This window comes from Enterococcus sp. DIV0436a (assembly GCF_051711605.1).
Lineage (GTDB): Bacteria > Bacillota > Bacilli > Lactobacillales > Enterococcaceae > Enterococcus_B > Enterococcus_B faecium.
Window position 1 is genome coordinate 1 of record NZ_JBIONA010000002.1, and the last position, 47,353, is coordinate 47,353.

At 31.7% G+C, this 47,353-nt stretch carries 50 protein-coding genes and 6 pseudogenes; 29 read left to right on the plus strand and 27 right to left on the minus strand.

Annotated features, from left to right (window positions below):
* Positions 1 to 1,099, minus strand: a pseudogene (locus IGL15_RS13885) (hypothetical protein); the annotation flags it as partial.
* Positions 1,100 to 1,333: 234 nt separating this feature from the next.
* Here IGL15_RS13885 and IGL15_RS13890 point away from each other — a divergent pair.
* Positions 1,334 to 2,512 (plus strand): IS256-like element ISEf1 family transposase, encoded by a 1,179-nt coding sequence (locus IGL15_RS13890; RefSeq protein WP_000997695.1) that lies wholly within the window; start codon positions 1,334 to 1,336, stop codon positions 2,510 to 2,512.
* A gap of 192 nt (positions 2,513 to 2,704) precedes the next feature.
* On the opposite strand, the gene IGL15_RS13895 is transcribed toward IGL15_RS13890, so the two are convergent.
* Positions 2,705 to 2,956, minus strand: a complete 252-nt coding sequence (locus tag IGL15_RS13895) for a hypothetical protein (protein WP_010721990.1) — start codon at positions 2,954 to 2,956, stop codon at positions 2,705 to 2,707.
* A 238-nt stretch (positions 2,957 to 3,194) separates the two neighbouring features.
* Between IGL15_RS13895 and IGL15_RS13900 the strand changes: the two genes are divergently transcribed.
* Positions 3,195 to 4,357 (plus strand): IS3 family transposase gene (locus IGL15_RS13900; protein WP_086956687.1). Its coding sequence is split into 2 segments (ribosomal slippage): positions 3,195 to 3,471 and positions 3,471 to 4,357, totalling 1,164 coding nucleotides; the frame shifts between segments, so codons are not numbered across the junction.
* A gap of 968 nt (positions 4,358 to 5,325) precedes the next feature.
* Complete coding sequence (locus IGL15_RS13905; protein WP_010722003.1) at positions 5,326 to 5,925, plus strand: recombinase family protein; 600 nt, start codon at positions 5,326 to 5,328, stop codon at positions 5,923 to 5,925.
* 422 nt (positions 5,926 to 6,347) lie between these two features.
* On the opposite strand, the gene IGL15_RS13910 is transcribed toward IGL15_RS13905, so the two are convergent.
* Positions 6,348 to 7,340 carry a glycine/betaine ABC transporter substrate-binding protein gene (locus IGL15_RS13910; protein ID WP_096573170.1) on the minus strand — a complete coding sequence of 331 codons (993 nt, stop codon included), beginning with the start codon at positions 7,338 to 7,340 and terminating at the stop codon, positions 6,348 to 6,350.
* 61 nt (positions 7,341 to 7,401) lie between these two features.
* Between IGL15_RS13910 and IGL15_RS13915 the strand changes: the two genes are divergently transcribed.
* Positions 7,402 to 8,082 carry an IS6-like element IS1216 family transposase gene (locus IGL15_RS13915; RefSeq protein WP_002287920.1) on the plus strand — a complete coding sequence of 227 codons (681 nt, stop codon included), beginning with the start codon at positions 7,402 to 7,404 and terminating at the stop codon, positions 8,080 to 8,082.
* An 82-nt stretch (positions 8,083 to 8,164) separates the two neighbouring features.
* Here the strand turns inward: IGL15_RS13915 and IGL15_RS13920 are convergent, their stop codons facing one another.
* The 3 genes from IGL15_RS13920 to IGL15_RS13930 form a co-directional block, all read right to left on the minus strand.
* Positions 8,165 to 8,632: a group II intron maturase-specific domain-containing protein gene (locus IGL15_RS13920; protein WP_011100843.1), complete on the minus strand. Its 468-nt coding sequence runs from the start codon at positions 8,630 to 8,632 to the stop codon at positions 8,165 to 8,167.
* A gap of 281 nt (positions 8,633 to 8,913) precedes the next feature.
* Entirely contained in the window at positions 8,914 to 9,294 is a 381-nt protein-coding gene (locus IGL15_RS13925; protein ID WP_010722078.1) for a hypothetical protein, read from the minus strand.
* 73 nt (positions 9,295 to 9,367) lie between these two features.
* Positions 9,368 to 9,634, minus strand: a complete 267-nt coding sequence (locus IGL15_RS13930; RefSeq protein ID WP_010722079.1) for a hypothetical protein — start codon at positions 9,632 to 9,634, stop codon at positions 9,368 to 9,370.
* A 130-nt stretch (positions 9,635 to 9,764) separates the two neighbouring features.
* Between IGL15_RS13930 and fic the strand changes: the two genes are divergently transcribed.
* Together fic and IGL15_RS13940 are read left to right on the plus strand one after the other, a co-directional pair.
* Positions 9,765 to 10,370, plus strand: coding sequence for a protein adenylyltransferase Fic (gene fic, locus IGL15_RS13935; RefSeq protein ID WP_000599739.1), 606 nt, complete (start codon positions 9,765 to 9,767; stop codon positions 10,368 to 10,370).
* Positions 10,371 to 10,385: 15 nt separating this feature from the next.
* Positions 10,386 to 10,958 (plus strand): recombinase family protein, encoded by a 573-nt coding sequence (locus IGL15_RS13940; protein ID WP_000170424.1) that lies wholly within the window; start codon positions 10,386 to 10,388, stop codon positions 10,956 to 10,958.
* A 251-nt stretch (positions 10,959 to 11,209) separates the two neighbouring features.
* Here the strand turns inward: IGL15_RS13940 and IGL15_RS13945 are convergent, their stop codons facing one another.
* A complete protein-coding gene (locus IGL15_RS13945) occupies positions 11,210 to 11,467 on the minus strand; it encodes a hypothetical protein (RefSeq protein ID WP_002326781.1) in 258 nt (85 codons plus the stop codon).
* Between the two features lie 125 nt (positions 11,468 to 11,592).
* The gene (locus IGL15_RS13950) at positions 11,593 to 12,408 is read right to left on the minus strand and encodes a helix-turn-helix domain-containing protein (protein ID WP_002326780.1); all 816 of its coding nucleotides are present in this window, start codon (positions 12,406 to 12,408) and stop codon (positions 11,593 to 11,595) included.
* 516 nt (positions 12,409 to 12,924) lie between these two features.
* Between IGL15_RS13950 and IGL15_RS13955 the strand changes: the two genes are divergently transcribed.
* From IGL15_RS13955 to IGL15_RS13965, 3 genes are read left to right on the plus strand one after another with little or no spacing between them, the layout of a single operon-like run.
* A complete protein-coding gene (locus IGL15_RS13955) occupies positions 12,925 to 14,250 on the plus strand; it encodes a Y-family DNA polymerase (protein WP_096573287.1) in 1,326 nt (441 codons plus the stop codon).
* Positions 14,243 to 14,593 carry a hypothetical protein gene (locus tag IGL15_RS13960; protein WP_096573288.1) on the plus strand — a complete coding sequence of 117 codons (351 nt, stop codon included), beginning with the start codon at positions 14,243 to 14,245 and terminating at the stop codon, positions 14,591 to 14,593. The genes IGL15_RS13955 and IGL15_RS13960 overlap by 8 nt, the downstream gene beginning before the upstream one ends.
* Positions 14,590 to 14,784 carry a hypothetical protein gene (locus IGL15_RS13965; RefSeq protein ID WP_096573286.1) on the plus strand — a complete coding sequence of 65 codons (195 nt, stop codon included), beginning with the start codon at positions 14,590 to 14,592 and terminating at the stop codon, positions 14,782 to 14,784. The genes IGL15_RS13960 and IGL15_RS13965 overlap by 4 nt, the downstream gene beginning before the upstream one ends.
* A gap of 77 nt (positions 14,785 to 14,861) precedes the next feature.
* Here IGL15_RS13965 and IGL15_RS13970 read toward each other — a convergent pair whose 3' ends face one another.
* Positions 14,862 to 15,224, minus strand: a complete 363-nt coding sequence (locus IGL15_RS13970; protein WP_002332907.1) for a hypothetical protein — start codon at positions 15,222 to 15,224, stop codon at positions 14,862 to 14,864.
* Positions 15,225 to 15,237: 13 nt separating this feature from the next.
* Complete coding sequence (locus tag IGL15_RS13975; protein WP_096573285.1) at positions 15,238 to 16,044, minus strand: ParA family protein; 807 nt, start codon at positions 16,042 to 16,044, stop codon at positions 15,238 to 15,240.
* A 428-nt stretch (positions 16,045 to 16,472) separates the two neighbouring features.
* Here IGL15_RS13975 and IGL15_RS13980 point away from each other — a divergent pair, with 428 nt between their 5' ends.
* The 8 genes from IGL15_RS13980 (at position 16,473) to IGL15_RS14015 (ending at position 24,414) form a co-directional block, all read left to right on the plus strand.
* Positions 16,473 to 17,516, plus strand: coding sequence for a replication initiator protein A (locus tag IGL15_RS13980; RefSeq protein ID WP_096573284.1), 1,044 nt, complete (start codon positions 16,473 to 16,475; stop codon positions 17,514 to 17,516).
* An 874-nt stretch (positions 17,517 to 18,390) separates the two neighbouring features.
* Positions 18,391 to 18,783, plus strand: coding sequence for a hypothetical protein (locus IGL15_RS13985; protein ID WP_010722082.1), 393 nt, complete (start codon positions 18,391 to 18,393; stop codon positions 18,781 to 18,783).
* Positions 18,784 to 19,349: 566 nt separating this feature from the next.
* Positions 19,350 to 19,775, plus strand: a complete 426-nt coding sequence (locus IGL15_RS13990) for a hypothetical protein (protein WP_104765581.1) — start codon at positions 19,350 to 19,352, stop codon at positions 19,773 to 19,775.
* 108 nt (positions 19,776 to 19,883) lie between these two features.
* Entirely contained in the window at positions 19,884 to 20,861 is a 978-nt protein-coding gene (locus tag IGL15_RS13995) for a class A sortase (RefSeq protein WP_438768069.1), read from the plus strand.
* A gap of 86 nt (positions 20,862 to 20,947) precedes the next feature.
* Complete coding sequence (locus tag IGL15_RS14000; protein WP_010722085.1) at positions 20,948 to 22,474, plus strand: peptidoglycan DD-metalloendopeptidase family protein; 1,527 nt, start codon at positions 20,948 to 20,950, stop codon at positions 22,472 to 22,474.
* Between the two features lie 178 nt (positions 22,475 to 22,652).
* On the plus strand, positions 22,653 to 22,802 hold the full coding sequence (locus IGL15_RS14005; protein WP_181045230.1) for a hypothetical protein: 150 nt from the start codon (positions 22,653 to 22,655) through the stop codon (positions 22,800 to 22,802).
* Positions 22,795 to 23,865, plus strand: a complete 1,071-nt coding sequence (locus IGL15_RS14010) for a hypothetical protein (RefSeq protein ID WP_258077714.1) — start codon at positions 22,795 to 22,797, stop codon at positions 23,863 to 23,865. The genes IGL15_RS14005 and IGL15_RS14010 overlap by 8 nt, the downstream gene beginning before the upstream one ends.
* 18 nt (positions 23,866 to 23,883) lie before the next feature.
* The gene (locus tag IGL15_RS14015) at positions 23,884 to 24,414 is read left to right on the plus strand and encodes an ArdC family protein (protein ID WP_240186566.1); all 531 of its coding nucleotides are present in this window, start codon (positions 23,884 to 23,886) and stop codon (positions 24,412 to 24,414) included.
* Here IGL15_RS14015 and IGL15_RS14020 read toward each other — a convergent pair.
* From IGL15_RS14020 to IGL15_RS14040, 5 genes and pseudogenes are all read right to left on the minus strand, one after another.
* Positions 24,316 to 25,590: pseudogene (locus IGL15_RS14020) on the minus strand (relaxase/mobilization nuclease domain-containing protein); the annotation flags it as partial. The gene IGL15_RS14015 and the pseudogene IGL15_RS14020 overlap by 99 nt on opposite strands.
* On the minus strand, positions 25,590 to 26,003 hold the full coding sequence (mobC, locus tag IGL15_RS14025) for a plasmid mobilization relaxosome protein MobC (protein WP_096573263.1): 414 nt from the start codon (positions 26,001 to 26,003) through the stop codon (positions 25,590 to 25,592). The pseudogene IGL15_RS14020 and the gene mobC, both read right to left, overlap by 1 nt.
* A 235-nt stretch (positions 26,004 to 26,238) precedes the next feature.
* Entirely contained in the window at positions 26,239 to 26,508 is a 270-nt protein-coding gene (locus IGL15_RS14030; RefSeq protein WP_096573262.1) for a hypothetical protein, read from the minus strand.
* A 20-nt stretch (positions 26,509 to 26,528) separates the two neighbouring features.
* The gene (locus tag IGL15_RS14035; RefSeq protein WP_010721131.1) at positions 26,529 to 26,864 is read right to left on the minus strand and encodes a hypothetical protein; all 336 of its coding nucleotides are present in this window, start codon (positions 26,862 to 26,864) and stop codon (positions 26,529 to 26,531) included.
* A gap of 81 nt (positions 26,865 to 26,945) precedes the next feature.
* Positions 26,946 to 27,653: a DUF6782 family putative metallopeptidase gene (locus tag IGL15_RS14040; RefSeq protein WP_306453730.1), complete on the minus strand. Its 708-nt coding sequence runs from the start codon at positions 27,651 to 27,653 to the stop codon at positions 26,946 to 26,948.
* Positions 27,654 to 27,662: 9 nt separating this feature from the next.
* Here IGL15_RS14040 and IGL15_RS14045 point away from each other — a divergent pair, with 9 nt between their 5' ends.
* From IGL15_RS14045 to IGL15_RS14080, 8 genes and pseudogenes are all read left to right on the plus strand, one after another.
* The gene (locus IGL15_RS14045; RefSeq protein WP_438768074.1) at positions 27,663 to 28,565 is read left to right on the plus strand and encodes a hypothetical protein; all 903 of its coding nucleotides are present in this window, start codon (positions 27,663 to 27,665) and stop codon (positions 28,563 to 28,565) included.
* A 168-nt stretch (positions 28,566 to 28,733) separates the two neighbouring features.
* Positions 28,734 to 28,872: pseudogene (locus tag IGL15_RS14050) on the plus strand (putative holin-like toxin).
* A gap of 252 nt (positions 28,873 to 29,124) precedes the next feature.
* Positions 29,125 to 29,604: a hypothetical protein gene (locus IGL15_RS14055; RefSeq protein ID WP_010721290.1), complete on the plus strand. Its 480-nt coding sequence runs from the start codon at positions 29,125 to 29,127 to the stop codon at positions 29,602 to 29,604.
* A complete protein-coding gene (locus IGL15_RS14060; protein WP_096573260.1) occupies positions 29,604 to 30,245 on the plus strand; it encodes a hypothetical protein in 642 nt (213 codons plus the stop codon). The genes IGL15_RS14055 and IGL15_RS14060 overlap by 1 nt, the downstream gene beginning before the upstream one ends.
* A 14-nt stretch (positions 30,246 to 30,259) precedes the next feature.
* Entirely contained in the window at positions 30,260 to 31,192 is a 933-nt protein-coding gene (locus tag IGL15_RS14065; protein WP_010721292.1) for a hypothetical protein, read from the plus strand.
* 129 nt (positions 31,193 to 31,321) lie between these two features.
* Positions 31,322 to 31,945, plus strand: a complete 624-nt coding sequence (locus IGL15_RS14070; protein WP_096573259.1) for a recombinase family protein — start codon at positions 31,322 to 31,324, stop codon at positions 31,943 to 31,945.
* Between the two features lie 267 nt (positions 31,946 to 32,212).
* Positions 32,213 to 32,731 carry a hypothetical protein gene (locus IGL15_RS14075; RefSeq protein WP_096573258.1) on the plus strand — a complete coding sequence of 173 codons (519 nt, stop codon included), beginning with the start codon at positions 32,213 to 32,215 and terminating at the stop codon, positions 32,729 to 32,731.
* Between the two features lie 53 nt (positions 32,732 to 32,784).
* Positions 32,785 to 33,270 (plus strand): annotated as a pseudogene (locus tag IGL15_RS14080) (IS6-like element IS1216 family transposase); the annotation flags it as partial.
* A 126-nt stretch (positions 33,271 to 33,396) separates the two neighbouring features.
* Here the strand turns inward: IGL15_RS14080 and IGL15_RS14085 are convergent.
* Positions 33,397 to 34,559 (minus strand): IS3 family transposase gene (locus IGL15_RS14085; RefSeq protein ID WP_086956687.1). Its coding sequence is split into 2 segments (ribosomal slippage): positions 33,397 to 34,283 and positions 34,283 to 34,559, totalling 1,164 coding nucleotides; the frame shifts between segments, so codons are not numbered across the junction.
* A 77-nt stretch (positions 34,560 to 34,636) separates the two neighbouring features.
* On the opposite strand from IGL15_RS14085, the pseudogene IGL15_RS14090 reads away from it, so the two are divergent.
* Positions 34,637 to 34,834: pseudogene (locus IGL15_RS14090) on the plus strand (hypothetical protein); the annotation flags it as partial.
* 54 nt (positions 34,835 to 34,888) lie between these two features.
* Here the strand turns inward: IGL15_RS14090 and IGL15_RS14095 are convergent.
* Positions 34,889 to 35,419 (minus strand): annotated as a pseudogene (locus IGL15_RS14095) (tyrosine recombinase XerS); the annotation flags it as partial.
* 332 nt (positions 35,420 to 35,751) lie between these two features.
* On the opposite strand from IGL15_RS14095, the gene IGL15_RS14100 reads away from it, so the two are divergent.
* The 3 genes from IGL15_RS14100 to IGL15_RS14110 all read left to right on the plus strand — a co-directional run bounded on the left by IGL15_RS14100 (position 35,752) and on the right by IGL15_RS14110 (position 37,803).
* Positions 35,752 to 35,985: an addiction module antitoxin gene (locus tag IGL15_RS14100; RefSeq protein ID WP_002297441.1), complete on the plus strand. Its 234-nt coding sequence runs from the start codon at positions 35,752 to 35,754 to the stop codon at positions 35,983 to 35,985.
* Positions 35,982 to 36,389 carry a type II toxin-antitoxin system death-on-curing family toxin gene (locus IGL15_RS14105; RefSeq protein ID WP_002297442.1) on the plus strand — a complete coding sequence of 136 codons (408 nt, stop codon included), beginning with the start codon at positions 35,982 to 35,984 and terminating at the stop codon, positions 36,387 to 36,389. Before IGL15_RS14100 ends, IGL15_RS14105 begins: the two co-directional genes overlap by 4 nt.
* A 241-nt stretch (positions 36,390 to 36,630) precedes the next feature.
* On the plus strand, positions 36,631 to 37,803 hold the full coding sequence (locus IGL15_RS14110; RefSeq protein WP_002317769.1) for an IS256-like element IS256 family transposase: 1,173 nt from the start codon (positions 36,631 to 36,633) through the stop codon (positions 37,801 to 37,803).
* A 53-nt stretch (positions 37,804 to 37,856) separates the two neighbouring features.
* Here IGL15_RS14110 and IGL15_RS14115 read toward each other — a convergent pair whose 3' ends face one another.
* The 10 genes from IGL15_RS14115 to IGL15_RS14160 all read right to left on the minus strand — a co-directional run.
* The gene (locus tag IGL15_RS14115) at positions 37,857 to 39,290 is read right to left on the minus strand and encodes a helix-turn-helix domain-containing protein (RefSeq protein WP_010722001.1); all 1,434 of its coding nucleotides are present in this window, start codon (positions 39,288 to 39,290) and stop codon (positions 37,857 to 37,859) included.
* A gap of 96 nt (positions 39,291 to 39,386) precedes the next feature.
* The gene (locus IGL15_RS14120) at positions 39,387 to 39,764 is read right to left on the minus strand and encodes a DUF7006 family protein (RefSeq protein ID WP_010722000.1); all 378 of its coding nucleotides are present in this window, start codon (positions 39,762 to 39,764) and stop codon (positions 39,387 to 39,389) included.
* A gap of 56 nt (positions 39,765 to 39,820) precedes the next feature.
* Positions 39,821 to 39,982 carry a hypothetical protein gene (locus tag IGL15_RS14125; RefSeq protein ID WP_010721999.1) on the minus strand — a complete coding sequence of 54 codons (162 nt, stop codon included), beginning with the start codon at positions 39,980 to 39,982 and terminating at the stop codon, positions 39,821 to 39,823.
* The gene (locus IGL15_RS14130; RefSeq protein WP_096573168.1) at positions 39,972 to 41,360 is read right to left on the minus strand and encodes an HTH domain-containing protein; all 1,389 of its coding nucleotides are present in this window, start codon (positions 41,358 to 41,360) and stop codon (positions 39,972 to 39,974) included. Before IGL15_RS14130 ends, IGL15_RS14125 begins: the two co-directional genes overlap by 11 nt.
* Positions 41,361 to 41,604: 244 nt before the next feature.
* The gene (locus tag IGL15_RS14135; protein WP_010721996.1) at positions 41,605 to 41,949 is read right to left on the minus strand and encodes an LPXTG cell wall anchor domain-containing protein; all 345 of its coding nucleotides are present in this window, start codon (positions 41,947 to 41,949) and stop codon (positions 41,605 to 41,607) included.
* Positions 41,946 to 42,971 (minus strand): DUF916 and DUF3324 domain-containing protein, encoded by a 1,026-nt coding sequence (locus IGL15_RS14140; RefSeq protein ID WP_010721995.1) that lies wholly within the window; start codon positions 42,969 to 42,971, stop codon positions 41,946 to 41,948. Before IGL15_RS14140 ends, IGL15_RS14135 begins: the two co-directional genes overlap by 4 nt.
* A gap of 78 nt (positions 42,972 to 43,049) precedes the next feature.
* Positions 43,050 to 43,721 (minus strand): WxL domain-containing protein, encoded by a 672-nt coding sequence (locus tag IGL15_RS14145; RefSeq protein ID WP_096573167.1) that lies wholly within the window; start codon positions 43,719 to 43,721, stop codon positions 43,050 to 43,052.
* 126 nt (positions 43,722 to 43,847) lie between these two features.
* Positions 43,848 to 44,852, minus strand: a complete 1,005-nt coding sequence (locus tag IGL15_RS14150) for a DUF916 domain-containing protein (protein ID WP_010721993.1) — start codon at positions 44,850 to 44,852, stop codon at positions 43,848 to 43,850.
* A 59-nt stretch (positions 44,853 to 44,911) separates the two neighbouring features.
* Positions 44,912 to 45,481, minus strand: coding sequence for a hypothetical protein (locus tag IGL15_RS14155; protein WP_010721992.1), 570 nt, complete (start codon positions 45,479 to 45,481; stop codon positions 44,912 to 44,914).
* Positions 45,482 to 45,515: 34 nt separating this feature from the next.
* Positions 45,516 to 47,353, minus strand: a 1,838-nt coding sequence (locus IGL15_RS14160) for a hypothetical protein (protein ID WP_438768085.1), incomplete at its 5' end; no start/stop codon positions are given.

Genomic DNA, 47,353 nt, shown 5'->3' on the forward strand with positions numbered 1-47,353 from the left:
CATAAACTCCTAGGTTTTGTCCATCACTCGAAGATTGTGCATTAGTTATGGCTGTTTCTTTTCTAGGATCATTTTGCATAACAAAAGCAAAACCATCTGCTTCTTTTGTACCAAAGTTTACATAAGTTCTACCCCTGAATGAATGTGAAAAATCCAATCGATTAGATCTTTTAGACCATAGCGCTGTCCAATTTCTCGTTCCAGATAGAGAAACTTCAGAATATGGTCTACCTTCATTATCGTATGGATTTTGCATGTACTCTACTTTTGCAGGACCAATAGGAACAGAAAATAAGTCCCAAATAGTTATTGCACCAGAAGGTACATTAACTGATCCATACTTGCCCGATCCTCTGATCTCAGGATGTTCGTCTGCTACAACTTTTTCAGACATGCTGTCTTGACTCTTCTCTTCGCTTTTATCTTCACTTTCGTTCGTTGAATTTGAACTATTTGTGGACTCTTTAGTCATACTTGTATCAGACTCACTTGTGTCTGTTGATGATGTCTCAGTGTTAGACTCTGAAGAGACTGTTTCTTCTGAAACATCAGTGTCAGCTACTTCAGTAGATTCTTGTACTCCTGTTGATTCTTCTGTCACTGAAGAATTTCCTTCATATATGATTTTTTCTTCATCTATCATTGGCAAATAATTACCATCTTTGCTATAACTAGCGCTAACTGACACTTTTTTATCTAGATCGGTGAAGAAAACATAAGTATTCTTGCTATCTACCGGAATAGTCAGATCTCCACTTTCATCCGCAGAAATAATTTCTTTGGTAACTTCACTTTCTAATTCCGTTACAATCTTTGATTCACCATCTTTTGTTTGTGATATATGAATCTTCACATTAGAACATTCCTGTTTACCACTGATATTTAGATACCAAGCTATTTTATTTTCTTTTATTTGTTTTTTAAATGACAAGATAGCATAATCATTTTCAATTTTTTGTATTTCTTCATTAGTATCAATAATTTGTACACTATCTTGCGTATTAGCTAAAACTTGATCTCTACTTTGAAAATCAAGAGCACATGGTGCCAGCAATATACCTGCCGACATACACAGCAAAAATTTTTTAGTCTTTTTCACTAGTGAAAATCCTCCCTCTAAATCAAGTTAAATAATTATTTCCTTATCCACTATATAACTATATATTAGAAAAAAGATAAAAGGCTGTTTATTTTTTCATCAAATTTTATGTTAGGCGGAATAATAAGAGAGTATAAAATATTTTGTGTAAATGAAAAAATCCATACAAAAAAGGAAGTCCCTTCTGTAGAATAAAGTTAACGACAACCAATTCACAGAAAAGAGGACTTCCCTATGAATGATTTTACTACAGAAATTGTGCAAACTCTAGTCACTAAAGGCGATTTAAATGAATTATTCCGTTCGCACTTAGAAAAAGCGATAAACACACTCCTACGGACTGAATTAACGGCTTTTTTAGATTACGAAAAATATGATCGCACTGGTTTTAATTCAGGTAATTCGAGAAACGGTTCTTACTTTCGATCAATCAAAACCGAATATGGTGAATTAACATTGGAAATACCTAGAGATCGTAATGGTGAGTTTAAACAACAAACTTTACCAGCCTACAAAAGAACAAACGATACATTGGAAACCACTATTATCCATTTATTCGAAAAAGGTGTTACGATGTCTGAAATTGCTGATTTGATCGAAAAAATGTACGGTCATCACTATACTCCACAAACCATGTCCAACATGACTAAAGTTCTGACTGAAGAAGTAAATGCCTTTAAATCCAGAGCCTTAAATGATAAGTATGTCGCTATTTTTATGGACGCTACTTACATTCCACTAAAACGTCAAACTGTATCCAAAGAAGCGATTTATATTGCCATTGGTATACGAGAAGACGGCACTAAAGAAGTACTGAGTTATGCGATTGCTCCAACTGAATCAACATACGTTTGGAATGAGCTGCTACAGGATATTAACTCCAGAGGAGTTCAAGAAGTCTTGCTTTTTATTACGGACGGCTTAAAAGGCATGAAAGATACTATCCATCAAATTTATCCTAAAGCAAAATATCAGCATTGTTGTATCCATGTATCTCGTAATATCGCTCATAAAGTACGTGTCAAAGACCGAAAAGAAATCTGTGATGACTTTAAGGCTGTTTATCAAGCTAACTCAAAAGAAGAAGCGAATACCTTCTTATCCGGCATGATTGAGAAATGGAAGAAAAACTATCCTAAAGTGACGCAGTCACTCATAGAAAACCAAGACTTATTAACTTTTTATGATTTTCCACCTAGCATTCGTAGAACCATTTACTCAACCAATCTAATCGAGTCTTTCAATAAGCAAATTAAAAGATACAGCCGTAGAAAAGAGCAGTTTCAAAATGAAGAATCACTAGAACGCTTTCTAGTCAGCATTTTTGATACATACAATCAAAAATTTCTAAACAGAAGCCATAAAGGTTTTCAACAGGTAACCGATACATTAGTTTCAATGTTTACTGAGTAACTAATTATTTTGCAGGAGGACAATTTATTTACACAAAATTATTGACGCTCCCAATAATAATAGAATGCGATTGTATGTAATTGTTCTAAAATTCATATCTATAAATCTAAAAAAAAAAAAGTATCTATATCATAGAATAAAAAAATCTATGATATAGACACTCTAATCTGTTTTATGCTCTTAAAAGCTACATTATCCAATAGAAAAAATTAAAATAATAAAATATATAACAGGGAATATATTAATAATAGCAGCTATAATGGAGATTATTCTAAATAATGAAGAAGAACAATTTTTTATATTAATAATAGAAGCAATTGCTCCAAATCCACCCAAAAACAATCCAAATAACGTTTGCCATTCAAAAATATAAATATTAGAAAGTAAAATAATATTGACTCCTACACCTAGCAACAAAACTAACACTGATACATACCTTGCCATTAATATCACCTCCATTTATCTAACATGTTATATTAAATAAACAATATACATCAAGAAACCAAGCAATATTTTTTTCAATTTCAATATATATATTGAGGAATTAATATACACAGGAATTTAATGTTAAGAACTATAAATCATATCTATATTTAAAATTATTAATTGGATAGGCTACAATTAACTAGACAGAAAAATTAAGGTGTGTAGACTAGAAGAAAACATACCAGGAGGAATTTTTATGTCTAAGAGAACACGAAGAACTTTTTCACAAGAATTCAAGCAACAAATCGTCAATCTTTACTTAGCTGGAAAGCCACGTGTAGAAATCATTCGAGAATATGAACTAACGGCTTCAGCATTTGACAAATGGGTAAAGCAATCTAAAACGAGTGGTTCATTCAAAGAAAAAGATAATCTTACGCCTGAACAAAAAGAATTGTTAGAACTACGTAAAAGAAACCAGCAATTAGAAATGGAAAATGATATTTTAAAGCAAGCAGCGCTGATATTCGGACGAAGAGACAAGTAATCGATGCGAATAAGCATCTTTACCCTATATCAGCGATGTGCAGAATATTAGGTCTATCACGTCAGTCCTATTATTATCAATCAAAACCAAAGAAAGACGAATCAGAACTTGAAGAAGTAGTCGCTGAAGAATTTATCCGCAGCCGAAAGGCCTACGGCTCAAGAAAAATAAAAAAAGCCTTATCAAAACGAGGCATTCAGATCAGCCGACGAAAAATTAGTAGAATCATGAAAAATAGAGGATTAAAATCGAGCTATACTGTTGCTTATTTTAAAGTACATCATTCTACTTGCAATGAAGCCAAAACGACAAACGTATTGAATCGTAAATTCTTAAGAGACAACCCATTAGAAGCGATCGTAACAGACTTGACTTATGTACGAGTCGGGAAAAAATGGAATTATGTCTGTTTCATTTTGGATCTGTTCAATCGAGAAATTCTCGGCTATTCTTGTGGAGAACATAAAGATGCCGTTCTAGTAAAAAAAGCATTTAGCCGTATCAAACAACCTCTGACAGAGGTTGAGATTTTTCATACTGATCGTGGAAAAGAGTTTGATAACCAAGCTATTGATGAATTATTAACAACTTTTGACATCAATCGATCATTGAGTCATAAAGGCTGTCCTTTTGATAATGCCGTAGCTGAATCAACTTATAAGTCGTTGAAAGTAGAATTTGTCTATCAATACACATTTGAAACCTTACAACAATTGGATTTGGAGTTATTTGACTATGTCAATTGGTGGAACCACCTTCGGTTGCACGGTACACTTGGCTACGAGACACCGGTTGGTTACCGTAACCAGAGATTGGCGCAGCGAATCCTTGATAATGAGCTCGGATGTGCTAACGCTAGCGAGGCAGTCTAACTTTAACTGTTAGCTCCTGCCGAACATCGTCACATCCGAGGAGGCTCATTGTCAAGGACAATCGGAATAGCATACGGAAAGAAGTTCTGCACCTTATAAAATTTGTCAAAAAAACTGTTGCCATTCCAAATACTTTCTACTATTTTTAGCTCCACTATAGAGCTAATCGATTCTAAATGACCTTAGAATCATCATATGAACACTAAATACTGTACTATTTTCCAGATTCTCTATAAATTCTTTCACTCAACTTAAATTAATACCCAAAATTTCTTCTTTGCTAGAACAATATATAATTATACTTCTATTAACCATATGAGTGGAATTACTCACTTCTTTCAAAAGTTGTTTATTAAGTTATCTGAAATTTTTGTTCATTTATGTATCTTTATTTTGAAAAAAAGTAATCTTTAGATAAACTTGTTAGATAAAAAAAAAAACTGCTCTAACGAGCAGTCCTAAAAATGGAAATATGGCTAGATAATACTCAATCATATAACACACAAAAAAGATGAAATATGATACAAAAAAGTGTATCAAAAACCTTGCAAAATAACAAGTCTATAGAAAATATGTTCAAAATCCACAAAAACAATTCATTAAGATTAATCATCACAATTCTTTTACTTATATCTGTTGGTATAGACACTATTTAGCAGCATGTACAATTATGTGGAAATTTATCACACTATATTACTACCTAGTTTCAATTGGCATCATATCTCTATTTTCCACACTTAAAATAAATTACTTTACTTCTTGTATTTGAAACGCTACAAATAGTCTTATTGTTTCTCTAAGTATTTTATTAAATATTTTTTCTTTACTTGTTTCACATATCCTGCCTCTTTACTAAATGTTCAATTTGAGTTTACCCTAAATAGACACTGGCATAACATTGAAAAATCTGGTTTTCTAATGTATGATTAGGGTGTATTTTAAAAAGTTGCAGAAAGTAGGTAAACATTTTGAAAGTTGCATACATACGTGTCTCATCGATCGATCAAAATGAACAACGGCAAATTGAAGAAATGAAAAAGTTCGGTGCAGAAAAAATTTTTATTGAGAAACAATCTGGAGCAACGATTACTCATCGACCAATTTTCCAGGAAGCTTTAGAATTTGTCCGAGAACAAGATATTTTTATCGTGGAAGCCATCGACCGACTTGGAAGAAATTATGATGAGATTATTGAATCGGTCAATTACCTTAAAAAGAAAAATGTGCAGCTAATCATCACTAGTTTACCAATCATGGCTGAAGCAATTGGAAATCCTCTCCTGGATAAATTCATCAAAGACTTAATCATTCAAATCTTGGCTATGATTGCCGAACAGGAACGTACAGAATCTAAACGACGCCAGGCACAAGGGATTAAGATTGCTAAGGCTAATGGTGTTTACAAAGGACGTCCTAAACTCTATAGTGCGGACGCAAAAGATCCACAACGTCGCCTTGTTTATAAAAACATCGTTGAGGATCTTGAGAATGGGATTGCTATTTCAAAAATTTCCAAAGAGTACAATGTTACGAGACAAACAATCTACCGTATAAAAAAAGAAATCTGAATCTATCTTCTAGATATTCAGGGCTAGTAATCACATTAGTTGTCACTAACCCATACATTTAGAGTCACAACAAATAAAAAAACCAAACCTATACGCAGTAGGTTTGGCTTTCGTGATATTTGTAAGTAATAATCTATTTTCACAAATAAACAATATAAAGAATATAAGGTAAATCGGAAAGCTGATTATAGAAAAAAGAAAATTCAATTCTTTGAAATATCAAAGTAAATATGATATTCTCTTATTAGATATAGGAATGATATTTCGCTATATCGAGCCTCGCGGATGTACTCTGGCGAGTTTTTTTATTTAAAGGTTGATTTTTCTTTTTAGTTTGCTATAATAATTTTAGATACAGGAATGATATTTCGCTGTATCGAGCCTCGCGGATGATATCTGGCGAGTTTTTTTTTTGCTTTCTTTCAATAGTTTAAATAATTAATTGTTTTATAACGTAATTTTTTATCTAAAATGGACTTAAAATCTATAATTTCTTCATCTGGAAACTTCAAATTGATAAAATCACCAGATTTCAAATCACTTTCATCAGAAACTAACCCCATTTTTTTATATTCTTCAAATCGTGTTTCTCCAGATATCATAGAACACAACATGTCAACTAGTTCCAAGCCACAATGGTTAGGTATTAAATCATGGCCTACTTCTTCTTTTCTAATAAATCTTATTTCATCTAATATTTCTACCGCATGTTTTTCTCTGACATTATCACTACCAACAGTAATCGTATGATTATATGCTCTTTTTAAATCTGTACGAGCATCAAACTCTTTTCCGTCAGCATCGAATCTTAACTTGGTGTATATTTTTTTGGGTAATTCTTCATCTAAATATAACCCATTAGGAATCTCTTTCCCTACAATTTCTTGCTTCAATAAAGATAACAGCAATGAATCTAAATGTTTTCTCATACTCACATAAGGTACTGCATTTAATAATCTAGGCGCAACATTTCTACTTAGTTTTTTTAAAGAACTTTTATCTATTTTATCTATTTTGTTTCTTCTTACTAAATACTGCTTTTTCTCCCATATAAAATCTGTATGAACAATAAAAAACTTTGCTTCATCTAACATAGCCTTAAGTTCTCTAAAAAAATCTTTCAATTTTTCAACGGAAAATTCTCCATCAATTAGAAAATTTGAATAACCAATATTCTCAGGGGTTCTCGCTTCAGGATTAATTAATTTCTTATATTCAACAAAATGCATGGCCTTTTTACCATCCATGTTGTACTTTTTCCTAAATTCTGACCATTTTATTTCAAAGTCACTTTGATAGTATTCTTTTTCAAACGTTAGACTAGTAATAGAATATTCTTGCATATCAAAATCAGCATTTTCTTTTTTCAAAAGATCTGTTAAAAAATTTCTTTTACATTCATGGTTCTGTTGCAAAGTTTTAAATCTACTATCAAATAAGGTAGAATAATAGAAAAAGATAGCAGGAGGAATGACGATGAATCATTTTAAAGGAAAGCAATTTCAGCAGGATGTGATTATTGTAGCCGTGGGCTACTATCTTCGTTATAACCTTAGCTATCGTGAAGTTCAAGAAATCTTATATGATCGTGGCATTAACGTTTCTCATACAACGATTTATCGTTGGGTGCAAGAATATGGCAAACTACTCTATCAAATTTGGAAAAAGAAAAATAAAAAATCCTTTTATTCATGGAAAATGGATGAAACGTACATCAAAATTAAAGGAAAATGGCATTATTTGTATCGAGCCATCGGTGCAGATGGTTTAACCTTGGATATTTGGTTACGTAAAAAACGGGACACACAAGCAGCCTATGCTTTTCTTAAGCGGTTAGTGAAGCAGTTTGATGAACCGAAGGTTGTAGTCACAGATAAAGCCCCCTCTATTACAAGTGCCTTTAAGAAACTAAAAGAATACGGCTTTTATCAAGGGACAGAACATCGTACCATTAAATACCTGAATAATTTGATTGAACAAGACCATCGTCCAGTAAAGAGACGCAATAAATTCTATCGAAGTTTACGCACTGCCTCTACCACGATTAAAGGCATGGAAGCCATTCGAGGATTATATAAGAAAACCCGAAAAGAAGGCACTCTCTTCGGGTTTTCGGTCTGTACTGAAATCAAGGTATTATTGGGAATCCCAGCTTAAATCATAGATACCGTAAGGGATTTTATTCTTTATTTAAAACTTTGCAACAGAACCTACGGTCCCGTATACGGCGGTTCACTAATTAGGTATTTTGAATAAACTCAAGTCTCTTGGACATATCTATAAGTCCAAGAGCATCAAGTCTTTCCTTCTTAAAAGTAAAAGTCATAGTTTTACTATGTGCCGTACGCCAATAACCCTTTCGGGTATTGGCGCATGACCATGCCCAGTTTCTGGTCATACCAAACTTCATTAGGTTCTTAAATCTAGTTTTGACACTTTTCCATGATTTCCAGATGTACTGTCTAATCCTTGTACGGAGCCATCCATCCAAATCACTGATGAAGGTCTTTATCTTTGCAATACCATAGTAATTTAGCCATCCAACGACTTTCTGCCTAATCTCCTTGAAGAGCTGTTCGAGGCTTATGCCTCGATTCCGCTTTGTAGCTTCTCTGAGTGATTGCTTGAATCTTTTCTTAGATTGTTCACTGATTCGTAAAAACGCACCTTTACGGGCATCTCCAATCATGAACCCTAAGAATTTCATTTTCGTAGGTCGACCAACTTTGGTCTTCTCACGGTTAACAGTCACCTTTAACTCTTTCTCAAGAAATCTTGTCACACTGTCTAATACTCGTTGGCCAGCTCGTTTACTTTTTCCGGCAAGTCAAAGTAATGCAAACTAAGTAGTGCGTATTCACTACTTTATAAACGTTAAGTCCTAGCTTTTATAAGTTAGGGCTTTTTGTTTAGTTTATTTCTCATTTATTCACGTTGTTTATATTTGGATTATAGCATTCTATCCAATTCGAGACAAATTGATAATTATTATTTAGTCTGACTGCTTCGGTCGGCTCGGGGTTGAAACCAAAAAGCAATTGTTGCGACCATGCAATAATAAGTGATAAATACTAAAATAGCCGTATGTTTCATCATAGGCTCGTTTAAAGACACTAGGGGCATACTTGCCCCTACCAGTCCTAAAACGCTCATAGGGAACAATAGAATGTGAATTAAGCGTGTTGCCGATCGACTATTATTAAAGGCTTGTTCTGCTTTAACTTGAATTAGATATTCTAGTGGAAAAAATAACTTACGTAACATAAAACGGGTATCGTTATTATTTAATTTTATAATACGAAACAAAGGCACTAAATAGATACAACCTAGATAAAAATATAACCAGTAGTCCATTAATTGTGTTTTCATTAACCTGTTCCTTTCCTCTTATAAGTAATTAAATAAATAATTAAATAAATAATTAAATAAGCAATTTATTTGTTTATAAAGCGTCAATGAATGAAGCTAACATTTCAGACTTATTTTTAAAACCATTCTTACGTGCTTCTTGATCCATTTTTTTCAATTGACTTTCAGTGATAGAAAAAGTAACTGATCGCTTTTTTTCTTCTGGTTTGTTTTTAGGACTAATAATAGCTTGCAAGGCTTTTTTTACACTTTCTTCCTCGTTTGTCTCTGGGTTAATTGTAGATTTTAAATTGTTTTTTACTTCTTCATCTTTATCTTTGTTGAATGCTTCAAAACTCATAATCATTCTCCTTTATTTTTTGTTGTGTGGGTGTCATAACTCAATAGTTTTTGACACATAAACAAAATCGCGATATAATGGGGTTGAGAGTGTTTCATAAACTTATGTCATAAAGTTAAGGAGATTTCGCATGATTTTAGAGAATAAATTGGGATTAACCAATCAAGTTGAGTTGGCTAAGGTTGAAGAAAAACTCAGTAAACAAAAAGCGAAAGAATTGTACGATTGTGGAAAAATAAATGAAATCGAAGTTGGTACATTTAAAGGTTTATCTGAAATTCATGAATTTCTATTTTCGGATATTTACGATTTTGCCGGAAAAATCCGATCGGTCAATATTGCAAAAGGAAATTTTCGATTTGCACCAGTTATGTATTTAGAACATTCGTTACAGCATATTGATCAGATGCCACAAACTTCTTTTGAAGAGATTATCAAGAAATATGTGGAGATGAATATCGCTCACCCATTTCGAGAAGGAAATGGCCGAAGTACTAGAATTTGGCTGGATCTCATTTTAAAGGAAGAATTGCAAAAAGTTGTAGATTGGAACTTAATCGATAAAGCAGACTATCTTTCTGCAATGGAGCGAAGTCCCATAAACGATTTGGAAATACGCTATCTAATTTCCAATGCTCTGACTGATAAAATTGACGATCGCGAGTTATATATGAAAGGAATCGATGTCAGCTATTTCTATGAAGGGTATTCTGAGTATACGATAGATGATTTGTAAAAGTAGGTGGACCAAATGACGAAATATGGATATGCACGTGTCTCAACCGCTTCTCAAAGTACAAAAGAACAAATTCAACAGTTGCTTGAGAACGGCGTAGAGAAGAAGAATATTTTTTCAGAAAAATTTACGGGTACAAAACGGGATCGGCCAAAATTCAATCAGCTGTTGGCTGGTCTGAAGCCTGGAGATGAAATAGTTGTTACGAAGCTTGATCGATTTGCTCGTAACACGAGAGAAGCATTAGAGATCATTGAACCTTTACTCGATGATAACGTAACGATCAAGGTTTTGAATCTAGGAACGATTGAAAATACGTCCATGGGGCGAATGGTGACACGGACGTTGTTGAGTGTAGCAGAAATGGAACGTGATATGATTGTGGAACGTACCCAAGAAGGAAAAATGTTTGCAAGAAAGAATAATCCTAATTTCAGAGAAGGACGTCCGAAAGCAACAATCACACCGAAGAAGAGGCACGCATATGAACTGCTTACTTCAGGTAAATCGTATAAGGAAGTTGAAGCTATAACCGGTTTCAGTCGCAGTACGCTTTTTAGAATAAAGAAGAAAATTGAAGAAAGTTAAAAAAGAAGTCTCAGCGAACCAGACAGGTAAATACTTAATGCGTTCTAGATATGAGTCTATTAGCATGTTGTGAAATATAATATTTTTTTATTTACTTGATTTCTGCTCAAAAAATGTGTATGGTAACTGTAAAAGGTAAAGTAATTAAAGGTATGCTAGCCACGCTTACTATATTAGGATACCATCATATATTTATAATGAACGATTTGTTCGTCTACCAAACAACACATATCGTTCAGCGTAAGTCACGTTTAGGAACGTGGCTTTTTTAGTGTTATTATCGATAAATAATCTATTGACTCTATTGATTTTATCTCCATATCCCTACGGTGTTGATTGTCTTTAGATCTTTCATTTAAGAACCAAATAACTATCATAAAAATCAGCACTGCTGCTAATATAATAAACAGCATTCCTATTGTGATATTACCTATTGATTTTACCATAACTACGATTAAAGTAATAATGGCATTCAAGTCTCCTTTGTTCTCTATATATAAATTAGCCATAAATCATCTTCCTTTCAAATTAAGATACTTGTTTGATACCAATAAATAGTAAGCGTGGCTAGCATACCTTTTTCTGTAATAGCAAGTGTTCTAATAGTCCAAACTTAATGATGGACCGATGCTAGTTATAGTACAGTAATGTTTTCTTTCTTATCTAGATTTTTAGTAAGCTCTATCAGCAAATCTAACAAATCTGAGTCCTTTTCAGAAACTAAATTAAATCTAGTGTTTACAACAAAGTTTTCATGTTCTATATTGTTTAGATTATTTGCGGAAAGGAGGGCTTCTAGATCTTGACATTCAAATCTATATGCATCGTCATAAATCTTACTAGAAGGAGTGCTTAATTCGAAATTACTTATTTTCTCATCTTGGACCAAGATAAATTTATAGATAGTATCTTTTTGTGTTTTTCTTTTAAAAACACAACAGAGTGTGTTATAAGGAACGTTATAATTTTCATCAGCCTCATTTTTTCTCCATTCAAACAAATGATAAACTGCAACCAAGTTGCCATCAATTTCATGGACAGTGCTCTCGGTAACATCCTTTAAAGAACTATCAAGGGCTAATTTATAGTAACTAGAGAGAGGAAGTAAAATTGTCGATTTACTGAGATGGTTATCGTCTATACGTGCAATCATACCTAAATCAACTAAGGTTTTATTCCAGGTGTTTATAGTTTTAGTTGTCACTCCTAGAGACTCTGCTATGGTATTGACCGAATGCCAGGAATCCCCGCCTTCATTCTTTGCCTTAAAACAGTAATACAGATATAAATTAATAGCTTTGTTATTCGGTAAATATTTTTCAAGTTCTGTTGGTAGAATAAAGTAAGAATCCTTAATGTTTTTTCTGAACTGTCTCCAGTCTCTGTAGTTTTGTTTATAAAGTTGTGAAACGGTTTTTCCACCTTTAGAAAGTCCTGCTATCTTAACCAATCTTATTGCTCCTTTCTTGAATCTGTCATGATCATACAGTATTTTTTACTTGTAGTCCAGCACCTTAATATATTATCCTATGTAATTAATTTCGTACTAGATAGTAATTATTTTTTATTTAATTCTCTAGTCACTTACAAATAAGTTATATAAACTACGATTAATAAATTATTACAAAAACTATTAAGAAAACTTCTACATACAACTATTACAAAACTATTAAGAAACTGAATACTCCTATTTTTTGTTTTTAAGGAAAGTTTTTTCTTTTTTGAATTTCTTATTTTTTTCTAATATAACTAAGCAAAACTGGATAATACGACACTTATTTTCAAATTTTCACAAGACTAATAGTAAATATCCATTTAATAAAGTGATACAATGTGTTGATTTTACAAATCAACAGAAGAAGTAGGGAAATAACTTACCTATGCTTCTTTTTTTGTACATTTAATCGATTCTTCTTTACAAAAACGAACGTATGTTTGTATAATGTGGAAGAATGGAGTGTTATTTATGATGGATTATTCAAAAGAGCCAGTAAATGATTACTTTTTGATCGATATGAAAAGCTTTTACGCAAGTGTCGAATGTATAGAAAGGAATTTAGATCCATTAACGACTGAATTAGTCGTCATGAGTCGAGCGGATAATACAGGATCAGGGTTGATTTTAGCTTCTTCACCAGCTGCAAAGAAGAAGTACGGTATTTCTAATGTCAGTCGACCACGAGATCTACCGCAACCTTTTCCTAAAACGTTACATGTCGTTCCACCACGCATGAATCTCTATATTAAGCGAAATATGCAGGTAAACAATATTTTCAGAAGGTATGTAGCAGACGAAGATTTATTGATTTACTCGATCGATGAATCGATCTTAAAAGTGACCAGATCAATGAATCTTTTTACGACTGAAGGAACAAGAAGTCAACGGAGAAAGAAGCTGGCTCAAATGATCCAGGAGAATATTAAAGAAGAGCTAGGATTGCTTGCTACAGTAGGTGTCGGAGATAATCCCTTATTAGCTAAACTTGCTTTAGACAATGAAGCAAAACATAATGATGGATTCCTTGCTGAATGGACGTATCAAAATGTTCCTGATAAAGTATGGAATATTCCTGAAATGACAGACCTTTGGGGTATTGGATCTCGAATGAAAAAAAGACTCAACCAAATTGGTATCATGAGTATTAAAGACTTAGCTAATTGGAATCCATACACTATTAAGAGCCATTTAGGTGTGATTGGCTTACAGCTGTATTTTCATGCGAACGGGATCGATCGAACAGATATAGCGATCCCACCAGAACCGACAAAGGAAAAATCATATGGTAATTCACAAGTGTTACCACGAGATTATACCAGGAGAAATGAAATCGAACTGGTGGTAAAAGAAATGGCGGAACAAGTAGCTATTCGTATCAGGCAACATAACTGTAAAACAGGTTGTGTCCATTTATACATTGGCACGTCGATCTTAGAAACGAGACCAGGTTTTTCACACCAGATGAAGATCCCTATAACAGATAATACAAAGGAATTGCAGAATTACTGTCTTTTCTTGTTTGATAAGTATTATGAAGGACAAGAAGTAAGGCACGTTGGAATAACCTATAGCAAGCTTGTGTACACTGATTCGCTTCAGCTGGATTTATTTAGTGATCCACAAAAGCAAATTGACGAAGAAAATTTAGATAAAATTATTGACAAGATTCGGCAAAAATATGGTTTTACGTCGATTGTACATGCTTCTTCTATGTTAGAAGGCGCTCGTAGTATTACTAGAAGTACATTGGTTGGTGGCCATGCAGGAGGCAATGGGGGGCTTAAAAATGATTGATTATAACGATCGTGGACGGTTGAAATGGGCAGGATTCTATTTGTCCGATCACACGGAAGAGATCGATGCGGACAATGAGCAACGTGCAAATCATAATTTGGCAAAAGAACAAATGACGACTGAAGAGATTGCGGAAGTACTGAACGCTGCAGTCATAAAAAATAGATCAGTATGTATTCAAAAAGAAGAACGAAACGCTGAAGGATACTATCCAGAAGATATTGTTAGCAAGATCTTAGGTAGTGATGAGCTGGGAATCTACGTTGGAAAAGACAAAATTCACTACGATGAAATACGTCATATTGAATTTTACCAGAAACATAAATGGAGCTGTTTAGAATGAACATTATAAAGCAATATGAGCTTAAGTATATAACACTTGAAAATCTTTCAGATGAAATCTGGGGATATGGTCAACGACTAATTAATGAAATAGGAATCGACTGTTTTAAGTTTTACGTATTAATAGCTGGTGGATACTTAAATTTTGAATATCATATATTGAATTACAGTGATTCTCACTTTTCGGTATAAATAAAAAGGATAGAAGAACTTCTATCCTTTTTATAGTTTTATAAAATTATAAATTAATAATTTTATAATTTTATAAATTAATTATCGGTATCTTTATAGATGTTTTGCACTGCTTTTATACTATTTTTTACAATTTTTTTATTTGCTGGATTCATGTTGTTTATATAAAATTCTACAATTTTATTTAACGTTTCATATATTTTTTTATCTTCAATTGTCGCAATCGTGCTGATTGCAGTGTGAGTATCTAGTGGCATTCTTATAGATTTAGGTAAATCTTTAGTTGTGAGTCGTTTTTTGGATTGTTCTAGAATTTTGCCTGAATCAGTTGTATTATTCAAGGCTTCAGAATTTTCTGGAACAATATTTTCAGGTCGTTGTGTTTTATTTTTTCTTTTTATGGCATTTAAACCAATTGATTCATTTTTTTCATTAGTCATTTTTAAAAGCTCCTTATCCTAAAAGATTAATACGTTGTATTACTTCGTCACTAACACTTTGATAAACTTGTTGGACTCTTTTATCATGAATGTCTTTTGGGTTATCGGTTATGCCAGTTCTATCATACCTTTTCAATCTCTGCATTGTTTTGATTTTTGTATTGAAAATATTCGATTTTCCAAATAATGACTCTGCGTCTTCAATAATATCGAGGTCTAAATCATTACCGTTTTGAACTAGTACCGGTAGCAAGCCTAAAATATCTATTTCTGTTCCATAATCATTGTTTAATTGAATTAAATGTTCTATATATTTTTCAGCTCCTTTTAACGAGCGTTCCTGTGTTTGCAGAATTACGATAACATAGTCACTTGCGACTAAAGCAGAATTAGTAAATTTATTTAATTGTGGTGGTACGTCAATGATAATAAAATCATAGTTCTCTTTAATTTCATTTAATAAATTTGAGAAATGCGTATCTTTAGAATAATCATCGTCATATAATTCCGCTAAATAATCAATATACTTTTCTAAATCAGTAAATGATGGTAATAGATCTAAATTTTCTTTCACTGAGATTAGTGAATTAGAAATTTTATTATTTTGAATAGAAACAAATAATGTTTCTTTAAATTCAGGCCTTATTTTGTATACATTGGTCATAGTCGCAAATAATAGCTCTGTAGCATTAGCTTGCGGATCAAGATCAACAACTAAGACTTTGTAACCCTTGTTAGATAATGTATAAGCTGTTAACACAGCATTAGTTGTTTTACCAACACCACCTTTAAAATTCCCTGTGGTTAATACTTTTGTCATTTGTTAATACCTCCTGTTTATAATTTTATAATTTTATAAAAATATTATACTGCTATCGAAATAAAATGTAAACAGGAATATTTTATAATTTTATAAAAGTATAAAAATACGTATTTATAAATGCTTATATAGATGAATTTAAAGCGTTTCATTATTTCTTAAAATAAATCTTTTTTATGAACTTATATTTTTATAACTTTATAAATTTATAATTTTATACAAAGCTAATCTGATTAAAGTGTTTTTATAAAAATATTGAGATTGATGGTTTTATTCTGTATACTAAATGTAAATACAGAAAAGACCATTGCTGATTGGATTGGCGTCCTGCAATAGTCTTTGTGTAAGTAATTAAAAGATTTAATTTATTATATTATAGCATATTTTAATTACTTACTCCACTACATGAAAATAAAAGGAGTAATATTATGTCGGAATTTAAATACTACAAGTCAAAAGAAGTTTATCGTGAAAAATACTATCAAATGCCTAAAGTATTTTTTACAAACGAGAAATATTTAAATTTATCAAATGATGCGAAAATAACCTATGTGCTTTTGAAAGCACGTTTTGATTACTCAGTACAAAACAATTGGGTAGATTCTGAGGATAATATTTATTTTATTTACACCATTGAAGAGTTAATGAGATTACTAAACTGTCGAGAAGGTAAAATTTCTAAAATAAAAAAAGAATTAGAGGCAGCAGGACTGCTGAAGCAAAAGAAAGGACGTATCAAAAAAGCAAACGGAAAAATTGAAACTACGCCAAACCTTTTGTATCTAGGTAAACCTGAAGTAACTTCAGAGGACGTATTTAAAATAAACGAAGAAGAACGACTAATCCCAAATCCTGTAAATGCGAAAATCGCAAATACAGAAAAAGACGATGATATCAAGGTTATTCCTGTAAATGCGAAAATCGCAAATACAGAAAAAGCCAGTGATACCAATAGTTCTCCTGTAAATGCGAAAATCGCAGACAATATATTATATTCTAATAATTCTTTAGACACTAATAGACACAATATAGACACTGACAAAGATCAGCTACAAGATCAATTATTGCTAGAAAATTTTGTTGATATAATGACTGATTCCAGCATTGACACCTTTATCCCAACTAATGTTTTGAAATTGATTAAAACTTTTTCAAATAGTTACAGTGAAGCACAACAAACAGTCAAAACTATACACAATGCAAAGCATAAAGCCCAAGAATCAAAAAATACAATTATTGTTTACGAAGAAATTGAGTATTATGGAGTTGACGCAGATAAAGGATTGTACATGACTTTACTGAAGGCATATCAAAAACAGAAAACAGAGAAAGTTGATAACCTACAAAACCTAATTTTTATTTACGTAAAAAACTGGTTTGCTGAGAAAGCTATTCCTGCTAAATTGGCACATGAAAAAAACGCAGAAACTAACTCTTTACCTGCTGTAAATCTTGAAAATTGGTTAGATTAGAAAAATATCGAACATATGTTTGCAATATGGACGATGAGTGGTATAATTTTATTGTGATATATATTGCAGGATCATTTAACAAAGAAAAAATTAGAATAAATCATGTTATTTAGCTTCTAAATTTTCATTAAAACTTTCATGAGTGTTCTTTATTCGATAACGGTAGTATTTATAATAAACAACGTGAAAAGTGCGTAATGTAAGCTTTGTTATCAATGATTTTAAATGTTAAAATAATTCCAGAAGCGCTTCACAACTATGTGAGTGGAGGTGTGTATATCAAAATATAATTGTTTTATGTTGTTTCACGATAATTAGTACTTACACAAATTTGTCAAGTGAAAAATAAAAAAGCTTGTAATGAATTTGAAGATGTGCTACCGTAAATTTGTAGAAACGTAGATTAAAAAAATTATTGATTAGCAATCCAGACTGCTGATCATTGAGAAGCCAAGCAATAAATCAACCAACAAAAAAGAGCAGACCGACTAGTGATCTCGCTGGGTAAGAGCGCCAACTCTTACTTCAGGTCATGAATCGCTAGCCGTCCTCAATTCAACGTATGTACCACGCTGAAGAGGTAAACTGCCACTTTTGTTGCAGATTTAACTGCAACAGGCATATTCTAACATATATTTCTTAAGAATTTAACTAGTTTATTTGTGCTACCTAAATTCTTTAAAAGAAAATTTGTATTTCTCTGGCTACTTTTTTGAGTAGACTTAGTGTGCAATTTTCTAGATATATTTGTTTATACTGTTTGCAGCTGATTTGTGACTTAAGAGGGCAATTACACTTCATGTGTGATTGCCCTCTTTTTGTCGTGCTTGGCTTCCCAATGATCAGCAACTGAAGCAGAAGGGCGGAGAAAAATATGGAATTAAAACCTAAAAATTTAAAACAAATTACTTGCGAATTTGTATTGTTTAATCGACAACACATAAAATTTTCTAATCGAACGATCAAGCGTAAAATTACTGATTTTTCAGGTAAAGAAATTATTTTATACGCTAAAAAATTATCAAGTGAACAGGAATTAACTTGCTTTTTTGATCAAATAAAAGCTATCTATTTTGACGGCAAGATCGTTGCTTGTAGAGGCTGTTCGGAGTTACCTTTAATTGTTTCAAATCATGTGTTTTCAAAAATGAAAGCACGTCAGAAGCTCTTAAGAGAGTCGAAAGTTCGATATAGAGAAATGCAAAAAGAGGAATGGGAAAAAAGAAAGAGTGCGGCACGCAAAAAATATAAACGAATCAGTGCCTAGCTACTGTTTTGACTAATGATACTTGATTTTTTTGTTTGTTAGTTTTTTCTAACAAACAACCTAATAGCAGGGAGTTATTGCTATCGAAAAAACGGACAAGTAAGCACACGGACACGAAACAGCGCTAAATATTTATTTAACGTTTGCTGGCAAGGAGTCACATGACACTAAGCGATACACGTAAACTTACTTTGATGTTTTGGGTGTTCCTTGACAACTGAAAAATTACAGGACTTTCTAAGTTAATCAGCGTGTCTAATAGGGGCTTAGGAAGGATAAACCACCTAAAAAAGTACGGCTGTGTTATCAGATGGTACGTTATTGATGGGTAGGGCACACACAGAAAAGGTTATTTGCGATGATCAGCTATCACGAAAAACATAAGATGACGATTAAAACCGTCCGCTCGTTTTTCTAGGGAGCAAAAACACTTTTCGAGAGTTTGGGGTTGCTATCGCTAGAAACCCTGCGTAAAAAAACTGTAACATTTATGAGAAAACTAATAAACAAAAGAATCAAGTATCTAAAAAATAAGGGGACACCTAATTTAACTGGAGGGTACACCTATGAGTACTGAGAAAAAAAGAAAAAAGTATGCATTTTCTGATGAAACTATAGAAAAATTGGATTGGCTAGTAAAAGAGCACCAAAAAAGAAGTAAAAAACGTATTTATCCTTGTGATACACTTTCTGAATTGATCAATAATACTTTGAAAGACGGCGAAAAATTAGTTGCGACTCATATTGCTTATACAGACAAAGAACACAAAAACGAATATGCCAAACACTTTGATTTGAAAAATGAAAAACAAACACTAACGGCAAAAACACCAGTTACGCCAGCAACTCCAACAACACCACAAAAATCAATTCCACAAACTTCTGGATCATTGGTTAATATTGGAAGCTTAATTGTTTTAGGAATTGCTGCTGTTGCAGGTGCAGCATTGTATGTTACAACTAAGAAAAAAGTAAATAAAAACGAAAAATAAGAATGAAGGGGAAGCACTTTGAAAAAGGTGCTTTTCCTATTTTAGTTATTGTTTTTAGGGAAAGGAGAGATCAATATAGTAAAGAAAATCATTAAAGCCTTACCGTTATTGTGGCTACTAAGTAGCCTGATTTTAGCAATCTGTGGATTTTATGGTTATACCGTTCTTCTTCGTCCCGAAAATACAATCAAACAAGCACAGCAAATCACTCACCCTATACAGTCAGAGAAAGAGATCAAGGAGATACAACAAACGACAATAGGGAAAGCAACATACAATGAAAATCAAATCCAACCTGTTACACCTACAGACTATGCGGAAGCACAGCTGAGTTATGAGGCTCTTGTTAACCAATGGGGAATCGGTTCTCTCTATATTCCGTCTTCTGGTATATACTCCAAGATTCTTGCAGGAATGAGCAATGACAATTTAATGGTTGGCTTGGGAACCTATTATCCAAACCAGTTACTTGGAAAAGGAAACTATGTTTTGATGGCACATAATTTAGTTCAAGGTGGGGGAGTCCTTCGTAATTTACCACAATCTAGCGTAGGATCAACAATTTATGCGACTGATTTTAGCAAGATTTATGAATATGAGATCACTACAAATAAAATTGTTAACCAATCAGAGGGTAAGTTATTGGATATCCCACAAGAAGATGATTCGCCTTTAATGACTATTTTTAGATGTGAGGGAGGATTACACACAGCTAATCGTGCATTAATTCAAGCTAGGTATGTTCGATCTTACTCAGCTGAAAATGGTTCACATGATATTAAACAAGCTTTAGGATTAGAAACAACGAGAAATAAGACAGTCAATAAACAACGTCTAAATGACCAACAGGCGACTTCAACTAATAGAACTGAAGCAGCAAAGGAAAGTATTACTCCCGATAAGGATACTAAAAAGGCAAAGCAAACAAATAAAATAGAATGGCGCTTCACAGAAAAGAAAGCTATTTATTCTAACTTCCAAGTGTTTTCTATCCTAGTATTTCAATTAGCTAATGCTTATCCTATTCTGATTGGGTTAGTTTTTCTTGTTGGTCTCTCAAGTTGTATTCTATTGAACAGAATATAATGAGTGACAAAACTTATATATTTTTTTATAAAAAATTCATAAAATAAAGTTATCTTAGATGTAACACAGGAAAGGAAAGAGAAAAAGTGAAAAAAAAGCATATTTCAAAAGTAGCTTCCGCTGTTCTTCTTTCTCAAATGCTATTGACAACACCGTTACAGGTATTAGCAGATGAACAGCTTTCAACGCCAACCAGTCAATCCAGCACGATGAATAATCAGTCTGAAGAATCTACTTCAAGTAGTGATGAACAAACAGGAACGTCTACTACACAAACAACGACTGATTCCACAGAAAGTAGTACAGATCAAAGTACAACCGATGATACAACAACTAGCTCGACAGATACGACGTCTACAACAGAATCGTCTGAAAAGCCTACAGAAGACAGTACGACAGATTCAACAAGTACAACGGAATCCAGTAGTGAGTCTAAACCAGATGAAACTAAACCTAGCGAAATAAAGCCGAGTGAATCGAAACCAGAAAAGCCGAACACTGGCAGTTCTACGAATGAATCACAGACTCAGCCAACAACTGAACCTTCAAACAATCAGCAAGCACCGTCTGTTGCTCCAAACAATCAAGCAAAAGCAACAAGTGAGGAACAGCAAGTTAAACCAGCAGAAAGCGAGTCAAAACCGTATCACCAAACGCCAACTGCGCCTATTCAAGAATTAGTTCCTTCAAGCAAAGAAACGGCTGAAGGAAACATTCATTTTGAAAAAGATGAGTCCGTAGAAAGCTTTGTCCGAAAAATCGGCGAATCTGCTCGCAAAGTAGGACAGGAGAACGATTTATACGCTTCTGTCATGATTGCGCAAGCCATTTTGGAATCAGCTAGCGGACAAAGTCAGTTAGCACAAGCGCCAAATTATAACTTGTTCGGAATCAAAGGAACACATAACGGAAAAGGTGTTTCTTTTGCCACACAAGAGGATTTAGGTGACGGCACTCTTTACACCACACAAGCTACTTTTAGACAGTATGAAAACTATGAAGATAGCTTAAATGACTATGCACAGCTGCTTAAAGAAGGTTTGACTGGTAATAGTCAATTTTATAGTGGTGTATGGAAAACAAACGCAAAAACTTATCAAGAAGCAACTAAATTCTTAACTGGCAGATATGCAACTGATACGAAATACGATCAAAAATTAAATGGTTTGATCGAAACCTATCATTTAACGGACTTCGACAAGGAAATCGCAGGACCACAATTAAGTAAAGAAGGATATATTGTACCAGTGAAAAACTATACGATTTCTAGTCCGTTTGGTACTCGTGGGGGAGAATTTCATAGAGGATTAGATTTGGCAGCAGCACAAGGCGAGCCAATCTATGCTAGCAAAGCAGGAACGGTCGTTAAAGCAGAGTTTCACCCTTCATGGGGGAATTATGTAGCTATTGAGCATGAAGACGGTACAACGGCTTTATATGCCCACCAACAAGAATATCAAGTCAAAGTTGGCGACAAAGTAAAACAAGGTCAGATCATTGGCTATGTTGGCTCGACAGGAAATAGCACAGGTAGCCATTTACATTTTGAATTATGTTTAGATCATAGTTTAAGTCAATCACAATTGGTTGATCCAGAAACAGTCTTATTTTAAAAATAAGGCTGTTTTTTTTATTCAATTTTTAAGGAGGTATTGTCTATGTTGCTATTTATAAGTGGTTTATTTTTAGGCGGATTTATTGGTGTGGCGTTAATGTCATTAGTAGCAATCGATCGTTATGAAGATATGATTGATGAAAGAAGATAATTAAGAAAGAGGGAGTACAAATTTTATGACGAATAGAAATGAAGGAATCACTATCTACTTGACTATTGGTAAAGAAGTTAAGTTAAATTTTGATTCAGAGAATAACTTATCAAGTATTCGTCTATCCATTAATAAAGTTGCAGAACTTTTCGGAAATAAAGTAGTCAATGAATGATACTAAACCTGATAATTCATTACCTGATCCATTGCCTGTACCAGAGCCAAATCCATTGCCTGATCCAACACCTAGTCCAGACCCAAATCCAATACCAACACCAGATCCAGACCCTGATCCAGAGCCTGATCCAACACCAGATCCAGAACCTTCAATTGATGAACAAATTAATCAATCTAAGGAAGAACTCAATGATTCTAGGAAACAGGCTGATGAATTAAATAAACAACTAACTCAAGTAAAAGATAGCTTGGATAACTTACAAAGTATTGGAGCAAGTACTGAAAAGAACGTGGATAAAGCAGCATTACAATGGCAAAAAGTTGCTGACTTAGTCAATGAATATAATCAACTTACAAATGAGATCAAGAAATTAATTGAAGAAGACGGAACAGTATTGCCAATCAATTATGACCTTTATAAAGAAACGTATGAAAAACTAAACCAAAAAGTCACTGAAGTAAAAACTGCACAAAAAGAAGCAAATAATACGACAAACGAAATAAATAAAAATGTAGAACAAGCAATTGATACGCTAAATAATTTAGAAGAAACTAAAAAAGAATATCAAAATAAACAGAAAGATGTTTCTGAGGTGGATTCTAACGTCAATTCGGCTATTAACCATGCACAATCCAACGAACAAGTTGCTTCAGCTGTTCAAGATGAGATAAATCAAGCTGCACAATCTAATGAGCAACTAAATGAAACTAATAAGACTGTTGGAGAACAGTTGAATCAAGTTGATCCAATTGAAAGCCAAACTGATATTGCTAGCGCTAAGGAGCAAACTGTTGATATCAATAATCAAGCTGAAGAACAAAATAATAATGTTGACGATATGATGGATGATTTTAACAATTTGCCAAAACCGAGTGATAGTGAAGAACCTAGCGTTCCAGAAAATACAGATCAAAATCAAGATTCAACAAGCCAACCACAAAGCATAGATAATGCTAGTGTTTCTCAAAACAAAATAGAAAATGAACAGGTTAGCGAAAAAACATTACCAGTTACTAATCAAAATAGTAACCAATCCGAAATTGAAGATATTCAAAAATAAAAGTGAGGAATGAAATAAATGTCTTATAAAGATAGTGAAGCAAAAAAAAATAATAAAACCGCTGAATTACTTTCACAGGCAGAAGAAGGTATTAAAGAAGTATTATCTTCAGACAAATACAAAAATTTTCTTCGTGTTATGTCTAAGTTTCATAATTACAGCTTAAATAATACCCTTTTAATTCTTATGCAAAATCCTAATGCTACTCATGTTGCTGGTTACAAAACATGGAAAAACTCTTTTAATAGACAAGTAAATAAAGGAGAAAAATCCATTAAAATAATTGGCGGTCGTCCCTATAAGAGGAAAGTAGAAGAAATAAAGAATGGGCAAAAAGAAGAAAAAGAAGTTGAAGGTATTTATCTCTTGTGGTTGAATCCCTTGCATTTTTTCCAGTCCACGAATGATCCCTTCCCCTTTTACAGTAAAACTAGTTTGTTCGTTTGTCTGCTTATCAGTAAGTGTATAATCAAATTTGTCATTGATCCAAATTGTATATTCTCCAGTTTCTTCATTGACATCAACATAATTATTTGGGACAAACACTAACCCATTTAAGTCTTCATGTTCGATAGACACTAGTAATCCTTCTTTGGTCGCTTTCTCTATCTGAAATTCTTGTAATTGAATAGGCGTATCTTCTTGAACAATAACACTTTTTTCTTTTTCACGATATCTTTCTTCAATTGAATTTAAGGAAGAGTCATTCGTAAACTCATAGGATTCTCTAAAATAATCTTTTAGATTTTTAATTTGATAACTATCTGGCAGCAAGCTTTCATTCCACTTAAAATCATTTACATCATTGAACTGGAAAATAAATTGATCTTGTTTATTTAACTTAAAGGTAATTCCATGCTCTTGTTCCAAAAGAAAACTAAAATCTTCCAAGTTGTCACTGGAAAAGAATATCTCTTCAATCGCTTCTTTCAACTGATTAATGTAGGATTGATTAGCAGAAAGTTTTTGAGAAATATTACTTTCTGTAAATGTTTCTAAGTCATCTAACTTGTCCCCTCTAGTCCGTCTTTGTTGTCCTTCGGATAATAAAGCATACGAAATATGTTTCCCTTTTCGATCAATATTTACCCCTAAATGATCCGCTTTTTCTTCAAATTCCTCCCATGAAGTTGATTCATTTAAGCACATGGTCAATCGTTTACGAATTTCAGAACGAAAGCTCGTGTTATTTCTTCTGTTAGAATAAGATTTGTAGGAATCTTTTAATTTTTCTTTTTTCGGTGATAAAGATAAATCATGTTCAGCACAAATACGATTACTGATTTCTTTAATTTTATTTGCTGTTCGATAAGGTTGACTTCTGAATTTTTTCAGATCATAAAAAGAAACACTGTTAAAAATAATGTGATTATGAATATGTTCTTGATCTATGTGAGTGGCAATTACATATTCAAACTTTCCTTCAGTCAATTCATCAATCAATTGTCTTCCTAATTCATGAGCAAGCTCTGGTGTCACTTTGTCTTCAGGCGAAAAACTTTGGATTAAGTGGTGCGCTAAAACCTCACTCCCACCGACTTTTCGATAATCGCCTTTTACTTCACGTGCATATTCCCTAGTCATTTGCATTTCAACTTCTGCAAATTGACTTTGACAATTATAGCTACTAACCAGCATTCCATTATTCGTTTTTTCTGGATTTGTAATATAGCCAATTGCTTTATTTAAAGTAGTTTTTATTTGGTGTATTTTTGTCACTGCCATTAAATAAACCTCTGATTATCTCTAGCACGTCGCATTCTAAAAAGTAATTCTTCGTTAATTAATTTAGTCAATTGATCATAATTAGTTTTTAATTCTAGAAAGTCTTCTTTTGAAACACTATTTGAAATATTAGCTCTGTGAGCTAATTGATTGATATTATTTCCAATTCGTCCTAATTCTGTAGTTAAATTTTTTAAATCAGAAAAATCTGTTGTAATCATTAAACCACTTAAACACATAATACGAGCGTATTGGGAAAAATTTCTTGTATTTGCTTGACTCATTTTATAATTTAGTAGAAATATTTCTCTTTCTGAAAAACGTGTTTCTTTCCGAAACATTCTTTCAGAGTCATCATAAGTATTGGCTATTTTTAGAATATTTTCAGGAGTTTTAGCTAGCTTTTGCTCCATGTTTTCCCCTCCTTACCAATATTTTTTCTCTTTTTTCACTAGTTTAGTGTTTTAGCTTTATTTAAAAATGAAAAATTCCACTGTGTGACCGCCCTCCGATTAGAAATCGAAGATTTCAGGGGGGCGGTCTTACAGCAAGATTTGCAAGTTACCGGTAACTTGCGGAAAAAAAAGAAAAAGCCGCTCACGCGACTTCTTCTTTTTGCATTTTGGGGCGCTGCCCCAATCCCCGTTTCTATTCCAATTCTTCAATACCGCTTAAATCAATTTGTTTAAATTCATCTTCACTCATTTTTTCGAGTTTATCATAAACAGACTGATAATTCTTTAATGTGTAATGTCGTTGTTCATCATCTTCAATATATTTTTTTCCTAGATCACTTTTTAACATTGAAAGCATTTCTCCAACTTCGCTTTTTATGACGCTTAATTTATTTGCATTTGAACCTGTAATCTGTTTGTGTCCGCTAATAATTTCTAATTCGTGTTGAGTAAATGTTTGCATGATTTATATGTCCCTCTCTTTTACATTTCTATTAATTTCATGGATTCTTTGATACTCGTACAAGGAAAATTATTAATTCCCTCTTCATTCATATCACAAGTAGTATAGTATGGAACTAATTTATTTTTTTCTTCTTGAATAATAAAATATTGACCGTTGTTAATATGATTACAGCAGTATATTCCAGTAGCTGGATATTCAACAACAATAAAATCATTGGGTTCAAAATTCTCTTCTTTTAACATTTTTCTAATTAAAAATAAATGATCTTTTTCTAGACAATCAGGTATTTCATTAATTCTTTCTACAGTTAATGCTCCTTCAATTATATTCCATTGATCTAAATATTGTTTCATTTTTATATCCCTCATTTATTATAAAAGTTACTTATTCTGATAAATTAAAAAAGCAAAATAGATCGTTTCAGCTACTTTAAACTATAGTGTAGAAACGTCTTTTTGCTCTTTTGATTGGCGAATTTTATTAATTAATTTTTCTTTTTCACGTTGTTCATTTAAAGATTTTGCTTTATCGTCAAATTCTTCTAATTGATCAGATAATGACAAAGTACTCTGTTTTTCTTCTTTTTCTTTTGTCACTTCTTTTTGTAATTCTGCTAAATTCTTGTCTATTTTTTGAATTAAATTATCTGCTTGCTTTAAAATGACTTCAAAGCTATTTTTCAATTCCTTTAACTCTTTATCACTAGACCAAGCTGCTAAATATGGAAAGCTATAGTCTTTTGTATCTATTCCATAATGTTCACAAACAACAAAAGCCGTACTTTCAGCTTCAACTTCTTTTGTAGATTTTGTAGTTTTTATTGACGAATTTTTATCAAATTCTGGTGCATGTAAATCAGCATGAGTGATCTCATGAATCAGAGTTTTTATTGTTTGCGCTTGACTCATACCATTATTTAACACAATTTTCTTTTCTAATGGAGAACAATATCCTTTTGTGCCACCTTGTATATCTGCAAATTCTATAGAAAAATTGGTGCTTTGCTTCAAGGCAACATAAAGCTCTGGATAATTTTTTACTTCTCCACTTAATTCATTCATTAGTTGCGGTAAAGGTTCTCCTGAAGTTTGAGAAACATCAAAAACTGAAACAGGGAAAAATGAAAACTTTCTAGCAAAAATATTTTATCTATGAGTAATCGTGGTGTATCTATTTCGATACCAGAACTGAATATCAAGCGGCTCTTTATTCCTAGTGAGTATGTTGTAATCGATGAAATTAGTAAATCTTGTTCTATCTTAATTGGGGAAAAGTGGAATTACTATGCAGAACCACTTCCTGAGAACGATAAAAATTTAAATAAAAAATTACCATATCAAAAATTTACTGGACGTTCTTTAATCAGTAGTTTAAAAGAAACTCCTGAATTACTTGATGTGTTTCTAAAACCTAAATTTGATCAGCTACATTATCAATCAAGAAAACGATATACTAATCAATTAGTCGAAGCTTTAAATACGATTCGTGAAGAAAAAATAGTTTCAGCTTCACAATTAGAACAGAGATTAAATAAAATTGTTGATCAAAAAAATCAAGCAAAAGAGAAAATAGCTGAGATTGATGGAAAAATAAAAAATTATAACAATGTTGCAAAACTTTTAGTCACTTACGAAAAATATTTACCGATCATGAATGAGATTGAGCGTGCTACGATGCTTCAAAAAATTAAATTAGAACAAAAGTACAAAGAAGAAGTACGCCAATTTAAATTTGCTGAAAAGAAATTACTAGCTTCAGATAATCTACGTCCTGATTTAACGAAAGAAAAGATAATATCTGTGGCGAAAAATCAAGAGAAACAGAGGAAACGACTTATAGAGGGCTATAAGCATTATGAAAATAAATTAAATAGATTGATCGATGTTCAGGAAATATTGCAAGAACTAGATAGGAATGGATTATTTGATCTTAGTGGGTATCATTTGATTGATAGAGAAGAAAAGTTAACGGACAAGATCGAGAAATATGAAAAAGAAGTAGAAGAAAATCAACAAAAAAAAGCAAAAGAGAAGAGGAAGGAACATGAAATATAAATAACTAAAAACACTATCTATTCCGAAAAGTGAAAATATTTCTTCATAAAATAATCAACATATTTAAAAATTTAATCAGCCTTTTTGTCGAGATAAAGTTCTTCATTCTATGATATAATGGTACTGTAGTAAGTTTATGACGGTGGCTACTCAGGGGGTGATGCCTATGTGCATTTTCCTACTTCGTAAAAGGGAGTAGCATTTTTTGTCTGTTGCTGAAGCAATTGGTTTAATGATTCAATTTGGATCATTCGTCCTTGCTTTAGTCGGCATTATGCTGACAATTAGCAAAAACAACAAAAAATAAACCCGTCATAATCTTTGGCTAGAGATGACGAGTTTATAAAACTTATATAAAATCCAAGCTACCGTCTTAAACGGGCTACGGATAAGGAGTTATGTTAGAGCATAGCTCCTTATTTATATACATTATAACTTAGATGAAGAAAAAAGTGAAGAAATAGAGGTTAGTCTTTGAACTTTATTTTTATTATATATAGGTTTCTGTGGTAGATTTAATTTAAATAATATAAAATAAATTAAAAGGGGGGAATAATTGATGAAACAATCTAAGATATTTAGAAAAATAGACAATGGAATATATTATTTTAAGATTGTTGAATATAGCCCAAATCAAGTTTATTCTGAATTAGTTCTTCAAGAAAAGCAAAAAGGATTTCGTCAAGTAATTATTAACTCTGAAATAATGATAAAAATATTATCTAAAGTTTTAACAAAAGAAGATTTCGTTGTAAGGGAAATCAAATTTAATAGTACTGTAGATAAAGATTATCAAGAAGAAATTAATGAGATATGTAAATCTATTACCAGTGATAGATCAGAATTAGGTAATTTAATTGCTAAATTAGCATGGGCTTCAGAAAGAAACTCTATTGATGTTGAAATGATTGATATGGCATATAAAAGTTCTGATAATTTCTATTCTATTAAAGTTATTTGTAATGGAGTTTTATCAGGCAGTGATCCTGCAAATTTTTTTGATGACTATCTCTTAAAAATACTTGAGGAAAATTTTTAATGACTTTCAAAACTAAAATTATAAATAATATAAAATCTCCGTTAGTTGTCATCATAAGTGCTATATTCGCTACTTTTATTTTTTCATTCGGTAAATTATTTCTTAATGATAATAGTTATCATCAGGTTATTTGGGTGATTGACACGTCTATATATTCATATTTATTTGGATTAATCTTTGATTTTATTGCAGAGTATATTAATAAATTCAGAACTATTGTAGAATTTTCTTTTTATAACGCAAAACAAGAAAGCAATACTTTAATCTTGAAAAATGATCAAGAGTATAAAACTGTTAGTCTACAAATAAATATTAGAGGGTGCGGATATAATTTAAAGAACGATTTCAGAATATATGAGCCTAATGGCATGACTTTACAGATCACTAACAGTCCTAATTTTATAAGTACTTCTAACGGATCTTATTATGAATTAGATTTATTAAAATTAATCGGATTAGGTACTGAAAAAAAAGTAAAACCTGATTTAAATATTGAACGTTCAGTAGAATTTCAAGTTACTTTAGATAGTTATGATAGTAGTTACAAAGATAATTTAAAAATAGATATAAAAAGGAAAAATTTCTTTCGATCTATATTATTACTTTCTGTTAAACAAAAAAAAATGACTATAAAGTGTTAAGGAGAGAAAATTTTTTGACTTATTCAATATGGACAGATAATACCAATAAAAGTTTGGATGAAATCATTAATAATGCAATAAATTATAACGAATGGCATACTGTTGAAAAAGACGGTTTTGATAATTCAGATTTAAATTTTTTAATTAGAAAAAGATTTAATGAAAATTATAATATTGAGGATACTAATATTACATTTAATGTTCTTGATTATGAAATGGAAAAAATTAGACCTAGAGAAGCTCGAAATCCTATACGAACAACACGAGTTCAATCTATCACAGGATTTATTATAGTATTTACTGACGGAAATATAACTAAATATATAATAAATAAATCTTATTCTGATAATACTAAAACCATTTTAAGAAAAATAAATAATTACGAGAAGCAACTTGAAATTATTGAAAATAGAATTAACATTGATTCCGATTTGTTTTTTTGGGTAGTTAATAAAGTTATTGATTTTCCAGGGATACAAATTGGTGAAGCACAAAATATGATGCTTGAACTTGTAACAGGTTTTAAAGGTGAAACTGATGATAAATTAGCTGAAATATCAGGGTCTGGAGACAGAGTTCTAAATTTACTAAGTACTTTGACGTTTTTATTAGAAAATGAAAAGCTTTCTCGAATTGAACTATTGTTACAACATTCAAATCAAACTTACGGATTAAAACTTGGAATTAATAGTTATATTGATATAATTGAAGAATGTTATATGGGAGACGACATGTTACTTCCAGAAGATATAAAATTACCACTAATAGTATTAAAAGTTTTTCTAACAGTTATTCCCGATTTACTAAATATATATGATCAAGATATTAATGAACATAATTGGAATAACGATAAAAAAAGAGAGTTTCTAAATTCTATTGGAGAAATAATTCAGGTAAGGATTAAACAAAAACTAGGTATATCTGAAGATGTTTCTAATGGTTCCTAAGAGTATACTCTAATGGTACAAATCCATATTTGCTTAAAGCGTTGATTTTTCAGCGTTTTTTCTTTATTGCAAAGTGTACCCTAAGACCTGTATACTAATAGTAAATAGATTGGATAGGAATGATGGCAAATGTATTTAGCTTATTTAAGAGTTTCTTCCGACGATCAAAGTTTAGCTCGGCAACATAAGCTAATTGAAAACTGGTCAGTCAAAAATAATATTGCTGAAGACGATTTAAAAATTTTCGAGGAAAAAGTCTCTGGAAAAAATATTGAAAACAGACCAGAGCTGCAAGAGCTTATTTCTTTCATACGTGAACGAGATACGATTATTATTCCTAGTCTTGATCGATTAGCAAGAAATAGTAAAGATACAAAAGACTTACTTCAATTGTTTCGTAGTAAAGGGGCTTCTATTGAAATATTAGACCTACCGTCGTTTAATGGGGTAACTGACCCTGCATTAAGAGACTTGCTAACAAATTTAGTCATAGAAGTGTTTAGCTATGTTGCTGAAAACGAACGGAAAAAAATCAAAGAGCGTCAAAAACAAGGCATTGAAATTGCAAAGAAAAATGGTCGTTATACTGGTAAAAAGATTCAATACCATGTCAATGCGACAGGAAAAAACAAATTGATTTACGATGAAATTGTTGATGGTCTGAAGAAAAAAGAAACTATTTCTAAAATAGCAAAGAACGCAGGAGTTACAAGAAAAACTGTTTATCGAGTAAAAAGAGATTTAGGAATGTAATAAGTTCCAGTTAGAAAGAAGCGTAAATAATGCAAGAAATAGAAATCGGTAAAATTTATTATTGCGAAGTTCCTAGTTTGGAAGGTTCTTTTGAAGTTCAAGTTTTACAAATGCTAAAAGACAACTGTGTTTTAGTGAGAGTCGTACGTTGTACATTAATGCAAAGTAAATATTTAAAGAAAAGCAAATATCGTTTTATTGTCAATATCAAGTCCCTAAAAGGACGATCGTTACACTTTTAATAAAGAGATGGAGGACTAAATAAAAATGAAGAATAAACTGACATTATTAATTTGTGCAACCATTTTGTCAACGTGGGCAGTCCCTACACAAAATGCTTTTGCAGAAGAAACAGGGAATGATACTACGCAGCAAACAGTGACTAGCAATAGTTCTAGCGAAGAGCAAACAGCAATTGTAAATGGAGAAGAAGTAAAATTAGAAGCGCCAGTGAAAGAAGGACAGTCTGAAGCTGAAGCGACTCAAGCACCAAAAGAAGAGTTACAACAAGATCAAATGAGTCGGTTTGCTCGTAGTGCAGTAAGAACAATACCTATGTATCGCATGTATAATCCAAATAGCGGAGAACACTTCTACACTCAAGATACTGGAGAACGAGATAATCTAAGAAGAATTGGTTGGAATTACGAAGGTATTGGTTGGCAAGCTCCAACAAGTGGCGATCCAGTTTATCGCTTATATAATCGCTATAATGAGGAACATTTCTATACTTTAAATGCCAAAGAACGTGATAATATCACAAAAGGTTCTGTTGCAAAGTTTTAAATCTACTATCAAATAAGGTAGAATAATAGAAAAAGATAGCAGGAGGAATGACGATGAATCATTTTAAAGGAAAGCAATTTCAGCAGGATGTGATTATTGTAGCCGTGGGCTACTATCTTCGTTATAACCTTAGCTATCGTGAAGTTCAAGAAATCTTATATGATCGTGGCATTAACGTTTCTCATACAACGATTTATCGTTGGGTGCAAGAATATGGCAAACTACTCTATCAAATTTGGAAAAAGAAAAATAAAAAATCCTTTTATTCATGGAAAATGGATGAAACGTACATCAAAATTAAAGGAAAATGGCATTATTTGTATCGAGCCATCGGTGCAGATGGTTTAACCTTGGATATTTGGTTACGTAAAAAACGGGACACACAAGCAGCCTATGCTTTTCTTAAGCGGTTAGTGAAGCAGTTTGATGAACCGAAGGTTGTAGTCACAGATAAAGCCCCCTCTATTACAAGTGCCTTTAAGAAACTAAAAGAATACGGCTTTTATCAAGGGACAGAACATCGTACCATTAAATACCTGGAATGGCAACAGTTTTTTTGACAAATTTTATAAGGTGCAGAACTTCTTTCCGTATGCTATTCCGATTGTCCTTGACAATGAGCCTCCTCGGATGTGACGATCTTCGGCAGGAGCTAACAGTTAAAGTTAGACTGCCTCGCTAGCGTTAGCACATCCGAGCTCATTATCAAGGATTCGCTGCGCCAATCTCTGGTTACGGTAACCAACCGGTGTCTCGTAGCCAAGTGTACCGTGCAACCGAAGGTGGTTCCACCAATTGACATAGTCAAATAACTCCAAATCCAATTGTTGTAAGGTTTCAAATGTGTATTGATAGACAAATTCTACTTTCAACGACTTATAAGTTGATTCAGCTACGGCATTATCAAAAGGACAGCCTTTATGACTCAATGATCGATTGATGTCAAAAGTTGTTAATAATTCATCAATAGCTTGGTTATCAAACTCTTTTCCACGATCAGTATGAAAAATCTCAACCTCTGTCAGAGGTTGTTTGATACGGCTAAATGCTTTTTTTACTAGAACGGCATCTTTATGTTCTCCACAAGAATAGCCGAGAATTTCTCGATTGAACAGATCCAAAATGAAACAGACATAATTCCATTTTTTCCCGACTCGTACATAAGTCAAGTCTGTTACGATCGCTTCTAATGGGTTGTCTCTTAAGAATTTACGATTCAATACGTTTGTCGTTTTGGCTTCATTGCAAGTAGAATGATGTACTTTAAAATAAGCAACAGTATAGCTCGATTTTAATCCTCTATTTTTCATGATTCTACTAATTTTTCGTCGGCTGATCTGAATGCCTCGTTTTGATAAGGCTTTTTTTATTTTTCTTGAGCCGTAGGCCTTTCGGCTGCGGATAAATTCTTCAGCGACTACTTCTTCAAGTTCTGATTCGTCTTTCTTTGGTTTTGATTGATAATAATAGGACTGACGTGATAGACCTAATATTCTGCACATCGCTGATATAGGGTAAAGATGCTTATTCGCATCGATTACTTGTCTCTTCGTCCGAATATCAGCGCTGCTTGCTTTAAAATATCATTTTCCATTTCTAATTGCTGGTTTCTTTTACGTAGTTCTAACAATTCTTTTTGTTCAGGCGTAAGATTATCTTTTTCTTTGAATGAACCACTCGTTTTAGATTGCTTTACCCATTTGTCAAATGCTGAAGCCGTTAGTTCATATTCTCGAATGATTTCTACACGTGGCTTTCCAGCTAAGTAAAGATTGACGATTTGTTGCTTGAATTCTTGTGAAAAAGTTCTTCGTGTTCTCTTAGACATAAAAATTCCTCCTGGTATGTTTTCTTCTAGTCTACACACCTTAATTTTTCTGTCTAGTTAATTGTAGCCTATCCAACCTGAATAATTTGATTGAACAAGACCATCGTCCAGTAAAGAGACGCAATAAATTCTATCGAAGTTTACGCACTGCCTCTACCACGATTAAAGGCATGGAAGCCATTCGAGGATTATATAAGAAAACCCGAAAAGAAGGCACTCTCTTCGGGTTTTCGGTCTGTACTGAAATCAAGGTATTATTGGGAATCCCAGCTTAAATCATAGATACCGTAAGGGATTTTATTCTTTATTTAAAACTTTGCAACAGAACCATCTAGATAATTTTGTGTATCCTCATCTAGAAATAATTTTTTCTCAATGGCATTGGCACGTGCAGCTAACGTAGTTTTATCTGTGATGGTTGTTACTTGGTCCATAGGATTATTGTCTAAGTATGGTTTTCCTAGGGGATTATTAGAACTTTTCGAAAGATATTTAAATAGAACCTTTAATGCTGTGATGTTTCTATTGATAGTAGAAGTAGATAGACCTAAGTTATTATTATCTTTGAGCTTAGTTTTTGTTGTCTCTTTTTTTACATTTTCTTTTGTGCGACGTTTCAAATGAGATTTGTACAAGTTTAGGTCATAGGCAGTTAACTGTCTTATCGAGGTGATAGAAGTATCAGGAACGATAGACTCACTCAGAAGCCATTCATAAAAGAGCTTATAATTTTTTAGATATTCTAAAGTGGTTCGAGGTGATTGATCTTTATCCTCACGATCTTGAACAAAATCTTTTATATAATCGGGCATATGAAGTATGATTGTATCTATTTTTTGATATATTTCTGTATTTTTCATGTCATTCATCCTTTCAATAAGTAGGGGAGAAGAGTATCTCTATAATTGGACTATACCAATTATAGAATGTTTTGTCAATTGGTATGCTCTAAAATTTATTAATTTGTTTCAAAAAAAGCATATAAATAGGTATACGTTTATTAATTTAAAATAAATGGTATACATAAATAGGGAAGGAAATAGAAGGGAGCAATCTAAATTTTTTGAATTTTCTTAATTAATTATATAGAAAGAACAATCTTTCTATAGAGTTAGACATGAGAGGGACTATGCTTGATTTAAAATCAACAAGCGTATATACTGTATATACAAAGAAAAAGGGGGAGAAGACTATGGCAATTAAAGAAAGAAAATTTAGGGAAGTGGGGAACTCAGTAGTATTAACTATTTCAAAGGAATTTCTTAAAGAAAATGGGTTAAATCCCGGAGATACGGTTTTTTTAGATGAAGAAAAACTTCGAGCCGCAATTACAAAAAAACAAGCCTTATCTGATGAAATTGATGTAGCAATATCTCAAGCATTAACTGAATATGATACTACTTTTAGAGAGCTTGTCGATAAATGAGTATTCATTACCTAGAAGCCAAAGATATTATAAAAATGAATGTAATCCAAATAAAAAAATACTCTCCTAATGAACCCCTTGGTGTAAAGGATGCGAATGCTTTAGAAATGTGTGTAGGGCAACTTCGAGCCTCAGCTTTTGGAGAAGAGGTTTATCCTTCGATTTATGAAAAAGCAGCTATCTTACTTATACAATTGATAAAGAAACATCCTTTTCATAATGCAAATAAACGTACTGCTTTCTTAGCTACTTTTGTCTTTTTGAAAATCAATGGACAGCTTTTAGCTATTGATCAAAAAGATGCTGTAAATTTAGTGGTATATATTGCCACATATGATAAGGATTTTGATCAACTAAAATATGAAGTGATTAACACTATAAAGACACATACGAAACCCATTTAAGGAGTTGCTGTATGTGTCTTTATAGTGTTAATAGCTGCTATAGCGAAATAATTTAGGTAAATTACAAATAGCTATAATCCAAATCCAAGTATATAGAAAACTATAATTTTCTATATAGTTGAAGTATTATCAAAATCATTGATAAAGTCCGTATAATTGTGTAAAAGTAAAAAGGCCATATAACAGTCCTTTTACGGTACAATGTTTTTAACGACAAAAACATACCCAGGAGGACTTTTACATGACCCAAGTACATTTTACACTGAAAAGCGAAGAGATTCAAAGCATTATTGAATATTCTGTAAAGGATGACGTTTCTAAAAATATTTTAACAACGGTATTTAATCAACTAATGGAAAATCAACGAACAGAATATATTCAAGCAAAAGAATATGAACGAACAGAAAACCGACAAAGTCAACGAAATGGCTATTATGAGCGCAGCTTTACGACACGTGTAGGCACGCTAGAATTAAAAGTACCCAGAACACGTGATGGCCATTTTTCACCCACAGTGTTTGAACGTTATCAACGAAACGAAAAAGCCCTCATGGCTTCAATGTTGGAAATGTATGTATCAGGCGTTTCAACTCGTAAAGTATCAAAAATTGTGGAAGAACTTTGTGGTAAATCCGTCTCTAAGTCCTTCGTTTCTAGCTTAACAGAACAGCTAGAACCTATGGTTAACGAGTGGCAGAATCGTTTATTATCAGAAAAAAATTATCCTTACTTAATGACCGATGTACTCTATATAAAAGTACGAGAAGAAAATCGAGTACTCTCAAAAAGCTGTCATATAGCGATTGGAATAACCAAAGATGGCGACCGTGAAATTATCGGCTTCATGATTCAAAGTGGCGAAAGCGAAGAGACCTGGACAACATTTTTTGAATACCTAAAAGAACGCGGTTTACAAGGTACGGAACTCGTTATTTCTGATGCGCACAAAGGATTAGTCTCTGCCATTAGAAAATCCTTCACCAACGTAAGTTGGCAAAGATGCCAAGTTCACTTCCTAAGAAATATCTTTACCACCATTCCTAAAAAAAATTCAAGATCTTTCAGAGAAGCTGTTAAAGGAATTTTTAAGTTCACAGATATTAACTTAGCGCGTGAGGCTAAAAATCGATTGATTCATGATTATATCGATCAACCAAAATATTCAAAAGCTTGCGCATCATTGGATGATGGATTCGAAGACGCCTTTCAATATACCGTACAAGGAAATTCCCACAATCGACTAAAGAGTACCAATCTAATTGAACGACTGAATCAAGAAGTACGCAGAAGAGAAAAGATTATTCGCATCTTCCCCAATCAAACATCAGCCAATCGCTTAATTGGAGCCGTTCTTATGGACCTGCATGATGAATGGATTTATTCTTCAAGAAAATACATCAATTTTGATAAGTAGAAATTGTAAAAACATTGTATAGCATTTTACACAGGAGTCTGGACTTGACTAAATCATTCGTTTGTTAATTTATTAAAAAGTAAATTCCTCGCTTCTTCTAGATTATATCTTGAAACAGATATAATCTCCGCTGTAAAATTATCTAAAATAGATTTTATGATTAATGATTCTTCACATAAAATAATTTGCTTCCAATCTCTTTTATATATTTTCACGTCAGCTAAAGAGTAATAGAGGCATTCATCTATTTTAACTTTATCACTTGGCATATAATCTAATATGTACTTCTTGAAGATCATATGAGAAATAGCATTTCTACCAACCACTGTGATAAAAATAGGTTTTCTTGCTTCTTCTTGTAACACAAAATATAAATCAAAACTCATTCGTTTTAATAATTCATTTGTTACTCGGTATTTATTGGTTTCTAAAGGGAAATTTTTTTTCCATCCTAACGTAATCTGTTTTAAACTATTACACAAGACTTTTTGTTTGTTATTGAGAATAACATGCGGTTCAACTAAATAACTTTGCACATTGTAGTAAGAAAATAATATAAAGTATAAGATTGTTTGTAAAAAAACATTATTATCTGCTAATCTGATGCCAAAATAACTCTCACAAGAATAAATGTAATACTCAATTTCTGGAAATTGAAGAAAAATTCTTTTTTGTATTTCTAAATCCATGTTCATAACGGAATAGCTTGTATAGTTTGTTGGAATAAGATAAAACAGTACTGAAATATATCTAAATTCATCTTCATCTATCGCTATTTTATTAGAAATAAGATCAAACACTTCTTTTAACAGTGAACCAAAAGAAGTTTCTTTCAATTTCTTTTTGGACAATTCATCTAATTTAGAACCAAATAATATTAAAGCAATTCCTTTAGTTAACATATCTTTTTCTCTAGAATTAGCTTTTTTATCAGAGTAATCTAAAATATCTGTCGCTACACTTTCCGCTAAAATACAATATTCCTTATTTATATATTTTCCCATTAGCGAATTTCTCATCCATACAGACAACATAACCAATCTTTTTTTTAATTCATTTTCTACCTTATTTCCGTTAGAATCAATTAAATTCATATCTTTTAAAAATGACTCGACATCATTTCGAACGTTAAAAGCTTTACTAACTGAAATAAACTCCTCTTCAACATACACCGAATAATCTTTTTCACCCATCAAATATCGACAACAGATTTTAAGAAATAACGAACTATCATATATTTCTCTAGCGAGTTGAATACTATTTTTTTCTTCTAATAAATAGAAGTAGTATTTTCCTTTACTTCTATTTTCAAAAGAAATCGTATCACCAAGAACCTGCTCAATTTTAGAAAAATCTTTTAAAATAGTTTTTTCACTTACGTTTAAATCATGTGAGAGCTCACGTGTTGTTAATTCCCTGCTTTCATAGAAATACTCTAAAATTTTAACTTGCCTTAGAATATCCTTTTCTATATATTTTTCTATCATATACTCGTCCCCTAATACGTTTTTTTAGAATCAACAAAAATCGGTGACACTAGAACTAATCGATATGTAAATTCGGCTATGGAAGCCTATTAAAATTTATATAATTGAAAAATATAAAGAATGCGGAATTATATTATCCTCAACATCAAATGATTCTCTGAGGAATTTTCTATAATCTTTTCTTGAAAATTCTACTACCTCTTCTTCTGTAAGAGATGACAAAATATCATCATTGTCAGATGGTAATAATGCAATTATAATTTGTAATCGAGAATCTAGGCCCATCAATTCTGAATGAATGATAAAGAAATTTTGTGAATTTACTAGTTCAATTTTTTTCTTCATTTGATCACAAATTGATTTTATCTCTGCTACAATTAATGGATACTTGTTATAAAAAAGTTTATCATTACATTTTTGTTCAAAATATAAGAAATAATCTTCTTCGTTTAAAAAATAAGTTGTATATGCCATTATTATATCACCTCTCTAAATAATAATTCTACTATTTATATCTTCAGCCTAATCGATTAAAAAATAACCTTTTTTTTTAATTCTTCTTTTTTTACTACTTCTCTAGTATAAAAAGTTCTAATAATAACCACATTACACAAAATTTTCTCTATTTCTCCAGTTACTTCTTCTCCTAAAACATTATTTGCAGTTATTAAAGAATTAATATTAACATCCAACCTCTTGTACCTCACTAATACTATTTTTCCCACTACTCAAAACAGCTAAAAGATTACTTCTACTTTCTTTCATGTTATACCTTGAAATAGAAATGATCTCACTACCTATATTTTGGATACCTTTTTCCGATATTAACGATTCTTCACATACTATTACATGCCTCCACTTTCTTGGATAACACTTAACATCTGATAATGAATAATACAAAACATCATCAATAGTAATTTTTGTACAATTCATACATTCAATAATATATTCACGAAATAAAATATGTGAGATATCATTTTTTGCCACGATCGTGAGCAATATAGGTTTCTTTTGATGTTCTGTCAAAAAGAAATCCATATCTAAAGTCATTCTTTTTAATAAACTTTCTGTTATGTTGTATTTGCTTGTCTCAATAGGATAGATCTTTTTCCATTCTAATGTTAAATCTTTTATCTTATTAAATGTTTTTGTCTGTTCGTGAGTAATTATTATATGTGGTTCTAGTAAATAACTCTGCATATCATAATAAGAACATAATACAAAGTATAGCATAACCTTTATGAAAACACTTTTATCAGATAATCTGACTCTGAAATATTTCTCAAATAACTGAATATACTCAAATATTTCTTTGTGTTTTAATAGATAGTTTTCTTGCATTTTTAGATCCATTGTTATTACTGAGTAATTACTAAAATTACTAGGTAATAAATAGAATAAAATCATTAAATATTTTATTTCTACTTTTTCTATGAAAACGATATCTTCAAGTAACAAACTTAAATCTTCTAGTATAGGATCATCTTCATCAATCTCGAGTACTTGCCTCGAGATTGTATCTAGACCCGAACTATTAAGCATCAAATAAATACCTTTTATGAATAAATCTTTCTCTCTTAAATTAGTGATCTTATTAAAATATTTCAAAATTTTAGTGGCTATTTCTGTAGCTATTAAATATTTTTCATTTAAAATATATTTATCTAATAAATTAGAACGCATCCATATCGAAAGAAGAAAAAATCTTTTTTTTAATTCATTTTTCGTTTCTCTTTCTTCCTCATTTAAATAGCCACTCACCTTTAAAAATTTTTGTACTTCTTTTCGCAGTTTAAAAGCTTTACTAACCGAAATATACTCTTCTTCTACGTAAGTAATGTACTTTGTTTCTCCCATTAAGTAAAAATTTATTCTGCCTTTATCAGTTACTTTAAAACAAGCCACATTTTCAATACTTTGTTCAATTTTACTGAAATCTTTAATAATAGTTTTTTTATTTACATTAAGATCATCAATTAATTCCTGCATAGTTAATTGGCGTCTTTCATAAAAATACTCTAGTATCTTCACTTGCCTTAAAATATCTTTTTCAATATATTTTTCTAACACTTGTGAATTCGCTCCTAGTTACCAATAAGTATCTTTTTATAACTGATTTTGGATATTTACATACAGCATCGCAGCTAATATAAGAATTGCAAAAGAAAATAATATGGCCATTATTGAAATTAGAAGACTTTTCTTTGTAATTTTTTGTTGTACATAAAATTTTGTACGATTAAAAAATAAATAGCCATTGATTGTCAAAGCCAATATTCCCACTATAAGCGTACAAATTGGATAGATATACATATTAAATTTCCTTTCTTTTAATTAGCAAAACAGTCGAGTAAACCAATACTATTAAGGATAATCCAATCATAGCAATTGTTTGATTTAATATATCTCCAGTTTTAGGAAGAAACTTAAACTTATTACTACTGATATTTGCTTTACCTGCATTTAAGCTTACATTTGAATTTGGATTCAAAGAATTAATATTGCCTACATTTCCTGGTAATTCGTTAGGTTCTCTAGTTCTATACAAATCGATGCTAACAGTAGTTGTTTGTTCATTTGTATTGTCAGTTGCATAAGAATCTGTAGAAAATGATCCTACTCCGATTAAACAAACAACTAAAAACAATATTTTCTTCATAATTTTGATTCCTCTCTATATTTATAGATAATAAAGATTGTTAATATTAAAGTAACTGCTATTACACAAAAGCTTAATGTCGTTAAGTATGAAGGTATTTCTATTTTGAAAACTGATTTTTCATTAATACTTTTTGCTTCATCAGCTTTAATTACAAAATCTTTTTCAAATTTCCATTCTTTTCCATCTGTATCAATCAAAGTCCCTTGAAAAAGGTAATTTCCTGATTTCAGATCAACTTTCCCCCAATCAAATTGTAAAGGGAGTGAAGAATGGGGCGCTATACTGATATCTTTTAAAGAAATTTCATTTACCAAAGTTTTATTTTCTTGACTATAGATTTTTGCTTCTATACTCTTTCCGGTGAAAATATATGAATTATCATTTAAAATATCTGCTTCAACCGTCTTTTTACCATCAAATAACTTTGGGGAAACTTCTTCTAGCATTAACGATATATTTTTTTTAATTACATTATCATCCTGATTAGTTAACACTACACCCATAGTATATTTATATTCATTATTTAATGACAGGCTCTGCTTGTCTGTTTTTGATTCATTCTTTTCTGCTACAACAATACCTCCAATGATCACTCCATCAAATTTTTCAGAAGGCATGCTAATGTCGAATTGTTGATCAACAGAACTCTTAGCAGGTACTTTTACTATTTTTTCTTTACACGTAAGTATAGAAGTTAACGGCATTTTTAAAGAGTCGTGATCTGCTCTAGCACCTGTATAATCCGTAAGCCCATTTGAATTGGTATTTGCATTTGTTATAGAAGTTTCAAGTGAAATCTCTCTATCAGAATTATTTATCAACTTAATAGTTATCTGATCTTTCTCTCCTGGTTCCTCTTTTAAATGATAGTAAGGAACATTTTCATCTACTTGCTTATCATTAGGCAATCCTTCTATTGTAAAACTTATATCTGAATCATTTTCTTCTGCTCTAACATCTAGATTTATAAAACATAAATAGCTAATGATAATTGAAAAACACAAAATTATTTTTCTCATTGATATCATCGTCCTCCGCTAAAATGAAACTAAAAGGAGAGTGCTAAACGCATCCCTCCCATATATAAAACTAAACTTTTATGGAGTAGCTGTTAAATTCCAAACAACTTTTCCGCTATAAGATTTCCCTTCTACTTTACCTGCATCAGCAATGTGTAATGAAACATCACCTAAATCATAATCATATACACTATTGTGACGTACACCTTTTGATCCTGTCATAATAAGTGCTTCTGATCCAGAAGTAATTTCCACATTAGATTGTCCAGTAACTTCATCAGTAACTGGTTCTAACACATCACCACCCTTATTGATATTTACAGTACCATCACCAGTAGTAGTAATTTTTGCTCCTTCAATTGCATCACCTTGCCATTGTAAAGAAGCTTTCAAAGTCCAGCCTTTAGTGCCTCTTGTTTTATCTTTTACACCTACGTTAAAACTTGAATTTTTAGTAGCTGGGATAATTTGTTCTCCACTTTCTTTTAATTTAGTAGTTCCAAAATCAAAAGTTGTTGGTTGATAAGCAATTCCCCATTCAGTTGGAAGTTCATTATCGGTGTTATCTCCATCTCCACCTCCTGGAGGCGTAGGGTTAGTACCGCCACCATCAGGTAAGTTAAAAGTTGCTGTTACTGGTGTTTCTGATTGTGTTGCAGCATTTGAATCTGTTGCTGCAAATGCGCTAGCTCCTCCTAATAGTGCTGCAGAAGATACAGCAACCGCACTTAATAATGCTAGTTTTTTCATAATGTATTAGTCCTCTCTTTCAAAAAATAGTTATATTTCGAAATGTTAATTGGATTAACACTTCACGAATAAAAATTAACATATCTACTCCTTTTTATCTTCCACACTAATTACCAAAAATTTATTTCATCGAGATTTTTTTAATAATTTTAGGCATATAATAATCAACAAAATAATTAGTAAAATCGGGCCTAAAATGAAAAGTACAAAGAATTTATTATCTTTCTCTTCATTTTTAAGATTTACTTGCTTAGATTGATCATTTTTGTCTACGTCTACATTTTCTTCGAAATTCCATTTATTATTCTTTGCATCTGAAACTTCAATTTTAACTTGATAAATACCATTTGGAATTTCTACCTCTTCCAAATTAAGTTCCATTTCATACAATGATTCAGGTGAAATTTGTAAGTCCTTAAATTCTTTATTGTATACAGTTTTATTATCTTTTGTATTTATTAGAGTGATTTTATACTTTAAACTCCCGTAAGATTCCATTTCCGGATTATGAAATGTAATTAATAATTTATCTTGTTGGGAAATTTCTTTTGCTTCTATTTTTTCCAAAGTTAATTTTCGTTTCACTTGTTGATCATTTTGCGTTAACCTTAAGCCGATGATATATCCATAAGAATTATTAATACCGTTTTGATCGTTATCTTCTTTTTTTATTTGAAAAGCTGATAAAATTTCTCCTACAAATGGTTTGTCAGGAATTTTTAAACTAATAGAAACTTTTTTTGATTGATTTGCTAGGACAGTTACTTTATCTGGTACATCTACAATATCCTCTATAGGAAATTTATATTGATTTTTTTCTGATTCAGATTTTAATGCATAGTCAATAAAACCTTGTTTATTTGTATAAGCTTGATTAATAGCAATTTCATAAACTTCTTCTTTACTCGATGTATTTGTAATAAGAAGCTCTATTTCTTGCTTTTGATTAGGTGCTACTCTTAAATCAAAAAAACTATTTTCTTTATTCAACTGATTTTCAGGTAGAATTGCTTTTACGTTAAATCCAACAGAATCATTTGATTTCATTTCTTCTGAATACACAGAGTTACTATTTCCCATTAGCAATAAAAGAAATATTGAAATTAAATATAAAAATACATTTTTTTTCACTTTAATCCTCCTATACACAGTAAACTCGAAGTCATATTTTAAGACTTCGAGTTACATAATTATTTAACTAATAATGTATCATACAAGAAATATTGAATTGAACCTTTAACAGTATCATCATCATTTAGAATATTCTTCTCATCAACAAATCTCATCGAAACATTTTTGATTGGTTTACTTAACAATCCAGTGTTTTCTTTTCCATTCGAACTAGATTGAAATATGATTCCTGAATTTCCTATTTCTTTAAGATCAATCCCATCGATATTAAATGATGTTACAGGAAACTTTATTTCTTTATTCCTTTCTAGCACCAAAGAATCAGAAACGCTAGCTTTAACTACCCAATTTCTACTACCACGATCATTCACTACTTTAACAAATTGATTTGAAAGTTGGGCTTCTAGCTCATAATTTCTATTCTCAAGTAATGAACGAAACGCGTATTCCATTGGTACTTCCTCTAAAATTAAATTATCTTGAGAAGAATCTCCTACATCACTAGCATCCGATATAATAATATTAGAGTCTGTTTCTTTTCTTACATCAGCTGCAACAGATGTTTCAGTTACAGCTAATGCGAATAAACTAGCTAAACAAACAACTATACTATATGGTCTCCATGACATTTATTTACATTCCCTTCCTCCAGAATTTATCACTTTATTTTGGTATAGCTGTATCACACAAATTCCACACAAATTTTGTGTTATGACTATAATCCCCTATTGAAATATATTCTTTGCTTTTAAGAAGGATACCTTCTTGAGAATTCCATTCATTATAATAATTGTAATTATCTTTTAATGCAGAATTTGTATCCATAACTTTCAAACTAGTAGTTCCTAAATCAACAAGATCACTATTTGTCGAAGGTTTCCATACATATTCAAAAGAATCTTCTTTTTCTTTACATAAAGAAAGGATTAAAAACCAATTCTTATCTTGATCTGGAATATTTCTACTATCTCGTACTGACAATTGGATGCTATTGTCTTTATCCCTGGACAGAATTCCTTTTGTCTGACTAGGAACTCTGTTAGTCCAGCTAACATCTGCAGGTGCTGTTTCAAAGTATAAACTTCCTGCAACTTCTACATTTAGAATCAATTTATCTAAAATCTCATTACTTCCATTAGGATTAAGTTTTTTTACTTGTATTGTAAAATTATTTCCCCCATAGCTTAATTTGTTTTTTGGAATTATTAGTTTTTCTATATTGAATTTATTTTCTCCACTTGTTGTAACTTCTTTTCTGATTAATTGCTCATTATCTTTGAATAAAGTAAATTCTAAAAGGTCATTTGTATCAATATCTTTCCAAAAGAATTCTGTGTCCATTCCTTCATCTGAGATATCTGCTATGTCGACTTGTTGATTTTTTGTTTTTTCTATACTACTTTCATTCCACGATAACTCTGTCATAGAATCTTTTTTAGTAATCCAAAAATACACAGGATTACTTGAGAATGATTTTTCCTCTGCTGGAACAGAATTCTCTGTTCCATTTACAACACCGTAAAACTGTACATGTGTATCTTGTTGAATATCTTGTTTGGTTTGTATAGTAAGAGAAAAATCAAGAGTTTCTTCTGGATTAATAGTCACATCCTGATCAAACGTAATATTTAATTTACCATCTTCTACTTTTGGTGTTCCTTTAGCAAGGATATCACCTGAAGGAGCTTTAATAACTACATCTTTTACAGTTGATAAATCATATACTTCTACTTCCTCTTCTGAAAAGACGTTCCATGAGTCAACAGTAAAGCTATTTTCTCCCTTATCAATATATAGCTTACTCGTTAAAGTGACTTCACTTCCTGGAGAAACACTTTTTTCTTTTGTTGTATCTTCTTCAGACACTGTGATTGACTCATTTTTCTCATTAAGAACATCGTTTTTTAGAGTAGCGTCTAAGTTAACAGGAACTTCAGTAAATACAATCTTTGTTTGACCAGATTCCCCTCCATTAGCTGCGGTGAATCCCCAATAAGCTTTGTTATCATTGTTAGCTAAATCCAACTCTTCATTAAGATCTGACCATGGAATTGTAATTACTTCTGTTTGTTGATCAGTTACTGGATTTTTCAAATAGTAACTAAAAACTTTTGTATCTGCATTAAAGCCAAATCTGAATTCATACCATGTTCCATCTTGAACATTTTGAGAAACTGTCTCATTTAATTTCTGTTTTCCTCTATGAATAATTCTAGCTTCTCTTGCTTGCAAAGAACCCAAAGTTCCAAACCATTGATTTGCATCTGATTCATTTTCATGTAGTGGAACATAAGTCTTATTCAAATTTCCAGGGAAAGAATAAGCCATATGAGGAGCCTTAAATACCTTATCAGGTTCAGAAGGGTCTAAGTCATAAAGCGTTTCTCCTAAAGATCTTTTATTAGTGTATAAGTCAAACTCTATTGCTACTGATTTTTGAACAGCATCTTTTTCTGGAGTCACTTTAGTTGAAATTCCTTTTGTATAAGCTTCTTTTGCAC

Bases quoted from the DNA above. Each gene is read 5' to 3' on its own strand.
- IGL15_RS13955 (WP_096573287.1), top strand. From the start codon at position 12,925: ATGATGGATTATTCAAAAGAGCCAGTAAATGATTACTTTTTGATCGAT.
- IGL15_RS13960 (WP_096573288.1), top strand. From the start codon at position 14,243: ATGATTGATTATAACGATCGTGGACGGTTGAAATGGGCAGGATTCTAT.
- IGL15_RS14135 (WP_010721996.1), bottom strand. From the start codon at position 41,949: ATGAAGAAAATATTGTTTTTAGTTGTTTGTTTAATCGGAGTAGGATCA.
- IGL15_RS13895 (WP_010721990.1), bottom strand. From the start codon at position 2,956: ATGGCAAGGTATGTATCAGTGTTAGTTTTGTTGCTAGGTGTAGGAGTC.
- IGL15_RS14100 (WP_002297441.1), top strand. From the start codon at position 35,752: ATGGCAATTAAAGAAAGAAAATTTAGGGAAGTGGGGAACTCAGTAGTA.
- IGL15_RS14005 (WP_181045230.1), top strand. From the start codon at position 22,653: ATGACGAATAGAAATGAAGGAATCACTATCTACTTGACTATTGGTAAA.
- IGL15_RS14010 (WP_258077714.1), top strand. From the start codon at position 22,795: ATGAATGATACTAAACCTGATAATTCATTACCTGATCCATTGCCTGTA.
- IGL15_RS13990 (WP_104765581.1), top strand. From the start codon at position 19,350: ATGAGTACTGAGAAAAAAAGAAAAAAGTATGCATTTTCTGATGAAACT.
- IGL15_RS13985 (WP_010722082.1), top strand. From the start codon at position 18,391: ATGGAATTAAAACCTAAAAATTTAAAACAAATTACTTGCGAATTTGTA.
- IGL15_RS14055 (WP_010721290.1), top strand. From the start codon at position 29,125: ATGAAACAATCTAAGATATTTAGAAAAATAGACAATGGAATATATTAT.
- IGL15_RS14110 (WP_002317769.1), top strand. From the start codon at position 36,631: ATGACCCAAGTACATTTTACACTGAAAAGCGAAGAGATTCAAAGCATT.
- IGL15_RS14035 (WP_010721131.1), bottom strand. From the start codon at position 26,864: ATGAAACAATATTTAGATCAATGGAATATAATTGAAGGAGCATTAACT.
- IGL15_RS13925 (WP_010722078.1), bottom strand. From the start codon at position 9,294: ATGAAAACACAATTAATGGACTACTGGTTATATTTTTATCTAGGTTGT.
- IGL15_RS14155 (WP_010721992.1), bottom strand. From the start codon at position 45,481: ATGTCATGGAGACCATATAGTATAGTTGTTTGTTTAGCTAGTTTATTC.
- IGL15_RS13970 (WP_002332907.1), bottom strand. From the start codon at position 15,224: ATGACTAATGAAAAAAATGAATCAATTGGTTTAAATGCCATAAAAAGA.
- IGL15_RS14060 (WP_096573260.1), top strand. From the start codon at position 29,604: ATGACTTTCAAAACTAAAATTATAAATAATATAAAATCTCCGTTAGTT.
- fic (WP_000599739.1), top strand. From the start codon at position 9,765: ATGATTTTAGAGAATAAATTGGGATTAACCAATCAAGTTGAGTTGGCT.
- IGL15_RS13920 (WP_011100843.1), bottom strand. From the start codon at position 8,632: ATGAAATTCTTAGGGTTCATGATTGGAGATGCCCGTAAAGGTGCGTTT.
- IGL15_RS13975 (WP_096573285.1), bottom strand. From the start codon at position 16,044: ATGACAAAAGTATTAACCACAGGGAATTTTAAAGGTGGTGTTGGTAAA.
- IGL15_RS14030 (WP_096573262.1), bottom strand. From the start codon at position 26,508: ATGCAAACATTTACTCAACACGAATTAGAAATTATTAGCGGACACAAA.
- IGL15_RS14115 (WP_010722001.1), bottom strand. From the start codon at position 39,290: ATGATAGAAAAATATATAGAAAAGGATATTCTAAGGCAAGTTAAAATT.
- IGL15_RS14070 (WP_096573259.1), top strand. From the start codon at position 31,322: ATGTATTTAGCTTATTTAAGAGTTTCTTCCGACGATCAAAGTTTAGCT.
- IGL15_RS14145 (WP_096573167.1), bottom strand. From the start codon at position 43,721: ATGAAAAAACTAGCATTATTAAGTGCGGTTGCTGTATCTTCTGCAGCA.
- IGL15_RS13980 (WP_096573284.1), top strand. From the start codon at position 16,473: ATGTCGGAATTTAAATACTACAAGTCAAAAGAAGTTTATCGTGAAAAA.
- IGL15_RS14140 (WP_010721995.1), bottom strand. From the start codon at position 42,971: ATGAGAAAAATAATTTTGTGTTTTTCAATTATCATTAGCTATTTATGT.
- IGL15_RS13930 (WP_010722079.1), bottom strand. From the start codon at position 9,634: ATGAGTTTTGAAGCATTCAACAAAGATAAAGATGAAGAAGTAAAAAAC.
- IGL15_RS14120 (WP_010722000.1), bottom strand. From the start codon at position 39,764: ATGGCATATACAACTTATTTTTTAAACGAAGAAGATTATTTCTTATAT.
- IGL15_RS14045 (WP_438768074.1), top strand. From the start codon at position 27,663: ATGAGTAATCGTGGTGTATCTATTTCGATACCAGAACTGAATATCAAG.
- IGL15_RS13945 (WP_002326781.1), bottom strand. From the start codon at position 11,467: ATGGCTAATTTATATATAGAGAACAAAGGAGACTTGAATGCCATTATT.
- IGL15_RS13915 (WP_002287920.1), top strand. From the start codon at position 7,402: ATGAATCATTTTAAAGGAAAGCAATTTCAGCAGGATGTGATTATTGTA.
- mobC (WP_096573263.1), bottom strand. From the start codon at position 26,003: ATGGAGCAAAAGCTAGCTAAAACTCCTGAAAATATTCTAAAAATAGCC.
- IGL15_RS13965 (WP_096573286.1), top strand. From the start codon at position 14,590: ATGAACATTATAAAGCAATATGAGCTTAAGTATATAACACTTGAAAAT.
- IGL15_RS13890 (WP_000997695.1), top strand. From the start codon at position 1,334: ATGAATGATTTTACTACAGAAATTGTGCAAACTCTAGTCACTAAAGGC.
- IGL15_RS14075 (WP_096573258.1), top strand. From the start codon at position 32,213: ATGAAGAATAAACTGACATTATTAATTTGTGCAACCATTTTGTCAACG.
- IGL15_RS14105 (WP_002297442.1), top strand. From the start codon at position 35,982: ATGAGTATTCATTACCTAGAAGCCAAAGATATTATAAAAATGAATGTA.
- IGL15_RS14015 (WP_240186566.1), top strand. From the start codon at position 23,884: ATGTCTTATAAAGATAGTGAAGCAAAAAAAAATAATAAAACCGCTGAA.
- IGL15_RS13940 (WP_000170424.1), top strand. From the start codon at position 10,386: ATGACGAAATATGGATATGCACGTGTCTCAACCGCTTCTCAAAGTACA.